This is a genomic window from Streptomyces sp. NPDC058401 (assembly GCF_042722885.1).
GTDB lineage: Bacteria > Actinomycetota > Actinomycetes > Streptomycetales > Streptomycetaceae > Streptomyces.
This window is the reverse complement of sequence record NZ_JBHXKA010000014.1, coordinates 1-53,491: the sequence shown is the minus strand read 5'-3', so window position 1 is coordinate 53,491 and position 53,491 is coordinate 1. Positions and strand designations below refer to the sequence as shown.

Genomic DNA, 53,491 nt, shown 5'->3' with positions numbered 1-53,491 from the left:
CATGCGGACCCGGTCCTCCAGGACTCCGGCGCGGGCCGCGACGCTGGGGGCGTCGGCCCGTACGAGGGCCAGCTCCGCTTCCAGCGAGGCCTGCTCCCGGTCGAGCGCCTCGCGCCGCGAAGCCCTCGCCGCGGCCCGGGCCTCGGCTTCGCTCCGCTCGGCGCTGCGCACCGCGTGCTCCCGCTCCGCGCGGGCCAGCCGCTCGCGGGCGGTGTGCAGTCCGGCGGCAGCGGCGTGCGCCTCGGCGTGACGGGAACTCAGCCCGGCGGTGAGTTCCAGGAGCTCGGCGGTGGTGGCCTCTCCCGCGGCGGCGGCGGCCTCGGCGCGGGCCTCCCGGACGGCGGCCAGCCTGCGCTCGACGCCGGCCCTGCGCTCCTCGGCCCCCTCGAAGCGGGCGTGCGCCGCCTCCTCCGCGGCCCGGTCGACGTGACCGGGGGCGGGCCGGGCCGGAGCGGGATGCTCCGCGGCCCCGCACACGGTGCAGGGCTCGCCTTCCACCAGGGCGGCGGCGAGCTCCGCGGCGATCCCGCGCAGCCGGGTCTCCTTGAGCTCCAGCCAGCGCTCCCGGGCGACGGCCGACTCCTCGCGCGCGGTGAGCAGTTCGCCGGAGGCCTGCTCCGCGTCGGCGTCGAGGGCGTCGCGCCGGCGGGCGGCGTGCAGGTGCAGCCGGGCGGGCTCCAGCTTGCCGGCGAGCTGCTCGGCCAGGGTCGCGGCCTGCTGGGCGGCGTCCGCGCGCCCGGCGAGCTCGGTCCGGGTGGCGTCCCAGCGGCCGAGCCAGTCGGCGGTCTCGTGCTGCTGCTCCTCGGCGGCCCGGGACTCCCGTTCCAGGTCGGCGCGTTCGCGGCCGATCTCGGCGCTGCGCTGCTCGGCGCGGCGGGCGGCTCCGAGCGCTCCGAGATCCTCGCGCAGCCGCTGCTCGACCGCGGCCAGCTGCTCGGTGCCCGCCTCGGCGAGCTGCGGCGGCAGCTCCGCCCGGGCCACCGACTCCGCGTGCGCGGCGGCCATGTGGGCGCCGGCGGCGGCTCCGCGCAGCTCCAGGGCGGGGGCGACGAGGGCTCCGCGCCGGGCCCGGTCGAGCAGGGCCCGCACCCGCTCCCGCTCCGGACCGGCCTCGGTGAGCAGGGCCGCCCGCCGGGTGGTCTCCGTGTGCCGGTGTTGCAGCCGGTCGAGCTCCCGCGCCTCTTCGGCGGCCCGCCGGGCGGCGTGGTAGCGCCCCTCGACGGCGGCGAGGGCGTACTCGGCGACGGTGAGCCGCTCCCGGGCGGAGCAGCGCGCGACGGCCGCCCAGGCGCGGATCGCCCCGGCCAGCCCGGGGTCGCCCGGCTGGTGCCGGGGCAGCGGCCAGGCCCGCAGGTCTGCGGCGTCCCCGGCGGCCTGGGCGAGCCGCTGGGCGGTGTGCAGCACCTGCTCGTCACCGGCGCGGACCTTGGCCTCGGCGGCGCGGCGGCGCTCGCCCAGCAGGGTTTCGACGGCGGCGAACCGGCGGGTGTCGAAGAGCCGGCCCAGCAGCCGGCCGCGCGCCACCTCGTCGGCGCGCAGGAAGCGCGCGAACTCGCCCTGCGGCAACAGCACGACCTGGCAGAACTGCTCGCGGCTCATGCCGAGCAGCTGCTCGATCTCCTCGCCGATCTCCTGATGGGACCGGCTCAGCGCGCTCCAGCCCTCCCCGTCGAACTCGCGGAGCCAGCTCTGCGCCTTGTCCTTCGTCGTCCCGGTGCCGCGCTTCTTGGGCCGGTCCTGTTCGGGGCGCCGGGTGATCTCCAGGCGCCGTCCGCCCGCGGTGAGTTCGAGGGTGATCTCGGTCGGGGTGTCGGCAGCCGCGTGGTCGCTGCGCAGACTGGTGCCCGGGGCCTGCCGGGAGCCGGGGACGGACCCGTAGAGGGCGTAGCAGACGGCGTCCAGGACGGAGGTCTTGCCCGCGCCGGTGGGACCGTGCAGCAGGAAGATCCCGGCGCCGGAGAGGGCGTCGAAGTCGATCTCCTGGGGTTCGGCGAAGGGCCCGAAGGCGGTGATGCGCAGCCGGTGCAGCCTCATCGGTGGGTCTCCTGCCGGCTGTCCTCGGCCCGTACCTCGTCGAAGGCACCTTGGAGCACGTCCCGCTCGGCCTCGTCGGAGAAGCCGCCGCCCCCGCGCACGTGGGCGACGAAGTCCTCGGCGATCTCCCGGTCGCTGCGCCCCTTGAGCCGCTGGGCATAGGACCCGCCGGTGTCCTCGCTGCGGCCCTCGGGGTCGAAGGCGAGGCTGAGGGTGTGCGGGAAGCGGGCGGCGAGCCGGGCCATGGGGTCCTCGGGCCGGACGGCGTCGGTGAGGGTGGCCTCCAGCCAGCAGTCCTCGTACCGGGCGTACGCCCCCTCGGACAGCAGCTCCTCCAGCGGCCCCCGCACCCGGGCCAGGCCGCGCGGCACGGGGGTGTCGACCCGCTCGGCACTCACGATCTCCCCGGCCTCCCCCATCTCCACGAGCCACATGCTCTTGCGCTGATCGGCTTCGGAGAAGGAGTAGGCGAGCGGGGAACCGGAGTAGCGAACGCGTTCGTTGATCGTCTGGCAGCCGTGCAGGTGCCCCAGCGCGGCGTAGTCGACCCCGTCGAACACGGAGGCCGGCACGGCCTCGACGCCCCCGACGGTGATGTCGCGCTCACTGTCGCTGGCCTGCCCGCCGGTCACGAAGGCATGGGCGAGCACGACGGACCGCGTCCCGGGCGCCCGCCCGGCCAGATCCGCCCGGATCCGGTCCATGGCCGCACCGAGCACGGCCTCGTGGCTCACCTTCGAGGCTCCGAACTCGTCCCTCACCAGCGCGGGCTCCAGGTACGGCAGCCCGTACAACGCCACGTCACCGTGTACGTCGGCCAGCACCACGGGGTCGGCGCACCCGGCGGGATCGGTCCTGAGGTGAATCCCGGCCCGCCCGATGAGCCCGGCCCCGACTCCGAGGCGGCGGGCGGAGTCGTGGTTCCCGGAGATCATCACCGTGGGCACACCAAGATCGGCGAGCCGGTGCAGGGCCTGGTCGTACAGCTCCACGGCAGGCAGCGGCGGCACGGCCCGGTCGTACACGTCACCGGCAACCAGCACGGCATCGACCCCGTGCTCCCTGACGACCTCGACAAGGTGATCGATAAAAACAGCCTGAGCACCGAGCAGGTTCACCCGGTGAAAGCTCCGCCCCAGATGCCAGTCGGAGGTATGCAGGAACTTCACTCGCCGGCACCGCCGCGCATACCGTCTCCCCCTGCTGGATGACCTCGCCGGCCGGACCGCACCGGCCGGACCCTGAACCCCTCTACGCTAACGCCTCCCCGGGGCCGCTCCGCCCCCTTCGTCCCTTCGGCCCGTCGTCCCCCTCGGGTCGCTCAGGGTGCGTACGTCTCCCCGCCCGGGGTGAGGGTGGCGCTGCCGGCGGTGCTGTCGGCGAGCCAGGCCTCGAAGGCGGGGAGATCCGTCTCGGGGAGGGCGATCTCGATCTCCACGGCGGCGCCGTAGCGCACGTCGAGCACGGTCCTGCCGGTGGAGCGCAGGTCGTTCTCGGTCTTGCCGGCCCGCTGGTGGTCGACGGTGACGGTGACCAGGCGGTACCGGTGCCGGGTGACGGTACCGAGGGTGTCGAGGGCCTCGCCGACCACCCCGCCGTAGGCGCGGATGAGCCCTCCGGCGCCGAGCTTCACGCCGCCGTAGTAGCGGGTGACGACGGCGACCGCGTAGCGGATGTCCCGGCGCGTGAGCATCTGCAGCATCGGCACCCCGGCGGTGCCGCCGGGTTCGCCGTCGTCGCTGGCCTTCTGCACGGAGGCGTCGGCGCCGATGACGTAGGCGTAGCAGTTGTGCGAGGCGGTGGGGTGCTCCTTGCGGATCCGGGCGACGAACTCCTGCGCCTCCCGCTCGGTCGCCGCGGGCGCGAGCGCGCACAGGAACCGGGAGCGGTTGATCTCGGACTCGTGCACGCCCTCGCGGGCCACCGTCACGTACTGGTCTGCCTTCACCCGTCCACCCTACGGGGAATCCGACATGCGTCTTTTCTGTTGATCGGGTGGGCGGCGACCAGCGGCCCGGTACAGCAGCAGCATGAGCGTCAGCACCAGGAGGCGGCACACGTGTACGGCGATCCGGCAACCATCCGCAAGATCCTCACCGAGCTCGGCGACACCTGGGCCGTGGTGGGCCTGTCCAACAACCAGGACCGGGCCGCGTACCGCGTGGCCGAGGTGCTCCAGCGGTACGGCAAGCGCGTGGTCCCCGTGCACCCCAAGGCCGAGACGGTCCACGGCGAGCAGGGCTACCCCTCGCTGGAGGCGATCCCGTTCAAGGTGGACGTGGTGGACGTCTTCGTGAACAGCGCCCTCGCGGGTGCGGTCGCCGACGAGGCCGTCGCGAAGGGGGCCGAGGCCGTCTGGTTCCAGCTGAACGTGGTCGACGAGGCCGCCGCCGCCCGTACCCGCGCCGCCGGGCTGGACATGATCATGGACCGCTGCCCGGCGATCGAGATCCCGGCCCTGTAGGGCTTCCGGGGGACTTCCGGGGGGCCTCGCGCCCTTCAACCCTTTCAACGCGACTCAGGTATCCAAACCACCCAAACGGTCCGAACTGGCGGCCCCGTTCGTGGAGTCCCTCATCGCGGGCGGCGTCTGCCATCCGGCTCGTACGGCTCCTGCACGCGGCCGGGCTGCGGACGGTGCTGATCTCGGGGAGCCCGTACGAGATCGTCCGACGCGCGCCGGCGGAGCTGGGCATCGGCGAGGCCCACGGCATGCGGGCCGAGTTCCGGCGCGGCCGCTGCGCCGGAGCCCTCACCACCACGCCGGCCCTGCCCGGCGGCAAGCGCGCGGCGCTGCGCACGGCGACGAAGGGCAGCCCCTTAGACCGCCGGAGCTCTTTCACCATCGGGCGCGCACGCGTGAACGCGTGAACGATCACGTGTGAGCGGTCACCGGCGGGATGGAGACCGCCATGGTCATCTCCATCGGACCGGGCCCCTCGTTCCGGTAGGCGTGCGCGGCGTCCGCCTCGAAGGAGACGGCCCCGCCGGCCGGGACGGCGTACGTCTCGCCGGCGACCACCAGCGTCAGCTCACCGACCGTGACGTGCAACATCTCGAAGGTGCCCGGCGGGTGCGGGTCCGAGGCGGTCCCCTCGCCGGGCTCCAGGCGGTAGGTCCACATCTCCACCGGGCCGCGCCGGTCGTCGCCGAGCAGCATGCTCGCGCCGCTGCCGCCCTCGGTGGACCACATCCGCACCCCCTGCCCCGGCAGCACCACCTGGACCCGCGGACCGCGGTCGTGGTCGAGCAGGGTGGTGATGCTGACGCCGAGGGCGTCGGCCAGTTTGACCGTCGTGCCGACACTGGGGTTCGTACGGGCCTGCTCGATCTGGATGATCATGCCGCGGCTCACCCCCGCCCGGGCGGCGAGGGCCTCCAGGGTGAACCCGCGCTCCCCGCGCCAGCGCTTGAGGTTGCGGCCGAGCGCCTGGGTGAGCTGTTCGAGGTCCGACACCGTTCCGTCCACTCCGTACAATATTTTGAATGACAGGGTTCAATAGACTGAACTATCGTGCGCTGTACTTCACGTGTACTGCATCGTGCACTCCACCGTTCAACGCACTGTACTGCGAGGCCCGCCATGACCGCCCTGTTCGCCTTGGCCACCGCCGCCCTGTGGGGCCTAGCCGACTTCGGCGGCGGGCTGCTGACCCGCCGGATACCGGCCCTCACGGTGGTCGTGGCCTCCCAGGTCCTCGCCGTCCTCGTGCTCGGCGCGGTGGTCCTGGGCACCGGCGCCTGGCGGGAGGCCGGACCTCAGCTCTGGTTCGCGGTGGGGGCGGGGCTGGTCGGTCCGGTGGCGATGCTCAGCTTCTACAAGGCGCTCGCCCTCGGCCCGATGGGCGTGGTCTCCCCGCTCGGATCCCTCGGCGTGGTCGTGCCGATGACCGCGGGGCTGCTCATGGGCGAGCGGCCCGGCGCCGCCCAGTTCGCCGGGATCGCGGTGGCCGTCGCGGGCATCGTCCTCGCGGGCGGACCCGAGCTGCGCGGCGCTCCGGTCCAGCGGCAGGCGGTCGTGCTCACCCTCGTCGCGGCCTTCGGCTTCGGCGCGGTGATGGCGCTGATCGCCCCCGCCTCCTCCACCGTTCCGGGCCTGTTCCTCGCCCTGTTCGTCCAGCGCGTCACCAACGTCGCCGTCGGCGGCACGGCCCTGTGGGTGCGGACCCGGCGCGGCGCCCCGGCCCTCCCGGCGGGTACGGGCGGCCGGCGGCTCCTCTGGGGGCTGCTGCCGGCGCTCGCCTTCGTCGGACTCGCCGACGTCGCGGCCAACGGCACCTACTCCATCGCCGCCCAGCACGGCCCGGTCACCACCGCCGCCGTGCTCTCCTCCCTCTACCCGGTGATCACCGCCCTGGCCGCCTTCGCCGTCCTCAAGGAACGCCTGCGCACCGTCCAGGCAGCGGGCGCGGGCCTGGCCCTCGCCGGCACGGTCCTCCTGGCGGCGGGCTAGGCCGTCTCTTTCGGATCTTGCTCGGCCGACAAGGTCCGAAAGAGACGGACCGGCCGCGCCAGTCGCCGCGCGGCGCTGCCGTACGTCACAGACCGGTGACAAGCACCACAGCACGCCCACGACCCGGACAGAGTGGCGCGATGCGCACACACCGCTCCGCCCTCGTCCTCGCCGCCACCGGCCTTCTCGCCCTCACGGGCTGCTCCGAGGTGGTCACCAGCGAGCCCAAGCCCGGCGCCAAGCCCGTCTCTTCGCCGTCCGCCGCTCCGAGCGTCGCCCCCACCAGCGCACCCGCACCCGCACCCGTGAGCAGCAAGCCCGCCACGCCGCCCGCAGCCCCCGCACCGGCACCCGCCCGGGCCGCAGTGCCCAACGGCGTCGGTCAGGTCCTGCAGACCGCCCAGGACAACGCGCAGGCCGCTGGGTTCTTCCTCCTCGGCTCCACCGACGCCCTCGGCCGGAGCCGCATGCAGGTCCTCGACCGGAACTGGAAGGTCTGCTCGCAGGCGCCCGCGGCCGGCACGCAGGCCGACACCAGCACGAAGATCGTGTTCAACACGGTCAAGCTCGAAGAAGCCTGCCCCTGACCCGCCGGCGTCTGCTGCCCGGCGGGTCAGACGGCAGCCGGCCTCACTCCGACTCCGCCATGTCCGCCAAGGCGCGCAGTTGTTCCGGGGTGACCCCGTCGGGGATCGGGACCGGGGCCGGGGTGCGCAGGGGGGGCTGCCAGCCCGTTTCGGGGTCCCAGCGGCGGACGATGCGGGCCGGGGCCCCCGCCACCACGGCGTGGTCCGGCACCTCGCCCCGTACGACGGCACCCGCCGCCACCACGACGTTGCGGCCCAGCCGCGCCCCGGGCAGGATCACCGCGCCGGTGCCCAGCCAGCAGCCCGGGCCGATCTCCACCGGGGCGCTGCGCGGCCACTGCTTTCCGACGGGCTGATGCGGGTCGTCGTAGCTGTGGTTGGTGGAGGTGATGTAGACCCCGGGACCGCAGAAGGTGTCGTTGCCGATCGTGATGCGGGTGTCGGCGATGACGTGGCTGTCGCGGCCGATGACCACGCCGTTGCCGAGGACCAGCATCGGCTCCGCGCCGAGGTCGAGGTCCGGCATCATCCCGGCGGTGAGCGTGACCTGTTCGCCGATGATGCAGTGGTCGCCGAGCCGGATCCAGGGTTCGCCGAAGACCGTGCCCTGCGGGAAGGCGAGCCGGGTGCCGTGCCCGATCGCGCCGAAGCGCAGCCCGCCGGGGGTCTGGGCGGTGACCGCGCCGGCCCGCTGCATCCAGCGCCAGCCCGCGTGGACCGCGCGCCCTGCGAGCCGGCGCCGCAGCGCCGTCAGGGAAGAGAGCGCCGTCAGAGAAGAGAACGTGTTCTGGTTCTTCGCCACCGGGTCACCGTAGCGCGCCGGGAGCCCGGGCCGCGCCGTGATCTTCACCCCATCCACGGGGCCCCGGGCGGCGTGGCCTACGGTTCCGGTAGCGCGACGCGACGTACCGGAAGAGGAAGAGATCACATGACGCAGCAGGCGGCCCAGGCACTCGTGGCGGGTGTCGGCGGGAAGAACCCCGAGATCGACCCGACGGCGTTCACCGCTCCCACCTCCGTCGTGGTCGGGGACGTGCGCCTCGGCGCGGGCGCGAGCATCTGGTACTCGGCGGTGCTCCGCGCCGACTGCGGCCCGATCACGCTCGGCGCCGACAGCAACGTGCAGGACAACTGCACCGTGCACGTGGACCCCGGTTTCCCGGTCTCCATCGGCGAGCGCGTCTCCATCGGGCACAACGCCGTCGTGCACGGCTGCACGGTCGAGGACGACTGCCTGATCGGGATGGGCGCGACGGTGCTCAACGGCGCGGTGATCGGCGCCGGCTCGCTGGTGGCCGCCCAGGCGCTGGTCCCGCAGGGCATGATCGTCCCGCCCGGTTCGCTGGTCGCGGGCGTCCCCGCGAAGGTGCGGCGCGAGCTGACCGAGGAGGAGCGCGAGGGCATCAAGGTCAACGCCCTCATGTACACCGAACTGGCCAAGCAGCACAGCGCCTCGGTGACCCCGGGCGCGGGCGCATAACGGGCGCCGCATCCCCGTGCTCGCCGGCGGCCGGCCGGTGAGCACGGTCAGTCGGTGAGCACGGCCGGCCGGTGAGCACGGCCGGCCGGTGAGCACCGTCAGTCGGTGAGCACCGTCGGAGCGGCCGAAGCCTGCCCCGGCACCGGAGCCGCGTCAGCGTCCGCAGCCGCGGCCGCCTCGGCCGCCTCGGCCCGCGCCGTCGCGGCCGCCTTCTTCATCCGGCTGCGCACCACCATGGTCATGGCGAGCCCGCAGGCGAGGGCCAGGGCGAGGGCCACCCACGAGAACCCCTTCAGCCACGGCTCGGCGACGATCCCGATCGAGTAGATGACGGCCGTCGTGCCGCCCGCCCACAGGATCCCGCCGAGGACGTTCGCGATGAGGAACCGCCAGTACGGCATGTGCAGGACGCCCGCCAGCGGCCCCGCGAAGATCCGCAGCAGCGCCACGAACCGCCCGAAGAAGACGGCCCACATGCCCCACTTCTCGAAGGAGCGCTCCGCGAGGGCCACCTGGTCCGGCCCGAAGTGCTTGGGGAAGCGCCGGCCCAGCCGCTCCAGCAGCGGCTTTCCGCCCTTGCGCCCGATCGCGTAGCCGATCGAGTCGCCCACGATCGCCCCGGCGGTCGCGCAGATGCCCAGCACCACGGGGTCGATGTGCCCCTGCTGCGAGGCCAGCAGCGCCGAGCTGACCAGGACGATCTCCCCCGGCAGCGGGATGCCGAGGCTTTCCAGTCCGATGACGAGCCCCACCAGGAGGTAGATGCTGACCGCCGGAATCGTCTCCAGCCATTCCTGGATGTGCACCGGTACGTCCTCCCGAGTTTTCCGCCCGGCCCGCCCCCTGTGGCGGACCGAACGGGCAGCCTATCCGGTCGCCACCACAGCCTTTGCCCGCAGCGGCAGTTCGCGCGAGGAACGCCCCGCGAACACCTCGCGGCGGCCGGTCCCCACCACCCAGGCGTCCCGCTCGGGATCCCAGCAGGACAGGGTGCGCGCGTCGATGTCCAGGACGATCCGCCGCGCCTCGCCGGGCTTGAGGGTGAGCCGCCGGTACCCGGCCAGTGCCCGGACCGGCTGGTCCAGTTTCAGGTCCGGGGACGGGCCCACGTAGACCTGGGCCACTTCGGTGCCCGTGCGGCGTCCGGTGTTGCGGACGGTGAACTCCACGCGCAGCCCGCCGTGCTTCCCGTGCGCGCCGCCGCGCCGGACCGCCAGCTTCTCGTAGGCCCAGGTCGTGTACGAGAGCCCGTGCCCGAAGGGGAACAGCGGAGCCACCCGCTGCTGGTCGTACCAGCGGTGCCCCACGTGCACCCCCTCGGTGTACTCCTGCCGCCCGCCGACCCCCGGATAGCGCACCGGGTCCGCGCCGACCGGGGTCGCCCGCTCCTCGGCCGGGAAGGTCTGGGTGAGGCGGCCGCCCGGGTCCGCGGCGCCGAAGAGCACGTCGGCGGTGGCGGCCGCGCCCTCCTGCCCCGGGTAGTACATCTGGAGGACCGCTCCGGTACGCGGGAGCCACGGCATGGTCGTACCGGAGGAGGTGTTGAGGACCACCGTGGTGCGCGGGTTGGCGGCGGCGACCGCCTCGATCAGCGCCGCCTGGCCGCCGGGGAGTCCCAGGGAGGTGCGGTCGGTGCCCTCGGTGGCGTCCTCGTAGGCGAACAGCACCACACTGCGGGCCGCCTTGGCCGCGGTGACGGCCTCGGCGAGGTCGGCGGCCCGGGTCGCCTTCGTGGTGTGCCGCAGCCGCAGCCGCTGTCCCTTGGGCCCGCCCTCGGCGAAGACGGAGAGGCGGTGTTCGCCCGCCTTGAGCGCGAGGGTGCGGCGGCGCACGGTGCGGCCGTCGGGTGCGGCGCCGAGCAGTCCGCCGGCGAACTGCTCGGCCGCGCCCTGCCGTACGGGGAAGAGTTCCTCCCCGTCGAGGCGGACGGCGGGCCGTTTCCCGGTGTAGTGGACGAGCAGGGTCCACTCGTCGTCGGCGGCGAGCCGGAAGGTGCCCTCGTAGCCCCAGGTGCGCCCGGGGGCCACCGCCCGGTCGTCGAGGCCGGCGTCGGGGGCCAGCAGTGCCGCCGGCAGTGGGCGCCCGTAGAGGTCCTCGCCGAGCGCGTAGCCCACCGTGGCGCCGCTGCCGGCCCGCCGCCGGATCTCGTCGAGGGGGGCGGCGGCCCTGTCCGGCACCACGTGGGCGCTGCCGCCGCCGCCGACGAAGGGGGTCCGCCCGGTGGGGCCGATCACGGCGACGGAGCGGGCGGCGGGGCCCGTCAGCGGCAGGGTGGCCCGCTCGTTGCGCAGCAGGACCGCTCCGGCGGTGGCGATCTGCCGTGCGGTGCGGGCCCCGGCGGCGGCGTCCCGGGCGGGGCGTGCGGCGGGGTGCCCGGCGAGCAGTCCGAAGCGGTCCATGGTGGTCAGGATCCGGCGTACGGCGAGGTCCACGGTGTCCTCGTGGACGGAGCCGCCGCGCACCGCCTCCCGCAGCGGGGCGCCGTAGTGGGTGCCCGCGGGCATCTCCATGTCGAGGCCGGCGCCGATCGAGGCGACGGTGCTGTGGGTGGCGTCCCAGTCCGACATCACCCAGCCGTCGAACCCCCAGCGCCCGCGGAGCAGTCCGTCGATGAGCGGTTTGTTCTCGCAGGCGTAGACCCCGTTGACCTTGTTGTAGGCGCCCATCACGGCGCCGGCCCCGGCGGCCACGGCGGCTTCGAAGCCCCGTAGCTCCGTCTCGTGGAGGGTCCGTTCGGCGGCGATCACGTCGACGGTGTCGCGGCCCTTCTCCTGGTTGTTGAGCGCGAAGTGCTTGACGGTGGCGATGAGCCCCTCGTCCTGGATGCCGCGGACGACCTCGGCGACCAGGTCGGCCGTCAGCTTCGGGTCCTCCGAGAAGGTTTCGAAGTTCCGCCCGGCGTACGGGGTGCGAATCAGGTTGGCCATGGGTGAGAGGAGCACGTCGATGCCGAGCGCGCGGCCCTCGCGGCCGATGACCCGGCCGTACGCGCGGGCGAGCGCCGGGTCGAAGGCGGAGGCGAGCAGGACCGGCGCGGGCAGCGCGGTGGCGGGCCGGGCGACGCGCACTCCCGCCGGACCGTCGGCGAGGCGGAGCGCGGGGATGCCCAGGCGGGCGATGCCCGGCACGTAGCCGGCCTGGCCGAGCGGTTCCGGGTCCGGGCCGCCGTGCAGCAGGACGGTCTTCTCCTCCAGGGTGAGCCGGTCCAGGAGGGCGTCGACCCGGGCGGTACTGCCGGCCGCGGGGGCGGCGGCGGGGGCCGCGCCGGAGCCGGAGGCCTTACGGGGCTGCGCGCCGGGCGGCGGCGCCGGTACGCAGGAGGCCGCCCCGAGGGCGGCGCCCATCGCCCCGAGGAGGCGCATCGCACGGCGTCTGGACACTGCCTCGCTCATGGGCGCTCCCTGCGGCGTGGGCATCGGCGTCAGGTGGCGGGAGCGGCCCGCGCCGGACCGCTCCCGCCGCCCACTGTGCGCCGATCGCCGCGCGGGCCCGCTTCAGGCGCGCCACCGCGCCGCCGATGTTCAGCCCTGCGGCGGCGGACGCGGGGTTCGGCCCTGTGTGCGCCGCCCGGCCCGGCCCGACACCCGAGTCTCCACCCCCCTGACCCTCGGCAACGACCGGCGGGCGGCCTACGCCGAGGCCGAGCGGCGCGAACTGGCTGCGGCCTGGCGACAGTCCCGTACCGACGCCGTCCCGCTGACCGAGGCCGAGTTCGTCACCAAGCACGACACGACCCTCCGGAAGCTACGCGCCGCCCAGGCCGACTTCCCCGACCTCCGATGAGGGGGAGTTCGATGTCCTGGCGATACCGCTGCGGAACCTGCGACACCACGTGGGGGTGGATGAGCCGACAGCACGCATCCGACCTCCGAGACCGGCACCGCGAAGAGCGTCACGGAGGCGGAACCCCCGGCAAAGAGGAATTCACCTCCGCCGCCCAGAGCGCCACCGACAACCCCACCGCGCTCTTGATCACCGGCGCCATCTTCGCCTTCGGCGCCCTCGCCTGGATCTGGCAGCAGATCACCGGCACCTGACCCGAACAGCCCTGTAGCCCCCGGCCCTACGCACCACCGCCGGGGGCTTCGTCGTATCCGGAAAGGACCGCATGAAGGACCCTCGGCCTGGCCGGCACACTTCGGGCAGCCCTTGATCAACAGTGCAGGTCTACCAATATCTGCACTGCGGCCCGCGTCCCGTCCTGCTGCACCGCCAGATCTGAGAGCAGGCTCTCCTCGGTGACAGGCTCCCCACCGAGATATGCGTGCTCACTCCGCCCCAACGAGGGATACCTCTTGTCCGGCCCTGACCGTGGGTCCATCTCGACCATGACGACGACGTTCAGCTTGTCGTGCACGACCCGGTTCCGGCGCTTGACGGCCTTGTCGATGCGCTCCAGCCGCACGCTCGTCGCGGTCCCCTCCACGGGGTCGAGCGCCTGGACGGCCGCCTTGTGCAGCGCCCCCGAGGTCATGATGGGCTTAAGGAGAGCAGGAGCGACCTCGGCGAGGATCGCGAGGAGCGCGCTATCGGTCTCCACCCCCTGAGCGGTCACGAGGCCCTGGATGTGGTTGTAGCGGGTCGCGTTGCCCCAGACGGGAGTCCCGTGCACTTCGGCGTACTCAGGCCACTCCTCGGAGAAGATCACGTCAGCCTTCATGACCTGCTCGCCGTAGCGCGGAATCTGATTCGTCATCAGGCAAGTATCCGGAACCGCTGGCCCGGTATCCAGGGAAATACGGTCGCCGCCTGCTTGCGAATCGTCACCTGCACTCTCCGGGCCAGCGGGGCTGTTTCACGTTCTGGACCCGTCTGGATTGACCAACGTTCAAGGTCTACTCTGCGCGGGCGCCAGCCGAAAGATCCCTTCTGCCGACGAAGGCCGCCTGTGCGCCCATCCAGACGAGGACCCCGATGACCACCCCCGAGCAGCCCTCCGCCCCCGAGACCCCGCAGCCCGCGTACGGCTACCCGCACCCCGAGTGGCCCGCACCCCCAACCGCACCCCCCGCCGCACCCGCCAAGGGATGGCGCCGCTCCGCGAAGATCGCCGCCGCGGTCACCACCGCAGCCCTGGTCATCGGGGGAACCGCCCTCACCACCCTGGCCCTCACCAACAACCCCGAAACCACCACCACCACGGGCAGCGACAAGGCGAGCGCACCCACCGACTACCGGGCCGACAACCTGAGCGCCGACGAGAAGGCGTTCTTCGACGTCATGTTCAACGAGTCCCGCAACAAGGACGAGCTGTCCAAGAAGACGGCCGCGGAGATAGCCCAGATGGTCACTTTGACCCGCCTGGCATGCGCGCTGCCCGAGGACGAGCGCGCCGACGCCCTCGCGAAGGACAAGCCCCCCACCAACTCCGACACGATCAACCAGGCGTTCAAGGAGCACCTGTGCAAGGGAGTCCCGGCGCCTCTGGAGACGCCGGCCGAGCCCACCAAGGAAGACCCGTCGCAGGGCCACACCGGTGACGTGGTCATCACCAAGGCCGGGAACAAGCCGGAGTACGGCACCAAGAAGTACGAGGCCGCCTACAAGATCACCAACTCCGGCACCCAGGCCGCCAGCTACTACATCAAGTTCGAAGCCTACGACAAGGACGGCGACTACCTCGGAGAGAGCTCCGCGACGGCCAAGCGGCTCGGGGTGGGCAAGTCGGAGACGGGTGAGGTCACCTTCTACGACCACACCATCAAGGAGCAGGACCCGGCCGTCATCGCCTCCGTGAAGGTCAAGGAAGTCACCTACTGCGACGAGACCTCCACCAACTACATGTGCTCCATGTTCAAGAACTGACCACCCAGACCGCTTGGCCGAACACAGCCGAAGCCCGCGCCTCGGCACCGAGCCGGCCAGCGGGGGCTTCGCCCTTTCGGGGCATTACCAACCCGGCACCCCAGCCGCATGCGGTGAGTACGGCCGTGAAGCCCGCGACGTCGAGCGGGCCGTCCACAACCACCTGCGGAAGACTCTCGGCCTCGGGCCTCACCTCGACTCCTCCGACATGGGCGCGGTCGGCGGGTGGACGGAGACCTACGACGCCGAGCTTGTCTCTCCGCCGGAGCTGGTGCGCCTTGTGGGGGACGCCGCGGAGCGGCTTGGCGTGGGGTGCAAGGTTTCCGCCTGAACGGGCGATGTCTGGAGCGCGCGGGCCCGGCGCTCGCGAAGGAAGCCCCTCCGGCCTACCGCCGGTAACATGCGTCCGGGCTGGCGCCCGTTCTCTTGGAGGGGACTCGTGGATACATCATCGCCGCATGTGCTGGAGCGTCCGGACACCGATGAGGAGAAGCCGGTGTGGGTGCTGGTGCGGGTGGGGGTCGACCGCTACCGCTACCACACCGACCTCCAGTGCCCAGCCCTGCAAGGCAAGCACGACACTGGCCGCCACTTGGAGCTGATGACCGAGGTGACGGCCCAGGGCCAGAAGCTCACCCAGTGCGGAAGGTGCCGCCGGCACGCGTAGGAAGATGCGGGGCCCTGCCTTCGGGCGGGGCCTTTCCGCATCTTCGTTCCTCCCGGCCGCGGTGCCGTACCTCTACGGGCAGGGGGACAGCGTCTTGGGGTCCCCCGGAAAGGGCTCCGGGCGTCCGATCCCTGGGACGGGTCTCCCGTCTTTGACCTGCGGAAGTTAGCCTCCCGCCGTGACATCTGACGACCCGTTGAACACGCAACAGACCCCGGGCTCCGAGCCCACCACCACCGACCAGAACAAGTTCACTCACGCCGAGCTGGCCGCTGCGCTCGTGAAGCCCGGCGAACTCACCCACATCGCATCCCGCGGCAGCTTCACCACCTCCCGCGCCTTCATACCCGTCGGGTTCCTCATGAGCGCCGCAGTCCTCGGACTCGGCGCGGTCATCGCGCTCGTCTACGCGAACACCACGGCCGGCGCTTCGCTCGAAGTCCTCACCTGCGAGTACCTGTGCGACGAGGTCACTGCCGCCGCCAAGACCCACGACACAGCCAACGCGTGGCTCACCTTCCTCGCCCCCGCCGCCGCCCTGTTCACCGCGCTCACCCTGTGGGCGTGGCCCATCGAGTACCGGCGCATCAACAACTGACACCCCACCCGCGAGAGCGGCAGCGACTGCCGCAGCAGGTTGTCGGGGGCGGGAGACGGCATCGTCGACTGGCGCGGAATCTGTGACGTCAAGTAACCGAACCGAACACCAAGAAGGAGCACAGTGATGCGCACCACCGAGGTAACCGTCCCCGGCCGCGGGAAGGTCACGATCTCCCGCCGGCAGGTCAAGGACGCAGCAGCCGCCATCCTGCCCGAGACGATCCAGACGTACAGCGTGGACATCGACGGCAAGACCGTAACCCCGCTCCCGTTGTTCAAGAAAATCCCTCGGGACCGAACGCACCCAGGACGGCCCGAACTCGCAGTACTGCATGAAGGCGCTGAACGAACTCGGCTTCGATACGTGGGAGCAAGACCCCGACGGCGCCAGCCCGCGTGAGCGCTGCGAGTACACCCCCAACGGAAACATCGTCGTCACCCGCGCCGGTTCCCGCAGCCGCTGACCCACCCCGCCGCGGGCCGCCCGATCCTTTCTTTCTCGGGTGAGTGGGTACGTGCCAGACCGGCACCTCTTCCCATGCGCAACATATGCCACTAATGGGAGAATTGGGGAAAGCATCCCTTTCTTCTCCCGAAGCGCCGCGATGCCGATCAAGGACAAGAAGACCAGCCTGAACATGGGCCTCGACCTGACGTCGGAGCCCTACGACATGGCGGGCCGCACTGAGCCGGAACCCGCCACCGTCGCCGAGCGCCTGGCCGACAGGGCTTCATGGAGCCCGCCGTACGGCTCCGGGCAGGTCCCGCCGGCCCCGCTCTGGAACCTCTCCGCCGACGGAACCCCGGTCTCGGGCGGCTGGCAGACCTCGCGCGAGATACAGCTCTGCTGGCGGTCGGGTGTCGGCGAGGCTGCCGGATCCGGCAGCTACAGCGGCACCGTCGGCCTCGACCTGGCCGGGATCAGCGGCCACAACCTCTACATGGCTGAAGGGGAGGATCCGATGCCCACCACGCCCACGAAGGTGCTGGGGCCACGCGTGAATGCCCTCGTGGACGGACTCAAGGCGGATGCCGAGTACCGGATCCAGATCGCCGCGTTCAGCCCCTCGGGGGTCGGCCCGAAGTCGGAGATCCTCACGATGAAGACGCAGGCCGCCGCGGCCTAGCCGGCGCGCACAGAAGCCCCCGCCAGATATCCGGGTCGAGGGCTTCTGCATGTCCGCGCGGGTTACCTCCGCTTCAGCCACCAGCGCTTGCCCCACGGGGTCAGCAGCGCGTGGTACCACCGGGCAGTCACGTCCAGGCGTGCCATCTCCGTGAACTCGTACAGCCCCATCAAGAGGAAGTCGCTGCTGACCACCTCGTCACCGCGTAGCTCGAAGGGGTACTCAGCACCCGGCTGGAGTGTTTTGCGCGTCAGCGTGGCCTTCCGCGTCAGCTTCATCCATTGGAGCTCCGCCTTCGGTCCGCCCTCGGTCGTGTCCACGCTCATGAGGTACGTGAACAGTTCGTTAGCAGCCGTACGAACATGTAGCGGCGCACGAATGTGTACCGCTTGCTGGGCAGCCAGCAGTTCGGTCACGGTGGACCGGTCAATCTCCCCGTCGAAGAAGAAGGCCGCGCACGCGGCGGTGAACCTGTCGTAGACGGCAGCCCGGTCCTCGCGGCGGCCGTGCTTGACCATGACGTACGGACTGGCCGCCGCCTGCGCCATGCGCACGGCGGCACCGGCCGCACGAGCTCCACCGGCGGCGGCGCTTATCGGTTCCATGGGGTCCCCTCCCTGTTGGTCCAGGGCATTCTGCACAGCCAGCGCGAGATCGGAAGAGTGATCCCGCAGCGCGGACACCTCTGGCTCGCAGCGGCGCGACCTACCGCCCGCCGCCCAGCGGCAGATAGACCGCGCCATCGTCGGGTCCGTCGTCCTCGTAGTGGTCCCTGTCCGCGGCGAACTCTGTGTCCTCGCCCTCGTCATCGTCTTCCGGGCAGGGATCCCGCTCACGCCAGGCACCGGCGTAGACGAGATCTTCGGCGCGGTCGTTGACCCGGGTTGTACGCGGGGGCGGTGTGGCGGAGGGTTCGGCGCGGCGCGGGGTCGGCTGCGGGGTGGCGCGGGCGCCTTCGAGGAGATAGCGCGTCAGATCACGGTCCATATTCCATATTTTGGGCACTCTGTCCCGATCCCGGTACCGCGTTCACCTGCCGCAGATCCCCCCTCAGGGGGCCCCCGAGAAGGTGCCGCTGATCTTCATGAACCCCGCCACCGGCGAGTTCCTGAACTTGAAGCGGATCAACGAGCTGCCGTGGAAGCGGGCGCTGGCCGCCGCGGGGGGTGATCCCGAACCCCCGAGAAGGAGGTGAAGGGCGCCTACGCTGCGGCCCCGGACGACGGGGTCTCGGCGCTGCGGCACTTCTTTGCCAGCAGCCACCTCGCGGCCGGCGAGTCCGTGATCGACGTGGCGGGCTGGACGGGCCACGAGGACCCGCTGGTGACGATCCGGCGGTACATCAGGGGGAACGGCTCGGCCGGAGTTCATGAGGGCTGCGACTGATCGTCTGCTCAGCTTACAGTGACTCAGGTCTCACCGGACCCGGTTGGGACGTACACATGCGTGCAGTGCAGGAAGGAGTGTGACCCGGATGTGCCCTCGTGAGACGCCTGTCACACTCCCCCGCAGGTCAGCCGTTACGAGTTCGGCCGGAGAGTCCACAGAACCGTCATCTCGCCCGTCACGGCCTCGTCCTCGCGCTGGATGGCGATGGTGACGGGGAACTCCGGGCGGCCGCCCGCGTCGAGTTCGGCGACGACCTCGGCGGCCGGGCGGCCGAGGGTGGCGGTGGCCGTGACGACGCCCTTGGCGAGCTTCTTGTAGCCGATCTCCGCGCTCACCGCGAGGGGCACGGCGCGCGAGAGCTGGTCGCCGAAGGCGGCCAGGACGATCGCGCCGCTCGCGGACTCCGCGAGGGTGAACATGGCGCCGGCGTGCGGGCCGCCGAGGTGGTTGTGGAAGTCCGGCTGGTCCGGGAGCCGGACGACGGCACGCTCGGGGGTGGTCTCCAGGAACTGGAGGTTCAGGGTCTTGGCCATCGGCACGGTCGCGGCGAGCAGTTCGCCCACGTTCATCTGTTCAGCGCTCATGGAACGCGATGTTACCCACGAGTAGACACCCTTGGCCATACCCGTCCGGGGGCGGCCGTGGCCCCCCGACCCCACTCCCACTATCGTTACCGGCCATGTGGCCAGGACAGCAGCAGCCGCCCGGGGGAGAACCCAACCCCCAGGACGCGCATCAGAACCCGTACCAGCAGCAGCCGGGAACGCCGAACCCGTACCAGCAGCAGCCGCCCACGGCGGCGTACGGGGAGCAGCAGCAGCCCGGCTACGGGTACCCGCAGCAGCCCCCCGCTCCGCAGGGTTGGGGCCAGCAGCCCCCGACGGTTCCCGTACCCCAGTGGGGCGGCACTCCGCCGCCCCCGCCCCCGCGCGGCGGGAGCCCGTTCTCGACCAGGACCGTGGCCATCGTGGCCGCCTCGGCCGTCGTCGTGGCGGCCGCCGCCACCGGGGCGTTCGTCCTGACCCGGGACGACGACACCACCAACCAGGCGGACGACAAGCCGAGCACCTCTGCCTCCGCCCCGGCCTCCCCGTCCGCGTCCGCCCCGGCGAGCCCGGGCGCGAACCCGCGCGGCGGCCCCGAGGTCAAGCCGGTGATCCCCGGCTGGAAGGTCGTCCTCAACCCGAAGTACGGCACCGCCTTCGACGTCCCGCCGGACTGGGAGGTCAAGTCCTCCGGCCTGTCCATCGGCTTCGAGGACGAGGCCAAGAACGACGGCTCGCCCCTCGTCATGATGGGAGGGCCCGCCTTCCTCAAGGAGGACTGGTGCAAGGTCGACGCCGACAAGGACGGCAAGGAGGAGTCGACCGGACTGGCGGCCACCGGAACCAAGGGCGGCATGGGTGCGAAGGGCACCGCCGAGGCCGCGTACAACGAGGCCGGCAACTGGGCCTTCGCCGCGTACGCGCAGAAGGCGCCGAAGGGCACCACCAAGGTGACCGAGGCGAAGGAGTACACGACCACCTCCGGGCTCAAGGGCCACATGGCGACCGCGACCGTCAGCGGCCTGCCCAAGGAGAACAAGTGCTCCAGTGACGGCAAGTCCGTCGCCTTCAGCTTCACGACCACCAACGGCGACCTCTCCACCTGGGTCCTCTACGGCGCCGCCGGCGTCCCGGGCGAAGTGAGCAAGGAAACCTACGAGAAGATCCTGAGCAGCGTCCGCCTCAACGCGGGCTGATCTCCACCACCTCCAGCCCCGGGCCGGAAATCCGTTTGGATTCCCGGCCCGGGGCGGGGATAGTCCGGAGGTGAGCTCTCTTCCCTCCCCCTCCTCCTCCCCCGTCCCCTCCGGCCGCAGGCCCGAGTGGGCGGGCCGCAACTACACCCTGCTGACGGGTGCCGCGGTCATCACGAACCTGGGGAGCCACGGAGCGCTCATCGCGACCGCCTTCGCGGTCGTCCAGGCGGGCGGCTCCGCCGGTGACGTCGGCCTGGTGGCCGCCGCCCGTACGCTGCCGCTCGTCCTCTTCCTCCTCATCGGCGGAGCCGTCGCCGACCGGGTCCCCCGCCACCACGTCATGGTCGCGGCCAACGCCCTCAACTGCCTCTCGCAGGCCGCCTTCGCCGTGCTCGTCCTGACCGGCGATCCGAAGCTGTGGCAGATGATGCTGCTCACGGCGCTGTGCGGCACCGGTACGGCCTTCTTCAACCCGGCCGCCGAGGGCATGCTCATGGCCACCGTCTCCGGCCCGCAGGCCACCCGCGCCTTCGCCCTCTTCCGGATGGCGATGAGCAGCGCCGGCGTCGGCGGAGCCGCCCTCGGCGGAGCCATGGTCGCCTTCATGGGCCCCGGCTGGGTCCTCGCCGTGGACGCGGCCGCCTTCGCCGCCGCCGGAGCCCTGCGGGCCTTCCTCGACGTCGGCCACATCGCCGAACGGGCCCCCGGCGGCGGCCTGCTGTCCGATCTGCGCGAGGGCTGGGTGGAGTTCAGGAGCCGTCCCTGGCTGTGGAGCATCGTGCTCCAGTTCTCCGTCGTCGTGGCCGTCATCGGCGCCGCCGAAGCGGTCTACGGTCCCCTGGTCGCCGTGGAGCAACTGGGCGGGGCGGCTCCCTGGGGCGTGGCCCTGGCCTTCTTCGGCATCGGCACCATCGCCGGGGCCGTCCTGATGACGTTCTGGAAGCCGCGCCGGCTGCTGCTGGTCGCCACCCTGTGCATGTTCCCGTCGGCGCTCCCCGCAGCGGGACTCGCCGTGCCGCTGCCGGTGTGGGGCCTGTGCGCGGCGATGCTCGTGAGCGGCGTGGGCATCGAGATGTTCGCCGTGAACTGGATGACGACGATGCACCAGGAGATCCCCGAGGAGATGTTCTCCCGCGTCTCCGCCTACGACTGGTTCGGCTCCCTGTCGATGCTCCCGCTGGCCACGGCGGTGGCCGGCCCGGTCGAATCGGCGATCGGCCGTACCTCGGCCCTCTGGGGCTGCTCGGCCCTGGTGATCATCGCGACGGCCGCCGTCCTCCTGGTCCCGGACGTCCGCAACATGACCCGCAAACAGCCGGCCCCCCTCGCCGAACCGGACCCCGTCCACCCCGGAGTCCCCGAATCCAGCCCCGCCGGCGTCTAAGGCGCGGGTCCGGGCAGAGCCCGGGGAGCGGTGGAAGGGCGCGTAGGGGACCTCCACCGCGCAGCGGGACGGCACTCAGCCGACGCTGAAGGCACCCTCCGGCGGCTCGGGCGAAGCCACCGCATCGGCGTCGGACACCGGCAGAGCCCCCCGCATCAGCCGTGCGAGGGCCGCCCCCGCCTCCACCCGCGCGGGAAACACGTCGCCCGCGCACACCCGCGAGAGCGCCGCCACCGGCAGCTCCCGCTCCGAAGCCAGCAGTACCGCGTTCCCGAACCGCCGTCCCCGCAGCACCCCGGGCTCCGCGATCAGGGCCAACTCCCCGAAGGCCGCGCCGAAGTTCGCGAGCTGCCCCCGCAGGAAGCCGAAGGGCGCCCCGTCGGCGAGGTTGGCCACGTACACCCCGCCGGGCCGCAGCACCCGCGCCACCTCCCGGGCGTACTGCGCCGAGGCCAGCGAAGCGGGCACCCGGGATCCACCGAAGACGTCCCCCACCACCACGTCCGCGCTCGCGTCGGGCGCCCCGGCCAGCCAGGCCCGCGCGTCGGCGACGTGCACGGTGATCCCGCTCCCGGCGGCCACCGGCAGGAACTCCCCGACCAGGGCGACGAGCCCGGCGTCGAACTCGACCACGTCCTGCCGCGACCCCGGCCGGCCCGCCGCCGCGTACCGCGGCAGGGTCAGCGCGCCGCCGCCCAGGTGCAGCAGGTCCAGCGCGGCGCCCGGCTCTCCGACGCAGTCCAGGACGTGCGCGAGGCGGCGTACGTACTCGAACTCCAGGTGCTCCGGGTCATCGAGGTCCACGTACGACTGCGGGGCCCCGTCCACGGTGAGCAGCCAGGCCCGCTCCCGGTCGATGTCCGGCATCAGTTTGGCGGTGCCCTGGGCCACGTCCCGGATCACCGGGATCTGTTCGTCACTCACCGCACCATTGTCAGGCCCCCGCAGCCGCCCACACCTCGCGCGCCTGCTCCACGTGCTCCGCGGCCTGTTCCAGCCCCGCCCGTGCGGCGGGATCGCGGCGCGCGGGGTCCAGTACGTTGCGCCCGAAGACCTTGCGGGCCTGCGAGGACGGGGTGATCAGCAGCACCTTCGCCCCGGCCTCCCGCAGTCGCGCGGCCTGCGCGGCGGGCGAGGGGATCAGCCCGGCGCCCGTGGCCATCGGCGCGAGGATCACCACGCGCCCGTAGCCCGAGGCGAGGTCGGCGTTGGTCGCGGAGCGGATCCCGCCGTCGACGAACCGCCGGCCCGCGACCGTCACGGGCGGCCACACCCCGGGTACGGCGCAGCTCGCCGAGACGGCGTCGACCAGCCCGGCCCCGCTCCCCCGATCGAAGGCGGCGAGTTCGCCGGTCAGCGCGTCCACCGCGGTGACGACGAGGCGCCGCTCGGGCCAGTCGTGCGACACGAGCCGGGCTTCCAGCACCTTGCGGCGCACGCCCTCGGGCTCCGTGTCGGCGGCGAGGGCGAAGGCGCCGATGCGGCGCCGGTAGGACTTCGCGTCGCGGGAGCGCACCATCGCGACGGCGTACCGCCCGATCAGTGAGGCCCCGAGCTTCGCGGGGAGCTCCCCGCCGGGGTCGCCGAGCTGGCGCTCGTACAGCTCCTGCGGGGTGAGCAGTCCGGAGGTGAGCTGCGCGCCGACGACCGAGCCTGCCGAGGTCCCGACGACGAGGTCGGCTCCGGTCAGGTCGACGCCCGCGCGGGCGAGCCCGTAGAGCATCCCGGCTTCCCAGCCGACGCCGGTCAGCCCGCCGCCGCCGAGCACCAGGGCCGTGCCCTTGGCTTCGCCGCCGCCCCTGCCTTCGCCGGCGCCTTCGCTGCTGCCCTGGCCCATGCTGCTGCCGTCTTCCACGAACCGCTCCCTCCCCGCATGCCTGTGGTGACGGCAGTCTGGCGCAAGCCGACCACCGCCACCACAGCGGGTACCGCCCGACCTCCGGCAGGCCGCTATCCGGCCTCGGTCACCGTCCCGGCCCCGACGGTGCGCCCGCCCTCGCGGATCGCGAAGCCGAGCCCGCTCTCCAGCGGGACGTCCCGGCCGAGCTCCACGGTCATGGTGACCGTGTCGCCCGGCCGGGCGACGCCCACCGCACCCAGGTCCACGTCGCCCACCACGTCGGCGGTGCGGATGTAGAACTGGGGCCGGTAGCCGGTCGCCACCGGCGTGGTGCGGCCGCCCTCGCGGGCGGACAGCAGGTAGACCCGCGCCGTGAAGCGGCGCCTCGGTACGACGCTGCCGGGCGCGGCCACCACGTCCCCGCGGCGCACCGCGTCGCGGGGCACCCCGCGCAGCAGCAGGGCGACGTTGTCCCCGGCCTCGGCGGACTCCATCGGCTTCCCGAAGGTCTCCAGTCCGGTGACCACGGACTCCACGGCCGCGCCGTCGCCCCCGGCGCCGAGCAGGGCGACGCGGTCGCCCATGGCCACGGTGCCCCGCTCGACGGCGCCGGTGACGACGGTGCCGCGACCGGTGATGGTGAGGACGTTCTCCACCGGCATCAGGAACGGCGCGTCGGTGTACCGCACGGGCATGGGCACGTACGTGTCCACGGCGTCGAGCAGGGCCTCGATCGACGCGGTCCACTGCGGGTCGCCGTCCAGCGCCCCGAGCCCGGAGACCCGTACGACGGGGACGGCGTCCCCGCCGTAGCCGTGGGCGGTGAGCAGCTCGCGGACCTCCAGCTCGACCAGGTCGGTGAGCTCGGGGTCCCCGGCGTCGGCCTTGTTCAGCGCGACGACGATGTGGTCGACGCCCACCTGCCGGGCGAGCAGGACGTGCTCGGCGGTTTGCGGCATGACCCCGTCGAGAGCGGAGACGACGAGGATCGCCCCGTCGAGCTGGGCCGCGCCGGTGACCATGTTCTTGATGTAGTCGGCGTGGCCGGGCATGTCCACGTGGGCGTAGTGCCGGGTGTCGGTCTCGTACTCGACGTGCGTGAGGTTGATGGTGATGCCGCGCCGGGCCTCCTCGGGGGCCCGGTCGATCCGGTCGAACGGCACGAAGGAGGCGCCGCCGCGGTCGGCGAGGACCTTGGTGATGGCGGCGGTCAGCGTCGTCTTGCCGTGGTCGACGTGACCCATGGTGCCGATGTTGAGGTGCGGCTTGGTGCGCACGAAGGCCGTCTTGGCCATGATGTCTTCCCGTGTGGTCCGAAGCTGGAGTTACGGGACCCCTGAGCGAACCGACCCTCCCCCTGTGGGGTCCGCCGGACGATCCGGGAAGGGTCAGCTTCGTGCGCCGCCGAATGCGGTCGCGCCTGCGGCGAGCTGTGCGGGGACGGCAGCCTTCGGCGCGTCCGCGACTGCGGACGGCGCTTCGGGGAAGGTCTGCCTGGACATGCGGTCGATCCTGCCGGAGCGGCCGCGGCGGGGCCACTGAATTTCGCGCCGCCGGTCGGGAGGTGTCCCGGGGCGGTCGGGACGTGCGCCCCGCCAACGGTCCCTAGGGGGTGTTCTTCAGTGCCTCGCGCACCGAGAGCGGGGACAGGGAATCCCGCTCGGCGGCGACGAAGGCGCGTACGGCGTCGGGGTCCGTCTTGGCGTACTCGCGCAGGCACCAGCCGATGGCCTTGCGGACGAAGAAGTCGGGGTGGCCGCTCTGGCGGCGGCAGTACCCGAAGAGCCGGTCGGTGTCGGTCGCGGACTTGTACCGGAGCTGGTGGAGCAGCGCGGTGCGGGCCACCCACAGGTCCTCGTCGCCGATCCACTCGTCCATGACGCGGGCGAGCTCCGGGTCCGCCGCCACGAGCGGGCCGACCGTGTGCGCGGCGAGCAGGTCGACGGTGTCCCACCAGGGGTCGGTGACGATCAGGTGCCGGACCACGGGGAGGAAGCCGGAGGAGCAGCGGGGGACGTGCCGGCGCAGGTAGTCGACGGCGAAGTAGCGGTATTCACGCTCCGGGAGCCGCCAGCAGCGCAGAGCGAGGGCCGCGCAGTCCGTTTCGGACGGTTTCGGGGTGTCCTTGGTCACGTCCCGGGACAGCTCGCGGCGCAGCGGGGTGGGGATCCCGAGGAAGGGCGAGACGTCCTTCATGTACGCGGCCATGGGCCCGGCCCGCTCCGCGTCGGCCGCGGCGCCGTAGGACTCCGTGAGCCGCGCCACCAACAGCCCGGCCAGCTCGCTCTGCGGAACTCGCGGCGGCCGCGGGGCGTTCGACTGCATGAGTCCCAGATTACGGCGCTCGGACAGGGGGGTCGGTTAGTCTCCCGGAATGTCCCTCCTCCTCACGCCGTGGACGCGGCTCTCGCTGCTCGTCGTGCTGCTCCTCGCGGCCGGCGTCTGCGTCGTGCTGTACGAGCCCCAGCGGCTGCTGTCGGAGGGCTGGCCCCCGGGGCTCCCGGTGGGCACCGCCGTCCTGCTCTTCGCCGCGGCGTACGGGGTGTGCACGGCGGCCCTGGTGCCGCGCCCGCTGCTGAACCTGGCCTCGGGGGCCCTCTTCGGCTCCCAGTTCGGCCTGGTCGCCGCGGTCGGCGGCTCGGTGATCGGTGCGGGGATCTCCTTCGGCCTCGGCCGGATGATGGGGCGTGACGCCCTGCGTCCGCTGATCCGCGGCCGTTGGCTGCAGGCGGCCGACGACCAGCTGGCCCGGCACGGCTTCCGCTCGATGCTCGCGGTCCGGATCTTCCCCGGTCTGCCCTTCGCGGTGGCCAACTACGCCGCCGCGCTGTCCCGCTGCGGCTGGCTCCCCTTCCTCCTCGCCACCGCGATCGGCGTGGTCCCGAACACCGCCGCGTACGTGATCGCGGGGGCCAGCGCCTCCTCCCCGACCTCCCCCGCGTTCCTCGCCTCGTTCGGGTTCATCGCCCTCTCCGCGGTGGGGGCGGCGGTCGTCGCCTGGCGCAAGCGGCACCGGCTGGTGCCCGTACGGAAGGCCGAGCGGACCGCGCCGGCACGGGAATTGACGGCCGTACACCCCCCTGTGGTCACGGTGGCACCCCACGGGCCCTAGCATCGGACCCGAACTGCCCGACGATCACAAGGACGAGCGCACCCCGACATGAACTGGATCGAATCCCTCATCCTCGGTCTCGTCCAAGGACTTACGGAATTCCTCCCGATCTCCTCCAGCGCCCACCTGCGGCTGACCGCGGCGTTCGCCGGCTGGCACGATCCGGGCGCGGCCTTCACCGCCATCACGCAGATCGGCACCGAAGCCGCCGTACTGATCTACTTCCGCAAGGACATCGCGAAGATCATCTCCACTTGGTTCCGCTCGCTGTACACCAAGGCGCTGCGCTCCGAGCAGGAAGCCAAGATGGGCTGGCTGGTGATCGTCGGCTCGATTCCGATCGGTGTCCTCGGCCTCGCCTTCAAGGACCAGATCGAGGGCCCGTTCCGCGATCTGCGGCTGATCGCCACCACCCTCATCGTGATGGGCATCGTGCTCGGCTTCGCCGACCGGCTGGCGGCGCGCGACGAGGAGGGCGGCCGGCACCGGGTCGTCCGCGAGCGCAAGACCCTGAAGGAACTGGGCGTCAAGGACGGCCTCATCTTCGGTCTGTGCCAGGCGATGGCCCTGATCCCGGGTGTGTCCCGGTCGGGTGCCACGCTCTCCGGCGGTCTGCTGCTGGGCTTCACCCGCGAGGCCGCGGCCCGTTACTCCTTCCTCCTCGCCATCCCGGCCGTGCTGGCTTCGGGCCTGTTCGAGATCAAGGACGTGATGGAGGACCCGGGGCACATCCAATGGCCTCAGACGATCTTCGCCACGGTCATCGCCTTCCTCGTCGGCTACGCGGTCATCGCCTGGTTCATGAAGTTCATCTCCAGCAAGAGCTTCATGCCCTTCGTGATCTACCGGGTGCTGCTCGGCATCGTGCTGTTCGCCCTGATCGGCATGGGTGTGCTCAGCCCCCACGCGGGCGAGTCGGCCGGCTAGTACGGACATCTCTCACCGCTTCGCGTGAATCGGAGGCCGCCCGGGAACGTTCCCGGGCGGCCTCCGCGTCGTTGTGGAGGGAGAGACCTGAAGACGAACAGCAGGGGGTGTCCCATGGGTCGAGTGGTGTTGGAGCGGTTTCCGGCCGGAAGTCCGAGGGGAAGCTGGCCGGCCGAGGAGTACGCGGCGCAGCGGACGCGCGAGGGCGTGCCCGCGGAGGTGGTCATGGATCTGGCGAGCGACGCCTACCTCGTGGTGGTCCGTCCCAGGGAGGCGCGTTCCGGTCACTGATCCGGTGCCGGGGCATCCGGGCCGCGCACGCCCCTTGGCCTTCGCGGCCCGCGCCCCCACACTGACCCGATGACGCAGCGTGTGGACCTTGCGGGCGTGATGGACCGGCTGGCGATCGACGAGCTGGTCTCGGGATACGCCATCGCCGTGGACGACGGGGACTGGGACGCGTACCGCGCCCTGTTCGCTCCGGGCGGGCGGGCCGACTACGCCTCGGCCGGCGGGATCGAGGGCCCGGCCGGGGAGGTCGCGGACTGGCTCGCGGAGACGATGAAGCTGTTCCCGGTGCGCCAGCACCTCATCGTCAACCGGCTGATCCGGATCGCGGATCAGGGCGGCTCCCCCGGTGACACGGCGGAGGTCCGGGCCTACTTCCTCAATCCCATGCGGCTCGCCGGGGAAGAGCCCGACGACGGTGCGGCTCCCGTCACCGCGCCCAACTTCGTCGCGGCCGGCCGGTACACCTTCGCCGTCGCCCGGACCGTCCGGTCCGGCTGGCGGCTCTCCCGGGTCACCGTCCACGAGACGTGGCGGCACATGTCGTTCTGACGGTGCGGTGACTCAGGTGACTCAGCCGACCGGGCGGGCAGGGCTGTTCCACACTGGAAGCGGAGGCCCTTGGTGATGACGGCGCTCCCGACGGTCGCGTCGGTCCAGAAGCGGGTCCCGTGGTGGCGGGCGGTGGTGGCGGTCGCCTCGGGGGCCCTGCCCTGCCTCGCCTTCCCCGCGCCCGCACTGTGGTGGTTCGCCTACGTCGCCCTCGTGCCCTGGATCCTGCTGCTGAGGTCGGCCCCCACCGGCCGGCGCGCCGCCCTGGAGGGCTGGCTCGGCGGCGCGGGCTTCGTCTTCGCCGTGCACCACTGGCTGCTGCCCAGTCTGCACGTGTTCCTGTTCCTGCTGGCGGCGCTGCTGGGCCTGCTCTGGATCCCCTTCGCGCTGCTGGTGCGGGAGTTGCTCGGCGGCCGGCCCGGCGGGGTCCGGGCGGGCGCCGCGCTGCTCCTCGTACCGGCGGGCTGGCTGCTGTCGGAGCTGGCCCGGTCCTGGCAGGGGCTGGGCGGGCCGTGGGGGCTGCTCGGTGCCAGCCAGTGGCAGGTGGCGCCCGCGCTGCGGCTCGCTTCGGTGGGCGGGGTCTGGCTGGTCGGGCTGCTGGTCGTGGCGGTGAACTGCGCGGTGGCGCTGCTGATCGCGGCGCCGGGGGCGCGAGCACCGGCGCTGGCCGGGGTGACCGGCTGCGCGGTGCTGACCGGGGTGGTGTGGCTGTGGGCGCCCCGGCCGGAGGTCTCGGGCGTGCTGCGCGTGGCCGTCGTACAGCCGGGCCCGGTCGAGGACGGCCCGGACAGCGCGGAGCGGCGGTTCGCCGTCGGGGAGCAGCTGACCGCGGGCCTGGCGGGGCTGCGCCCCGACCTGGTGGTGTGGGGGGAGAGCAGTGTCGGCGAGGACCTGACGGCCCGCCCGGACCTGGCCCGGCGGCTCGCCGCCCTGTCGGCGCGGGTGGGGGCTCCGCTGCTGGTCAACGTGGACGCGCGGGCCTCCGACCGGCCGGGGATCCGGAAATCGGCGGTGCTCGTGGGCCCCGGGGGCCCGACCGGCGACCGGTACGACAAGATGCGCCTGGTCCCCTTCGGGGAGTACGTGCCGGCCCGCGGGCTGCTGGGCTGGGCCACTTCGGTCGGCAAGGCGGCGGACGAGAACCGGGTCCCGGGAGACGCGCCGGTCGTGATGGACCTGCCGGGCCGGCCGGACGTCCGGCTCGGCCCGCTGGTCTGCTTCGAGTCGGCGTTCCCCGACATGAGCCGGCACCTGGTCCGCGACGGGGCCGCCGTGCTGATCGACCAGTCGGCCACGTCCTCCTTCCAGGACGGGTGGGCCCCGGCCCAGCACGCCTCGCTGTCCGCGCTGCGGGCGGCGGAGACCGGCCGGCCCGAGGTGCACGCCGCCCTGACCGGGATCAGCGCGGTGCACGGACCGTCCGGCGGGCGGATCGGAACCGCACTGTCCACCTCGGCGCGGACGGCGCGGGTGTACGAGGTACCGCTCGCCCGGGGCACGACCCTCTACGTCCGCTTCGGGGACTGGGCGGTGGGCGCGGCGCTGGCCGCCCTGGCCGCGTACTGCACGGTGGCGGGCGCCCGCTCCGTACGGCTCGGGCGGCCGCTCGGGCGGCCCCCGGGGACCCCGGCCGGGGATCCGGCCGGAGCGCCCCTCGGGGAGTCGCTCAGGACGCCTGCTGCGCCTGCTCCAGGGCCGAGCGCACGACCCGCTCGCACAGTTCGTGGGTCAGCAGCGCGTCGCGCGCGCTGAGGACGCTGCCCGCGGCGACGGCCTCCAGGAAGGAGTCGACGACCTGCTCGATGCCGCGCTGACGGGCCACCGACACCCAGTCCCCGCGCCGCCGGACCGTGGGCTGTCCCTTGTGGTCGATGACCTCGGCGAGGTTGACGACCTGGCGCTTGGTGTCCTGCCCGGAGACCTCCAGCACCTCCTCCGTGGAACCGGAGAGCCGGTTCATGATGCCGAGCGCGGTGAAGCCCGTACCCGACAGCTGGAGCACCACCTGGCTCATCAGGCCGTCCCGCACCACGGCCCGTACGTCGACGTGGTCGGCCTCGCCGGGCAGCAGGAAGCGCAGGGTGTCGACGACGTGGATGAAGTCGTCCAGGACGAAGGTCCGTACGTCCTCGGGCAGGCCGACCCGGTTCTTCTGCATGACGATCAGGTCGCGCGCGTGGTCGGCGCACTGCGCGTAGCCGGGCGCGTGGCGGCGGTTGAAGCCGACGGCGAGGGAGACCCCGCGGTCCTCGGCCAGTTCGACCAGGCGGCGCGATTCCGCGAGCTCGTAGGCGATCGGCTTGTCGACGTAGGTCGGCACGCCCGCTTCCAGCAGCCGTTCCACGATCTCGGGGTGGACGGCGGTCGGGGCGTGCACGAAGGCCGCGTCGAGCTTCTGCGCGAGCAGCGAGTCGAGGTCGGTGTGCAGCTGTCCGGCGGGGACGCGGTGGTGGGCGCCGACCCGTTCGAGGGTGGCCGGGGTCCGGGTCTGCAGGTGCAGTTCGAGCCCCGGGCGGGTGGTCAGGACGGGCAGGTACGCCTTCTGCGCGATGTCGCCGAGTCCGATACAGCCGACCTTCACCGGGACCTCCAGGTTCGTTCCTTGTGGGAGTACGCAGCCTAATCGGTGGTGACCACGACCGTGTTCGACCACGATGGGGCCCATGACGACCAGTGACGGATCGCACCGCACCGAACCCTCCACCACGGCCGACGAGCGCGAGATGCTCGACGGCTGGCTCGACTACCACCGCTCCACCCTGGCCTGGAAGTGCGAGGGGCTGTCCGACGCGCAGCTGCGCACCACCCCGCTGCTGCCGTCCGCGCTGAGCCTGCTCGGGCTGGTGCGGCACATGGCGGAGGTGGAGCGGTACTGGTTCCGGGAGATCATGCTGGACGAGGACCTGCCCGAGCTGTTCAGCACCCGCGAGGACCCGGACGGGGACTTCCACCTCGCCGACGGGGACACCTGGGCCGCGGCCGAGCAGGTGTGGCAGACCGAGATCGAGCTGGCCCGGCAGGCCGCGGCCGGCCTCTCCCTGGACCTCGCCTCCAAGCCCGAGAGCCACCGCCGGGGCGAGGTGTTCAGCCTGCGCTGGGTCTACACCCACATGATCGAGGAGTACGCGCGCCACAACGGCCACGCCGACCTGCTGCGCGAGCACATCGACGGCGCCACGGGCGAGTAGCCGTCACCCGTGCGGGGTGAATATCGGCTCCGGGTTTTCGCAACGGGGTCTTCGCACAGCAGAGTTGTGTGAGTGCATCCAACCCGAACCACGACAAAACTGCTGCTCGGCGTCGCCTGTGCGGTCTCGGCCGTCTCCGGCTGCGTGAACGTGACCCCGGCCCCCGTGCAGCCGGCGCCCGCCCCCGGCACCCCGGGGGCGCCTCCCCGGCACGAGCCCCGCGGCGGGCCGGGTGCCGCGCCGGTGGTCGTCCGGGCACCCGCCCTGGAGGCGCTGGAGGCCGTGGAGGCGGCGCCGGGGCGTCCCGCCGGGCCGGCTCCGTCCACCTCCGGCCGGGCGGCCGTCCCGCGGTCCGGAGCCCCGGCGGCGGAGGCGGCCTCCGGGAACGGCCGGCCGGGACACCGCGGAGCCCCGGCGGCCGCCCCGCCGGTCCCGGACATCCCCGAGCCCCGGCGGCCCGGCGGGCACCGCGACCATGCCGACGGCCGTCCCGGCGGGCAGCGCCCCGGGCGGGCCGGTTCCGAGGGCGGGGAGGTGCCGCGCGAGCTGATGCGGGAGCTGCCGGTACGCCCGGCCGACGTGTGCGCGCTGGGGCGGCGGCACGGGCGCTGGCATCCGGACAGCCCGGAGGCCCGCATCTGCGCGGGCGTCCACGGCGGCTGACGGGCGCCGGGGCCCCGGGGGTGCCGCTACTGGTTCTGCTCCGGGAACGGCCGGAGCCCCTGGGCCGGTTCCGTCGCGAGCCGGTGCTCCAGCCGGGCGATGGCGGCCCGTACGCCGTTCCCGTACCCGTCGTCGGCCAGGGCTCCGGTGGCGGCGCGGGCCCGCGCCAGGTGGATCCGGGCCGCCTCGGGACGCCGTAGCTTCACGTAGTCGGCGGCCAGGCTCAGGTGCAGCGACGGGTAGAAGACCCGCACGGCCGCCGGCGGGCCGGGACCGTCGGAGTCGGCGTGCGCGGCGGCCAGGGCCCGCAGGTCCCAGGCCAGCTCCTCCGCGGGGTCGTCCTGCGCGTCGGCCAGGTAGTGCGCGAGCGTGCAGCGGTGCAGGGAGTCGCCCTCCGTGCCGAGCTCGGACCAGATTTCGCCGAGCCGGTTGCGGGCCTCCTCGCGGTCGCCTGCGTGCAGCAGGATGGCCGCTTGGCCGATCCTGGTCATGACGGCGTCCTCAGACGCCTCCTGCTGCTCCGTCAACGCGGCCTCCGGCTTGTTCCCGTCAGACCTGCTCCGGTCCGATCATCAAGACGCTAGCCGGAGGCACCTGCAATGCCGCCTAGGCGCGGTCGGTCATCGGCCCAGGTCCGGAATCCGCCAGTCGATCGGCGCATGGCCCTGGGCGGCGACGGCCTCGTTGATCTGGGTGAAGGGCCTGGAGCCGAAGAACTTCTTGGCCGACAGCGGGGAGGGGTGGGCGCCCTTGACGACCGCGTGCCGCTCCTCGTCGATCAGCGGGAGCTTCTTCTGCGCGTACGCCCCCCAGAGGACGAAGACGGCCGGGTCGGGGCGCGCGGCCACCGCGCGGATCACCGCGTCGGTGAACTTCTCCCAGCCCTTGCCCTTGTGCGAGTTGGGCTCGGCCTCGCGGACGGTGAGCACCGCGTTGAGCAGCAGGACGCCCTGCTCGGCCCACGGCATCAGGTAGCCGTTGTCCGGGACGGGGGTGCCCAGCTCGGCCTGCATCTCCTTGTAGATGTTGCGCAGCGAGGGCGGGGTCTTCACGCCGGGCTGCACGGAGAAGCACAGCCCGTGGCCCTGGCCCGCGCCGTGGTACGGGTCCTGGCCGAGGACCAGCACCTTCACCTGGTCGAACGCGGTGGCCTCCAGGGCCGCGAAGACCTGCTCGCGGGGCGGGTAGACCGGCCCGTTCGCCCGCTCCTTCTCGACGAACTCGGTGAGCTCTTTGAAGTAGGGCTGCTCCAGCTCTCCGCCGAGGACGGGGAGCCAGGAATCGGGCAGCATCTGGGGCACGGCGACAACCTCCGGTACACGGTGTTCGAGACGTCTCGTCTGCGCGGCTGCGCTGGTGCACGCATCCGCGCTCGCGCAACTGCTTCGCGCGACTGGTCCAGAACTTACCGGTGGCCACTGACAACGCGGCGCCCGCCCGCCCCGCCCGGGTGGGCGGTGCGGACGGGCGGGGCGGCGTACGGGCCTGCTACCAGCTGGTCTTGCGGTACAGCTCCCACACCTGCATGACGGTCTGCGGGTCGAGCGCCCGCTCGGCGCCGGCGATGTCGTCGCGGGCGGCCACGTACAGCTTGCCCTGCCACAGGGGCAACAGCCGGACGTCGTCGGCGAAGATCTGCTGGGCCTTCTCGAACTCGTGGATGCCGGCCGACCGGTCGCTCTCGCGGCGGGACTTGGGCAGGATCGTGCTCAGGATCTCGGCGGACTCGTACGGGGTGCCGACCGCGTTGTCCTTGCCGACGAACGGGGCGATGAAGTTGTCCGGGTCCGGGAAGTCGGGGAACCAGCCGCGGCCGAAGACCGGGTACTCGCCCTTCTTGTAGCCCTCCTGGAAGGCCTTCCAGGGCTGCCCGCGCAGGGTGATCTTGAAGAGTCCGCTCTCGTCGAGCTGGCGCTTGAGCTCGGTGAACTCGTCGGCCGTGGAGGCGCCGTAGCGGTCGGTGGTGTACCAGAAGGTCAGGTTCACCGGCGTGGGGATCCCGGCGTCCTTGAGGGCCTTCTTGGCCTTGGCCACGTCCGGCTGGCCGTAGGAGTCGTAGAACGGCGTCTTGTGGCCGACGACCCCCTTGGGGACCATCGAGTAGAGCGGCTCGGCGGTGCCCTGGTAGACCTTCGAGACGAGCGCCCCGCGGTCGACGATCTGCGCGATCGCCCGGCGCACCTCGACCTTCGCGACCTGCGGGTCCGTGGGGTTGAAGATCAGGTAGCGGATCTCCGAGCCGACGTTCTCGACGACCTGGACGCCCGCGTCGTGCGAGGCGGGGGACTGGAGGTCCTTGACCTCGTCGGCGGAGAGGCCGCGGTAGGTCGCGTCGATCTCCTTGCCCTTGAGGGCGGCGATCATCTTCTTGGAGTCGGCGAAATAGCGGATGGTCACCCCGCCGTTGCGGCGGTTGGCGAAGCCGTTGTAGCTCTCGTTGCGGTTCAGGACCGCCTCGCCGGCTTCCTTGTACGACTCCAGGGTGTACGGGCCGGAGCCGGTGACCTTGTCGCCCTCGCGCAGCTTGTCCGCCGGGTACTGCTTCGGCGAGACGAGCGAGGCGGCCGGGGAGCCGAGCACGAAGGGGAACGTCGCGTCCGGGGTGTTCAAGTGGAAGACCACCGTCTGGGAGTCCGGGGTCTCGATCTTGTCGAGGCTGCCGAAGAGCGCCTTCGGCCCGGACGGGGCGTTGATGGTCTTGATCCGGTCCAGGGAGTGCTTGACGGCCTTGGCGTCGAGCGGCTCGCCGTCGGAGAACTTCAGGCCCTTGCGGATCGTGCAGCGGTACGACTCGTTCCCGGCGTCGGTGAACTCGCAGTTCTGCGCGGCGTCGGGCTGGGGCTTGGTGGCACCCGTGGGGAACGCCAGCAGGGTCTGGTAGACGTTCCGGTAGAGCTCCCAGGAGCCGTCCCAGGCCGCGGCTGGATCGAGGGTCGTGGGTGCGCTCGTCGTTCCGACGACAATCCGCTGTTCTCCATTGCCGCCGTCGTCCGAAAACAGGCCGCATCCGGAGAGCAGGGATATGGACGCAAGGGCCGCAGTGATCTGCAGGCATCTGGTCCGGTTGAACACGTGCACGCTCCTCGATCAGCCAGGGGTGCGGCAGACCCTACCGCAGAGCATCACGAATCCAATGGGTAGGTTTCGTGCGGCACTTGACCGATTAAGTGCCCATTCGGTACGCATTTGCCTCCCCCTTGGAGGCAAATGCGTCCGACTATCGGTCAATGCACTCCGGCATTGAGGAACATTCCCCCGTCGACGACGAGAGTTTGTCCGGTGATCCATTCCGCTTGTGCAGATGTGAGGAACGCGGCGGCCCCGCCGATGTCCGCCGGGACCCCGAGGCGGCCCAGCGGATAGGCCGCGGCCGCCTCCTGCTCGCGGCCCTCGTAGAGCGCCTGCGCGAACCTGGTCTTCACCACGGCCGGGGCGATCGCGTTGACCCGGACCCCCGGCGCCATCTCGTGGGCGAGCTGGAGCGTCAGGTTGACCATGGCCGCCTTGCTCATCCCGTACGCCCCGATGAAGGGCGAGGCGGAGACCCCGGCGATCGAGGCGATGTTGACGATCGCGCCGCCGTTCTCCTTCTGCCAGGCGTGCCAGGTCCGCTGGGCGAAGCCGAGCGCCGAGATCACGTTGGTCTCGAAGACCTTGCGGGCGACCCCGAGGTCCAGGTCCGCGATCGGCCCGAAGACCGGATTGGTCCCGGCGTTGTTGATCAGGAAGTCGACGCGGCCGAAGGCCTCCATCGTGCGTTCCACGGCGACGGCCTGGTGGGCCTCGTCGTGCGCCTTGCCCGCGACCGCGATCACCCGGTCCGCGCCGAGCCGCTCCACGGCCTCCTTGAGGGCCTCCTCGTTGCGGCCGGTGATGCAGAGCCGGTCGCCGCGGGCCACCAGGGCCTCGGCGATGCCGTAGCCGATGCCCCGGCTCGCCCCGGTGATGAGCGCGACCTTGCCGCTGTCCGTTCCGTCGTACGTCATGGTGTGCGCCTTCCTCGTCAGCTGAGCGGGCCGCCGGCCACGTACATGACCTGGCCGGAAACGAAACCGGCGGACTCGCCGGTGAAGAAGGCGATGGCGTTCGCCACGTCGTCCGGGCGCCCGACGCGCTGCACCGGGATCTGGGTGGCGGCCGCGGCCTGGAAGTCCTCGAAGTCCATGCCGACCCGGGCGGCCGTGTGCGCGGTCATCTCGGTGACGATGAAACCGGGGGCGACGGCGTTCGCGGTGATGCCGAACTTGCCGAGCTCGATGGCCAGGGTCTTGGTGAAGCCCTGCAGACCGGCCTTGGCCGCCGAGTAGTTGGCCTGGCCGCGGTTGCCGAGCGCCGAGCTGCTGGAGAGGCTCACGATCCGGCCGAACTTGGCTGCCACCATGTGCTTCTGACAGGCCTTCGACATCAGGAACGCACCGCGCAGGTGCACGTTCATGACGGTGTCCCAGTCGGTGTCGCTCATCTTGAAGAGCAGGTTGTCCCGCAGCACGCCCGCGTTGTTGACGAGGATGGTCGGGGCGCCGAGCAGGCTCACCACCCGCTCCACGGCCGCCTCCACCTGCGCGCTGTCGGAGACGTCGCAGCCGATCGCGACGGCCGTGCCGCCGGCCGCCGTGATGGTCTCCACGGTGTCCTTGCAGGCCGCCTCGTCCAGGTCGAGTACGGCGACCGCCCGGCCTTCGGCGGCCAGGCGTACGGCGGTGGCGGCGCCGATGCCCCGGGCCGCCCCGGTCACGATCGCGACGCGCTGCTCGGTGGTGGACATGCTGGATCTCCTCGCACTGGGAAAAGCGGCCCCTCAGGGGTGAGCAACCGCTTAGTAGCTTCAGCTGAGGAGACGCTAGGAGCCCTGGCACCCGGTGTCAACGCCACCACGTGCCAGGGCTCCGGACCCGCGTCGACGACCCGCGTCCCGGGTCGGTGAACCGCGTCGGTGAACCGTGCCGATCAGCGGCTCACCGGACCAGGAGGTCCAGCAGCCGCTCCACCTCGGCGGCGGCGTCGGCCGTCAGTCCCGTGTGGACCGGGCCCGGCTGCACCACCGTGCTGCGCGGGGCGATCAGCCACCGGAACCGCCGTCCCGCGTCGTCGCCCGCCGCCTGGCCGGCGGACTCGCCGCCCTCGCACACGCCCTCGACCCCGCGCAGGGCGGCCCGCACCCCGGCCACATCGGCCTGCGGGTCCAGGGCGAGCAGCTTGGCCTCGTCGAGGTGGGTGCGCGCGCGGACGTAGGACTGCCCCCGGCAGTAGACGATCACCCCGGCGTTGAAGCACTCGCCGCGCTCCATCCGGGGCACCACGCGCACCAGTGCGTACTCGAACACGTCCCGCTTGATCACTCGCTGTCGCTCTTCATCTTCCGGGGACGGGGGTCGAGGCGGTCGGCGAGCCAGCCGGGCGGACCCGTCCGGACCTTCACCTCGGCCTCCGTCGTGATCCTCTCGTGGATCGTGGCCGCGCGCGGCAGCAGGGCCTCCACGTAGGCGCGGCGCAGCGCGTCGGCGGAGTCGAAGCCCGGCTCGTCGACCAGCCACTCGTCGGGCACGTCGGCCGCGACCTCGGTGAGCAGCTCCTCGGTGACCAGCGGCGCGAGCGCGGCGGCCGCCGCGGCGATGTCCGGGCCGACCGGGGCCAGTACGTGGTCGGAGGCGTTGTAGGGCTTGGCCGCGGCGCTCTGGGCGGTGGGCCAGTTGTGGTGCCAGATCATGGTGGCGCCATGGTCGATGAGCCAGAGGTCCCCGTGCCAGACGAGCATGTTGGGGTTGCGCCAGGACCGGTCGACGTTGTTGATCAGTGCGTCGAACCAGACCACGCGCCCCGCCTCCACGGGGCCCACCTGGTACGCGAGCGGGTCGAAGCCGATCGAGCCGGGGAGGTAGTCCATCCCGAGGTTCAGCCCGCCGCTGGCCTTGAGCAGCTCCTGGACCTCCTGGTCGGGCTCGCCGAGCCCGATGACCGGGTCGAGCTGCATCTGCACCAGCGTGGGGACGCGCAGCCCCAGCCGCTGGGCCAGCCGGCCGCAGATGACCTCGGCGACCAGGGTCTTGCGCCCCTGGCCGGCCCCGGTGAACTTCATGACGTATGTACCGAGGTCGTCGGCTTCCACGATCCCCGGGAGCGAGCCGCCCTCCCGCAAGGGCGTGACGTATCGGGTCGCGATCACTTCTGTGAGCATTTCCCCAGGCTAACCGGCGATCACGGCTCGCCTTCCGGGGTTTCTCCCGGGGCGCAGGGGCCGGTGGCCGTGCGCCGCACCGACGGATCGCGCCCGGGGTCTTGCGCGGTGCCCCGTTCCGTTTCTACTCTCTCCGCCAATGGTTAGGAACCATTCCTAACCATTGGCCGGTCTTCCGAATCGGCGCTCCCCCCACTCGCGCAGCACTCACCCGAGGACGCCCGATGTCACGAGCACATCAGCAACGTTCCGCGCACAGAGACCGTCGCCAACCCCACTGGCACCGCCCGCTGGCGGGCTTCGCCGCCCTCGCCGCCGCCGTGGCGGGCCTCTCCGGCCTCAGCGCCCCGGCCGAAGCCGCCGCCGGAACCGGGGTCCGGGTCCATGCCCCGGCGGCCGTCGCCCCGGCCGCCGCCGCGGCGCTGGTGTCGACCGGAAAGCCCACGACCGCCTCCTCGGTCGAGGGGAGCGGCTTCGAGGCCGCCAAGGCGGTGGACGCGAGCGCCTCGACGCGCTGGGCCAGCGCGGAGGGCGCGGACCCCCAGTGGATCCGCATCGACCTCGGGTCGGCGCACACCATCAGCCGGGTGAAGCTCAACTGGGAGGCCGCGTACGGGAAGACGTACAAGATCCAGACCTCGAACGACGGGACGAACTGGACCGACGTCTACTCCACGAGCACCGGGAACGGCGCGACCGACGACCTGACCCTCACCGGGACCGGGCGCTACGTCCGCATGCACGGCACCGCGCGGGGCACCGCGTACGGCTACTCCCTCTGGGAGTTCGAGGTCTACGGCTCCCCCGTCTCCGGCGGCTCCGACACCACCCCGCCGAGCGCTCCGGGCGCCCTGCGCTCCACGGCGACCACCGCGAACAGCGTCTCGCTGGCCTGGAACGCCGCCACCGACAACGTGGGCGTCACCGGCTACGACATCTACCGCGGCGCCACGCTCGTCACGACGGCCACCGGAACCTCGTACACGGACACCGGCCTCACGGCCTCCACCGGCTACGGGTACACGGTCAAGGCGCGGGACGCGGCGGGCAACACCTCGGCGGCGAGCAATGCGCTCAGCGTCACCACCCCGCCCGCGAGCGGCTCCGGTCCGGCGGTTCCGTTCGGCAGCCACACCCGCCCCTACGCCGCCGGGACGCTGAAGCCGACCGGCGCCCAGGGCACGCTCGACCAGAAGACCATCGACTACTACACCACCTGGAAGTCCGCCTTCGTCCGGCAGAACTGCGGCAACGGCTGGTACCAGGTCATCTCCCCCGACGCCGACCACCCCTACGTGGCCGAGGCCCAGGGGTACGGCATGGTGATCGCCGCGACGATGGCCGGCGCCGACCCGGACGCGAAGAAGATCTTCGACGGTCTGACCAAGTGGACGATCGACCACCCTTCGGCGGTCAACCCGGACCTGCTCGCCGCGGAACAGGACACCGCCTGCCGCAGCGTCAACGGCGGTGACGGCGCGACCGACGGCGACATGGACGTCGCGTACGGGCTACTGCTCGCCGACAAGCAGTGGGGCAGCGCGGGCACTTACAACTACAAGGCCCTCGCGATCAAGCACATCAACGCGATCAAGAAGGACGAGCTCAATCCGTCCACCAACCTGCTCAAGCTGGGCGACTGGAGCAGCTCCGGCGACCAGTACTACTGGATCACCCGCACCTCGGACTGGATGGTCGACCACTTCCGGGCCTTCCGGGCGGCCACCGGCGACGCGGCCTGGGACACCGTCCGCACCGCGCACCAGAACCAGATCACCAGCCTGCAGGCCTCCTACGCGCCGAACACCGGGCTGCTGCCCGACTTCGTCGTCAACACCAACACCACCCCCAAGCCCGCCCCCGGCCAGGTCCTCGAGGACCCGAACGACGGTGCGTACTGGTGGAACGCCTGCCGCACCCCGTGGCGCATCGCGGACGACGCGGTGACCAGCGGGGACACCAAGTCCCTGGCCTCGGCGCGGAAGATCAACAATTGGATCAAGGCCAAGACGGGCGGCGACCCGAACAAGATCGCCGTCGGCTACAAGCTCGACGGCACGCAGATCTCCTCCGGGAGCGAGGCGGCGTACTTCGCCCCGTTCGCCCTGGCGGCCATGACCGACCCCGGCAGCCAGGCCTGGCTGGACGCGCTGTGGACCAAGATGCTGGCCGCCCCGGTCGACACCAGCAGTTACTTCTCCGCGAGCATCCAGCTCCAGGTCATGATCACCGCTTCGGGCAACCACTGGGTCCCGTAACCGGGAAGGGAGTCGAGGGCACGACCGCGTCGGCGGACGCGGCCGTGCCCGTGCCCGTGCCCGTGCGTCAGTGGTCGGCCGAGGGCTCCGGGCGGCCCGCGTCGTTGACCACGGCCACGATCAGCGCGGCCGTCGCGAAGACCAGCGCCCCGCCGGTGAAGGCCCGGGTGTAGCCGTACGTCATGGCCTCCTGGGCCCGGGCCACGAGCTCCGTGTCGTGCGTGCGCAGCCCCGAGAAGTAGGCGGCGTCGGCGCCCGGCAGGCGGTCGCCCGCGAACGCCGTCGACAGGGCGGCCAGCCCGGCCACGCCGAGCGCCCCGCCGATCTGCTGCGCGGTGTTGAGCAGCCCCGAGGCGCTGCCCGAGTCGTACTCCGCGACCCCGCGCACCGCGCCGAGGGTCAGCGGCACGAAGGCGCAGCCGAGACCGGCGCCGGTGACGAACATGGCGGGCATCAGCACACCCGCGTACGAGGCGTGCGGCGTCAGGGTGCCCAGCCAGAGCATGCCGGCCGCGGCGATCACCAGGCCGGGTGCGGCCACCAGCCGGGGCGCCAGCCGGAGCACGAGCTTCGAGCCGATCGCGGCCGTCATGCCGATGCCGGCGCTGAACGGCAGGTAGGCGAGCCCCGTGCGCACGGCGCCGTAGCCGAGCACGTGCTGCATGAAGAGGGTGAGGAAGTAGAACGTGGAGAACATGCCGAGGCCCGCGAGGAACAGGGCGGCGTAGGTACCCGCGCGGTTGCGGTCCTTGAGGACGCGCAGCGGGAGCATGGGGTGCGCGATGCGGGACTGGCGCAGCAGGAACAGCACCAGCAGCACCGCGGCGGTGGCGAAGCAGCCGAGGGTGACGGCGTCGGCCCAGCCCTGCTGGCCGCCGCGGGTGACCGCGTACACCAGGCAGAGCAGGCCGGCGGTGCCGGCCGCCGCGCCCGAGACGTCGAGCTTCCCGTCGGATCGGTCGGCCTCGTCGAGCACCGCGGTTCCGGCCAGCACCCCGATCCCGATGGGGATGTTCACCAGCAGCACCCAGCGCCAGTCGAGGTACTCGGTGAGGACGCCGCCCAGGATCAGGCCGACGGTCGAACCGGCCCCCGCCATGGCGGCGTAGGTGCCCATCGCCCGGTTGCGTTCCCTGCCCTCGGGGAAGTTGGTGGCGATCAGCGCGAGGGCGGTGGGCGCCGCGACGGCGGCGCCCACCCCCTGGAGCACCCGTGCGCCGATGAGGAGTCCGGCGCTGGGGGCCAGGCCGCCGAGGACGGAGGCCAGGACGAAGAGGGCGATGCCGAAGCGGAACACCCGGCGGCGGCCGAAGAGGTCCCCGGCCCTGCCGCCGAGCAGCATCAGTCCGCCGAAGGCGACCGCGTAGGCGTTCACCACCCAGGCGAGGTTGCCGGCGGGGATCTCCAGGCCGCTCTGGATGCTCGGCAGGGCGATGTTCACGATGGTCGCGTCGAGCACCACCATCAGCTCGGCCGCGGCGATGACGAGCAGGGCCAGGACCGGCCGGTGGCCGGCTCCCGCCCGCGCCGGGGCGCCCGCCCCGGGAACGGGAGCCGGGGCGGCCTTCGCTTCGAATGACATGGGACCTCCGGGTGGTGGGCGCAACTCCTGGGCCCGGCACCTCACATGGATGGGCGACGGGTTCGGTTACGGTGGGTGCCTCGTCCTCGCGACGACTCCACGGCACGGGCCGACGGATTCAACTGGAGGAACATTCATGCGTGTTCGCGCGACGAAGGGCATAGCCGTCGCCGCCACCGGCCTGCTCGCCGGTGCCTTCGGCTACGGAGCGGTCAATCTCGGACCGACCTTCTGGGAGGTGCCGCTGGACATGCGGCTGACCTTCCACGCCGAACTGATGAAGATGAACTCGCCGGTGATGCTCTCCGCGATGGCGGCCGCCGGGATCAGCTCACTGGCGCTGACCCTGCAGACGCGCGGCCGGGAGCGGGCGCTCGCGGCGGGGGCGACCCTGCTGGTGGGGACCTCCTTCCTGGTCACCCGCTTCGGGAACGTGCCGATCAACGCGCAGATCAAGGAGTGGGCCACCAGCTCCGCGCCGGCCGACTACGCCGAGATCCTGCACCGCTGGGACCTGTTCAACCGCACCCGCACCTCCACCGCGCTGATCGCCTTCATCCTGCTCGTCATCACCGCGGTGGCGCCCCTCCAGGGCCGGCGGGAGTCCGGGCGGACGCCTTCCTAGAGGCCCTTCAGCTGGCGGTCGAGCGCCCGCTCCGAGGCCGTCAACTGCCGGTCACGGGGCATGCGTTCGGGGTGGCCCGGCGGGAGTCCCCGCAGGGCCCCCCGGCCGTCGGGAGCGGCCGGGAAGTGCGGGCCGGGTACGAAGAACTGCGTCTCGCCGTAGACGATCAGCGCGTCCACGCAGAAGCGCAGGATCCGCTTCACGAACGCGGGTACGGGGAGGGGCCCGGACGGGGACAGGGACTCGGACACGGGCTCGGACACGGGCTCGGACACGGGCTCGGACACTGGTTCGGACACGGTCACGGCCGTTCAGGCCGAGAGCCGGTCGGACAGGTGGAACACCGTGTCGTCGGCGAGCACGGTCTGGTGGGCCATCCGCAGTTCCAGGCCCGGCTCGATGCCGAGTTCCTCGATGAGCAGCTCGCGGGTGCGGCGGTAGGAGGCCAGCGCGTCGCCGCTGCGGCCGCTGCGGTGCAGGACCAGCATGAGCCGGGCGCAGAGCCCTTCGCTGAGGGGGTTCTCCGCCACCAGCCGGCTCAGCTCGCCGACCAGTTCCAGGTGCCGGCCGAGCCGCAGGTCCAGGTCGATGCGGCGCTTGAGCGCGGTCATGCAGGCCTCGTCGTACTGCAGGGCGGTGCCCGAGAGCGCCGAGCTGTCCCGCAGGCCCTCCAGGGTCGGGCCCCGGCGCAGCGCCAGGGCTTCGCGGTACTGCTTCAGGGCCAGTTCGTGGTGGCCGGCCCGTTCGGAATCCGCGGCCAGCGCGCACAGCCGGTCGAAGCAGACGGTGTCGAGGATGCCGTCGTTGACCTGGAGCTGGTAGCCCGGCGCCCGGGTGCGCAGGGTGCACCAGCGGCCGTCGAGGTCGTGGCGGATCAGGAACTTGCGCAGCTGTGAGACGTACACCCGCAGGGCGGCGAGCGCGGTGGCCGGCGGCCGGTCGCCCCACAGCTCGCGGATGAGCGCCTCGTTGGAGACGGTTCCGTTGGGCCGGACCAGGAGCGTGGCCAGGAGCTGGCGCAGTTTGCGCTGGGGCAGCAGCACTTCGACCGAGTCCACCATGATCTCCAGTGGCCCCAGCAGCCGCAGGGCGACCCTGCGCGGGGTGAGGTCCGGCACGCCGCACGGCGCCTGGCGTTCCATGGTGGCGGTCATGCCAGGACCTCCAGTCGCGGATGGGCGCTGCGGAAGAAGGTCAGCGGCTGCTCCTCACGCAGGAGGCCCAGGTCGACGACCTCGCCGATGACGATCACGTGGTCGCCGCCCGGGAACGTGGTGTGCAGCCGGCAGTCGAGGAAGGCCAGCGCGTCCCCGAGGACCGGGGATCCGGTCGCGCCGGGGGCGTGGGCCAGTTCGCCGAAGCCGGCGGTGTCGCGGCGGGCGAAGGCGCGGCACAGGGCCGCCTGGTCCGAGGCCAGGATGTTGACGGCGAAGGAGCCCGAGGCCTGGATGGCCGCCAGCGCCCGCGAGTCCCGGTGGACGCAGACGAGCACCAGCGCGGGGTCGAGCGAGACCGAGGTGAACGAGTTCACCGTGACCCCCACCGGCTCCTCCCCCTCCCCCCGGCAGGTGATGACCGCAACACCGGTCGGATATCGTCCGCACACTTCCCGGAGCACTCGCGCCTCCACGGCCTCGGTATCCCTTTCCTCGATTTCCGGAACGGTCAAGCTCTCCACGTAATCCCCCTATGAAAGACTGCGCGCTCCCCGCACCGGCACGGAATTCGAGCTCCGGAAGCAGGGCATTGCAGGTACCCGACCTTAACGATGCGAGGTTGACGCCGCCTACGGCCCAAAGGACGAGGCGGGGCGTACTTTCGTCCGAAGCACCCGTACCGGAGCACCGCTCCCCGCCGTTCGGCCGCTGGTCACAGAGGTGCGGCCGGCGCCGCCCCAGGCCTTGCGGGAACGGCGACTGGGCAATCTGGGAGTGCCGGGAGCACGTACCGGCGTACGGGCTCCGCCCCGGCGGTCCCCGGCCGCGCACCCTGCGCAATCACTGCGCAATCGCTCCGCGATCCGTCCGCAATCCGTCCGGCGGCTTTGTCCCGGCGGCTTTTCTCCGCCCTCATCAGCGCTTTAGCCCCCCGGGCGATTCTGATGTGGCCGCTCACCGGGCGGCCGAACCTGGAACGGAAGGAAAGTGAATGCGCAGCACTCTTATCGTGGCTCGCATGAAGCCGACCGCCGCAGCTGACGTGAAGCGCATATTCGCCGAATCCGATGCCGGCGAGCTTCCTCATCTGATCGGCGTGAAGGAACGCAGGCTGTTCCGATTCCACGATCTCTACCTGCACTACATGGCCTCCGAGGAGGACGTGCGCGGTCCGATCGGCGAGCTGACGGGCCACGAACTGTTCACCGATGTCAGCGACCGGCTGAGCCCGCACATCGCCGCCTACGACCCCGCGACCTGGCGCGGTCCGCGGGACGCGATGGCGCACGAGTTCTACACCTGGCGCGCGGAGGGCTGAGACGACTCGCCGCCCGCGCGTCCGGGCAATGACGGCGGCCGCGCCGCCGTCGGGGGGAACCGCACCGCCGGTGCGGAACAACGAGAGGAGGCTGGCATGGCCAGCGAACGGATGACGAAGATCGTGGCGAAGGACGTCGAGTCCAACCGGCGACGGGGCGGGGACCTGCGCACGCTCCTGAGCCCGGCCAACACCGGTGCCACCGCGGGCTTCATGGGGGTCCTCACCCTGGAGCCCGGCGAGGTGGTCACCGAGCACTACCACCCGTACTCCGAGGAGTTCCTCTACCTCGTCAGCGGGGAACTGCTGGCGCGGGTCGACGGGGAGCCCGTCCCGCTCTCCGCGGGCGAGGCGCTCCACCTGGAGATCAACGTGCGGCACCGGCTGGAGAACCACGGCGCGGAGCCCGCCTTCCTGGTCTTCCAGCTGGGCCCGCTCGCACCCCGTCCCGAGCTCGGACACGTGGACACCGAGCCCCTTCCGGGCCAGGAGGCGGTGTGAGTCCCCGCAGGGCCGTCGTCACCGGGATCGGTGTGGTGGCGCCCGGGGGCATCGGTACCAAGGCCTTCTGGAAGCTGCTGACCGACGGGCGCACGGCCACCCGCGCCATCTCGCACTTCGACGCCTCGGCCTACCGCTCCCGGATCGCGGCGGAGTGCGACTTCGACCCCGCCGCGGCCGGCCTGAGCCCTCAGGAGGTCCTGCGCATGGACCGCAGCGCGCAGTTCGCCGTGGTCGCCGCGCGGGAGGCCCTCGCGGACAGCGGGATCGACACCGACGAGGTGGCACCGCACCGCATCGGCGTCTCGATCGGCAGCGCGGTCGGCTCCACCGTCACGCTGGAGCAGCAGTACGTCCGGGTCAGCGACGGCGGCAGCCGCTGGGTGGTGGACGCCACCGACCCGTACCCCCACCTGTACGGGGCCCTGGTGCCCGGGGCGCTCGCCGCCGAGGTGGCGTGGACGGCCGGGGCCCAGGGACCGGTCCGGGTGGTGTCGACGGGCTGCACCTCGGGGCTCGACTCCGTGGCGCAGGGCGCCCAGTACATCGAGGACGGCACGGCCGACATCGTCCTGGCCGGCGCGACGGACGCGCCCATCTCGCCGATCACCGTGGCCTGTTTCGACGCGATCAAGGCCACCTCGCCCAACAACGGCGACGCCGCGCACGCCTCGCGCCCCTTCGACCGGGACCGGGACGGCTTCGTGCTCGGCGAGGGTGCGGCCGTGCTGATCCTGGAGGAGGAGGGGTTCGCCCGCCGCCGCGGCGCCAGGATCTACTGCGAGGTCGCCGGGTACGCCCAGCGCAGCAACGCCTTCCACATGACGGGGCTGCGCCCGGACGGCAAGGAACTCGCCGAGGCGGTACGGGTGGCGCTCGGCCGGGCCCGGCTGCCCGCCCAGGCCGTGGACTACGTCAACGCCCACGGATCGGGCACCCGGCAGAACGACCGGCACGAGACCTCCGCGCTGAAGGTGTCGCTCGGCGAGCACGCCTACGGGGTGCCGGTGAGCTCCATCAAGTCGATGGTGGGCCATTCCCTGGGCGCGATCGGCGCCCTGGAGCTCGCCGCCTGCGCCCTGGCGATCGACGAGAACACGATCCCGCCGACCGCGAACCTCGAACACCCCGACCCCGAGCTGGGGTTGGACTACGTGCCGAAGACGGCCCGGGAGCAGCGCACCGACACCGTCCTCAGCGTGGGCAGCGGCTTCGGCGGCTTCCAGACGGCGATGGTGCTGACCGCGCCGGGACGGGTGGTGCGCGATGCCTGACACCACGACAGCCGCCCGCCGGGCGGTCGTCACCGGCATCTCCGCGGTGGCGCCGGGCGGACTGGGGGCGAAGGCCTTCTGGGACGCGGCGCTGGAAGGGCGCAGCGAGCTCGGCCCGGTGACGCACTTCGAGGCCGACGGCTTCCCGGTCCGGGTGGTCGGCGAGGTCTTCGGCGATGTCACCCTGCCCGGGGTCGATCCGCGGCTGGCCGTGCAGACGGACCGCTGGAGCCAGTTCGCGCTGCTGGCGGCCGAGGAGGCGCTGGCCGACGCGGGGGTGCGGCCGGAGGCCTTCTCCCCGTACGACCTCGGGGTCATCACGGCCTCCTCCTCCGGGGGCAACGCCTTCGGGCAGCGGGAGATCGCCGCCCTGTGGTCGAAGGGGCCCCGGCACGTGGGCCCGTACCAGTCGATCGCCTGGTTCTACGCGGCCACGACCGGCCAGCTCTCCATCCGGCACGGCATGAAGGGGCCCTGCGGGGTCACCGTCGCCGAGCAGGCCGGCGGTCTGGACGCGATCGGGCAGGCCCGCCGCGCCCTGCTGCACGGGGATGCCCGGGTCATCCTGACCGGCGGCACCGAGGCGCCGCTGAGTCCGTACGCCCTGACCTGCCAGACCACCTCCGGCCGGCTGAGTAGCAGCGACGACCCCGAGCGCGCCTACCTGCCGTTCGACGCGGCCGCGTGCGGGCACGTACCCGGTGAGGGCGGCGCGATCCTCGTGATGGAGGACGAGGACAGCGCCCGGGAACGCGGCGCCGACGCCCCCTACGGCGAGGTCGCCGGGTACGCGGCCACCTTCGACCCGGCGCCCGGTACCTCGGCGGGCGGCGGCCCCACCGCGCTGCGACGGGCCGTCCGCACGGCCCTCGCGGACGCCCGCGTCCGGCCGGAGGACGTGGACGTGGTCTTCGCCGACGCGGCGGGCACGCCCGAGCTGGACCGTGCGGAAGCACGCTGCCTCGCCGAGGTGTTCGGCCCGCACGGGGTGCCGGTCACGGCCCCCAAGGCGCGCTACGGACGGCTGTACGCGGGCGGCGCGCCGCTCGACGTGGTCACCGCCCTGCTCGCCCTGCGCGAGCAGGTGATCCCGCCCGGCGGACCGAACACCACCGCCGACCCCGCCCACCGGATCGACCTCGTCGTGGAACCCCGGGAGGCGCGCCTGCGCACCGCGCTGGTGCTCGCCCGCGGCTACGGCGGCTTCAACTCCGCACTCGTCGTACGGGCGGTCGCCCCGTGACGGCCACGCCCGTTCCCGATCACCTTCTCTCGGAAGGATCCCTAGTCATGACCGTGTCACCCGCCTCCCCCGAGGCCAATGCGCCCTCCCCCGGACCGCTGTCCTACGAGGACTTCCTCGCCGTCGTCGAGCGGTGCACCGGGGTCGCGGCGCAGACCCTGCGCTCCGCCGACCCGGCCACCACCATCGACGACCTGGGGGTGGACTCGCTGGGTCTGATCAACGTCCTCACCGAGGTGGAGAACCGCTACGACATCCGGCTGGACGCCGACGGCATCGACCGGCTGCCGGCGATCCACGCGCTCATCACCGAGGCACTGCGGCCGGCCGGGGCCCGTACCGAGAACCACATCGTCGTCGACGCCCCGTTCGACCTCGTCTGGGACGTGACCAACGACGTGGCCGGCTGGCCGGACCTGTTCAGCGAGTACGCCTCCGCCGAGATCCTGGAGCGGCACGACGACACCGTGCGCTTCCGGCTGGCCCTCCACCCGGAGCCCGACGGCAAGGTCTGGAGCTGGGTCTCCGAGCGCGTCATGGACCGTGCGAACCGGACCGTCACGGCGCACCGCGTCGAGACCGGCCCCTTCGAGTTCATGAACATCCACTGGTCTTACCGGGAGACGGACGCCGGTGTGGAGATGCGCTGGGTGCAGGAGTTCCACATGAAGCCGCAGGCGCCCCTCGACGATGCCGGCATGACCGAGCGCATCAACACGAACTCGAAGATCCAGCTCGCGCTCATCAAGGAGCGGCTGGAGGCGGCCGACCGGGCCGGCGCCGGTTCGGCGGTGGCCCGATGAGCGGCGAACTCCTCGGCGACGGCGCCGGGTTCAAGGGAAAGCACGTCCTGGTCACCGGCGGCGCCCGGGGCATCGGCCGGGCCACGGTCCTGGCGCTGGCCGCGCAGGGCGCCGCGGTGACGGCCTGCTACGTCAACGAGAGCGAGCGGGTCGAGTCCCTGCGGGCCGAACTGGACGAGCTGGGGGCCCGGGGCACGCTCGTGCGCGCCGACATCGCCGACCACGAGCAGGCCGGGCGGCTGGCCGCCGGGGCGCACGAGCGGTTCGGGGCGGTCGACGCCGTGGTGAACAACGCCGGGGTGATCAGCCACCACCCCCTGCGGGATCTTCCGCCCGCCGAGTGGCAGCGGGTCCTCGACACCAATCTGACCGGTATGTACAACGTGATCCGCGGAGTGCTGCCGTACGTCGCCGAGACCGCCTCCATCGTCAACATCAGCTCCGCCGTGGCCCACCACGGCATGCCCGCCGCCGCCCACTACGTGGCCTCCAAGGCCGGGGTGATGGGGCTGACCAGGGCGCTGGCCAAGGAGTTGGGCCCGCAAGGGATCCGCGTCAACTGCATCGCCTCGGGGCTGATCGAGACGGACCAGATGAAGGCCGTCACCCCCGAGGGGAAGGCCCGCTACGAGCAGATGATCGCGCTGGGCCGGCTCGGACGCCCCGAGGAGATCGCCGACGTGGTGCTGTTCCTCGCCTCGCACGCGGCCCGCTACGTCACCGGGGCCACGCTCGATGTCGACGGCGGCATCTGACCCGGAAGGAGACCCCGCTCCGTGCTGCGCACCGTGCTGGAAATGACCGTACGGGAGGGCTGCGAGGAGGAGTTCCGCGCGGCCTGGCTGGAGACGGCGCAGGAGGCCGCCCGGCTGCCGGGCTCCGTCACCCAGGCCCTCCTGCGGGACCCGCGCCAACCCCGTACGCATCTGATCATGGCCGACTGGGCCGACCGGGCCGCCCTGGAGGCCTTCCAGAACAGCTCCGAGAGGGAGCGGCTCAGCGCCCGGCTGGAGCCGTTCCGCGAGAACGCCCGCAAACGCGTGCTGGAACTCGTCCAGCGCGTTTCAGGCACCGCCACCACTACCTCGACCACTACCGCCACCACTACCGCCGCCACCACCACCGCCCCGCCGTTGAAAGGTGATCCGTCGTGACCGTACGCGTCATGGTTTCCGCCCGTGTCGAGGACAAGGACCAGGAGGCCTTCGAGGAGGCCTACCGCCAGGTCACCTCCGTGGTCCGGGGCACCCCCGGACACCTCCGTGACGAGCTGCTGCGCGACGCGGAGCAGCCCGGCCGCTACATCCTGCTCGCCGAGTGGGAGAGCGAGGAGGCGTTCCGCACCTGGGAGGACGCGCCGTCCCACCGCGAGATGGCGGCGCCCATGTTCCCCTACTGGAGCGGTGGCGACATCGAGCGGCGCATCTTCGATCTGCGCGCCCGGCTCGACAGCGTGCCGTCCCACACCTGAGCGGACGGCGACCATGGCGACCATCCGCAAGGCCCTGGTGATCGGCGCCGGCATCGGCGGCCTCACCACCGCGGCAGGCCTGCTGCGCCAGGGCATCGAAGCAGAGGTGTTCGAAGCCCGCCCGACTCCCGGACGGCTGCTGACCGGCGGCGGCTTCATGCTCTGGCACAACGCCGTACTGTCCCTGCGCAGGCTCGGGCTCGACGAGGCCGTCGTGTCCGGTTCGGTCCGCATGCGCTTCCACGAGTTCCGCTCCGATTCCGGCCGCCGGCTGGCCCGCTGGCACCTGGACGGGCCGACCGAGCGGGCCGGCGCTCCCGCCCTGGCCCTGCGCCGCTCCCGGCTGCACACGGTGCTCACCGAGGCGGTGGGTGAGCACCGCATGCGGCTGGGCAGCCGGTTCACCGGGTACACGCAGGACGCCGACGGGGTCACCGCCCTCTTCGAGGACGGCTCCTCGGCCCGTGGCGACGTACTGATCGGCGCGGACGGCCTGCGTTCCACGGTCCGCGCCGCGATGCGCGGCGGGTTCGAGCCGCCGCCGAGGTACGCGGGCTACACGGCCTGGCAGGCCATCACCCGGCTGCCGGGCGAGTCCGTGGTGCCCACCGGCACCTTCTTCAACCTGTGGGGCAAGGGCGGACTGCGCTTCCTGTACTGCCGGCTGAACGAGGACGAGGTCTACTGGGACGCCATCACCAGCGACCGGGCGACCGCCGGGATCGACACGGCCGGCCGGTCGCGGGGCGCCGCGCTGGCGGCCGCGTACCGCGACTGGCCGGAGCCGATCCGCGCGATCATCGCCTCGACCGACGAGGAGGCGATCCTGCCGGTGAGCATCCACGACCGTCCGCCGGGCGGTGGCTGGAGCGACGGCCGGGTCGTGGTCATCGGCGACGCCGCCCATCCGATGACGCTCAACCTCAGCCAGGGCGCGGGCCAGGCCATCGAGAGCGGCGTGGTCCTCGCCGACCTCCTGGGGCGGGCGGAGCCGGACGCGGTACCGGAGGCCCTGCGGGCCTTCGAGGAGGCGCGCAGGGCGCGGGCCGCCGACATGGTGACGGCTTCGTGGCGCATCGGCACGCTCGGGCTGGCCCACAACGGGCTGCTGTGCCGGGTCCGCGACGCCGCGATGTACACCTTCTTCGACTCGGTCGCCAAGGGCCAGAGCTACGCGCTCATGCTGGACGGCCGGCTCCAGCGGGGCCCTCTGCGCACGGCCGGGGCGCTCGGCCCCGGCCCGGGGTGAGGCGCCCGTGCCGGCCGCCGTCCTGGCCACCCTGGCCACCGTCCTCGTCCTGTGCACCGGGGTGCTGGCGGGTGCGCTGATCGCCGTGGAACGCGCCATCGTGCCCATGCTGTCGGGCCTGCCGCGGCAGACCTGGTCCGAGGTCCACCGGGCCCTGGACCCCGGCTTCGACCCGCTGATGCCGACCGTGAACAAGGTGGCCCTGGCCGCCGGGCTCGGGCTGTCGTTCCTGGCTCCGGGGGCCGCCGCGAAGGCCGCGTTCGCCGTGGCCGTGGCCGCGGTGGCGGGCGTGGCCCTGGTGTCGGAGCTGCGCAACGTACGGATGAACCGTCGGATCGACGCCTGGGCCGAGGCCCGGGAGATCCCCGGGGGCTGGGACGTCCTGCGGGCCCGCTGGGCCCGCGCCAACCGGCTGCGTACGGCCTTCGCCGTCCTGGCGTTCTGCGCGGCGCTCGCCGGCTGCTGGCTGGCCTGGGCCTGAGGGCACCAACAACGATGATGAGGAGAAGAACGGGTGAATCCCGCAGACGAACAGACCCAATACCCCTACTCCACAACAGAGTTCGACGGCCGCGTCGCGCTGGTGACCGGCGCCGGCCGGGGCATCGGCGCGGCCACCGCGCGGATCCTGGCCGCCCGGGGCGCCCGCGTGGCGGTCAACTACCACAAGAGCGCGGACCGGGCCCAGGACCTCGTGGACACGATCCGGCGGCACGGCGGAGAGGCGGTGGCGCTCCAGGGCGATGTCACCGACCCCGGCCAGGTGGCCGCGCTGGTCGCCGGCGTACGGGCCGAACTGGGCCCGGTCGACGTCCTGGTGCTCAACGCGGCCGGTCTCGACGCCCACGAGGCACGCATCGCCCCCGCGACCGAGCTGGCCTGGGAGGACCTGGAGCACGTGGTCACACAGCAGCTCAAGGCGCTGTTCGTGACCGCACACGCGGTCCTTCCCGACATGATCGCCCGGGGCACGGGCTCCGTGGTGGCGGTGGGGGCGGCGCTCGCCCGCCGGCCCGCACCGCGCTTCCTGCCGCTGTCCGTGGCCAAGGCCGGGGTGGAGGCCGCCGTACGCACGCTGGCGCTGGAGGTGGGCCCGCACGGGGTGCGGGTCAACGCGGTGGAGCCCAACCTCACCCTCACCGAACTCGCCCGGCACATCCCGGAGGAAGCCCGCCGGGCCGCCGCCGAACGCTCCGCGCTGCGGCGCAACGGAACGCCCGAGGACATCGCCGAGGTCATCGCGTTCCTCGCCTCCGAGCGCGCCGCGTACCTCACGGGCAGCTGCCTGGTCGCGGACGGCGGCACGTCGCTGGCCTGACGCCGCCGGCCCGCTTCACCGCTCCTTTATCAGCCCCTGATCAGCCCCTAATCAGCCCCTTTGCCACCGCTGATTGTCTGTCCGAGCACTGCCGGACACCCCTATGAAAGGACCGATGGCCATGTCGGAGACCGAAACGAAGACCGAGCGCAAAGTCGTCAGCCGGGACGCTGTCGAGCCCGTCTGCTGGTTCGGCGAGGAGGGCCGGTTCCTGCTGCGCAAGGAGGACACCGGCGGGCTCTACAGCTTCTACCAGATCACCACCCAGCCGGGCAGCGGTCCGCCGCTGCACGTCCACGAGACCGCCGACGAGGCGTTCTTCGTCAACAAGGGCACCTACGAGTTCGAGGTCGGCGGGGTCACCGAGACCATCACCGAGGGCACCGTGATCTACGGACCGCGCGGGGTTCCGCACCGGTTCCTCAACGTCGGTGACGAGCCCGGCCAGTTGCTCGTCATCGCCACCCCCGGCGGCGTCGAGAACTTCTTCATCGGCCTGTCCGAGCTGGTCTCGGGCGGGGCTCCGGACTGGAGCAGGATGCAGGAGCTCGCCAACGCGAACCAGATGCGCGGATTCACCCCGCCGCCCGGTGCCCGCGGCGACGTCGGCCCGCCGGCCGGCATCCGCCGAGGCGCCGGCGGCCCGCCCGCCGGGCACGGAGTACGGGGCTGACACGGCC

Annotated in this window: 63 protein-coding genes and 1 pseudogene (1 of these 64 cut by a window edge); 37 read left to right on the top strand and 27 right to left on the bottom strand. The window is 72.3% G+C overall.

The annotated features are described in order from the left end of the window. The 3 genes from ACFWNV_RS07870 to ACFWNV_RS07860 form a co-directional block, all read right to left on the bottom strand. Positions 1-2,034: the 5' portion of an AAA family ATPase gene (locus ACFWNV_RS07870; protein WP_383942151.1), read on the bottom strand. 978 nt of this gene lie to the left of the window's left edge; 2,034 of the gene's 3,012 nt are visible here — the first part of the coding sequence; its start codon is at positions 2,032-2,034; its stop codon lies beyond the left edge, outside the window. Next, positions 2,031-3,203 carry an exonuclease SbcCD subunit D gene (locus tag ACFWNV_RS07865; protein WP_383942148.1) on the bottom strand — a complete coding sequence of 391 codons (1,173 nt, stop codon included), beginning with the start codon at positions 3,201-3,203 and terminating at the stop codon, positions 2,031-2,033. The genes ACFWNV_RS07870 and ACFWNV_RS07865 overlap by 4 nt, the downstream gene beginning before the upstream one ends. 152 nt (positions 3,204-3,355) lie before the next feature. Further along, positions 3,356-3,982 (bottom strand): YigZ family protein, encoded by a 627-nt coding sequence (locus ACFWNV_RS07860; protein ID WP_383942145.1) that lies wholly within the window; start codon positions 3,980-3,982, stop codon positions 3,356-3,358. A 111-nt stretch (positions 3,983-4,093) separates the two neighbouring features. Between ACFWNV_RS07860 and ACFWNV_RS07855 the strand changes: the two genes are divergently transcribed. Further along, complete coding sequence (locus ACFWNV_RS07855) at positions 4,094-4,498, top strand: CoA-binding protein (protein ID WP_383942142.1); 405 nt, start codon at positions 4,094-4,096, stop codon at positions 4,496-4,498. Between the two features lie 173 nt (positions 4,499-4,671). After that, positions 4,672-4,905 (top strand): hypothetical protein, encoded by a 234-nt coding sequence (locus ACFWNV_RS07850; protein WP_383942139.1) that lies wholly within the window; start codon positions 4,672-4,674, stop codon positions 4,903-4,905. 4 nt (positions 4,906-4,909) lie between these two features. Here the strand turns inward: ACFWNV_RS07850 and ACFWNV_RS07845 are convergent, their stop codons facing one another. Continuing rightward, entirely contained in the window at positions 4,910-5,491 is a 582-nt protein-coding gene (locus tag ACFWNV_RS07845) for a helix-turn-helix domain-containing protein (protein ID WP_383942283.1), read from the bottom strand. A 126-nt stretch (positions 5,492-5,617) separates the two neighbouring features. On the opposite strand from ACFWNV_RS07845, the gene ACFWNV_RS07840 reads away from it, so the two are divergent. Further along, the gene (locus ACFWNV_RS07840; RefSeq protein WP_383942135.1) at positions 5,618-6,487 is read left to right on the top strand and encodes an EamA family transporter; all 870 of its coding nucleotides are present in this window, start codon (positions 5,618-5,620) and stop codon (positions 6,485-6,487) included. A gap of 140 nt (positions 6,488-6,627) precedes the next feature. Beyond that, positions 6,628-7,074, top strand: a complete 447-nt coding sequence (locus ACFWNV_RS07835) for a hypothetical protein (protein WP_383942133.1) — start codon at positions 6,628-6,630, stop codon at positions 7,072-7,074. Positions 7,075-7,117: 43 nt separating this feature from the next. Here the strand turns inward: ACFWNV_RS07835 and ACFWNV_RS07830 are convergent, their stop codons facing one another. Further along, positions 7,118-7,876: an acyltransferase gene (locus ACFWNV_RS07830; RefSeq protein WP_383942130.1), complete on the bottom strand. Its 759-nt coding sequence runs from the start codon at positions 7,874-7,876 to the stop codon at positions 7,118-7,120. Between the two features lie 126 nt (positions 7,877-8,002). Between ACFWNV_RS07830 and ACFWNV_RS07825 the strand changes: the two genes are divergently transcribed. Then, on the top strand, positions 8,003-8,554 hold the full coding sequence (locus tag ACFWNV_RS07825; protein WP_383942127.1) for a gamma carbonic anhydrase family protein: 552 nt from the start codon (positions 8,003-8,005) through the stop codon (positions 8,552-8,554). A gap of 98 nt (positions 8,555-8,652) precedes the next feature. On the opposite strand, the gene ACFWNV_RS07820 is transcribed toward ACFWNV_RS07825, so the two are convergent. Further along, positions 8,653-9,360 (bottom strand): DedA family protein, encoded by a 708-nt coding sequence (locus ACFWNV_RS07820; protein WP_383942124.1) that lies wholly within the window; start codon positions 9,358-9,360, stop codon positions 8,653-8,655. Positions 9,361-9,420: 60 nt separating this feature from the next. Continuing rightward, positions 9,421-11,946 (bottom strand): beta-glucosidase, encoded by a 2,526-nt coding sequence (locus ACFWNV_RS07815; protein WP_383942122.1) that lies wholly within the window; start codon positions 11,944-11,946, stop codon positions 9,421-9,423. A 166-nt stretch (positions 11,947-12,112) separates the two neighbouring features. Between ACFWNV_RS07815 and ACFWNV_RS07810 the strand changes: the two genes are divergently transcribed. Then, positions 12,113-12,337, top strand: coding sequence for a hypothetical protein (locus ACFWNV_RS07810; protein ID WP_383942119.1), 225 nt, complete (start codon positions 12,113-12,115; stop codon positions 12,335-12,337). Positions 12,338-12,396: 59 nt separating this feature from the next. Further along, a complete protein-coding gene (locus ACFWNV_RS07805) occupies positions 12,397-12,591 on the top strand; it encodes a hypothetical protein (RefSeq protein ID WP_383942116.1) in 195 nt (64 codons plus the stop codon). Positions 12,592-12,707: 116 nt separating this feature from the next. On the opposite strand, the gene ACFWNV_RS07800 is transcribed toward ACFWNV_RS07805, so the two are convergent. Beyond that, the gene (locus ACFWNV_RS07800; protein WP_383942113.1) at positions 12,708-13,250 is read right to left on the bottom strand and encodes a hypothetical protein; all 543 of its coding nucleotides are present in this window, start codon (positions 13,248-13,250) and stop codon (positions 12,708-12,710) included. A 218-nt stretch (positions 13,251-13,468) separates the two neighbouring features. Here ACFWNV_RS07800 and ACFWNV_RS07795 point away from each other — a divergent pair, with 218 nt between their 5' ends. The 6 genes from ACFWNV_RS07795 (at position 13,469) to ACFWNV_RS07770 (ending at position 16,753) form a co-directional block, all read left to right on the top strand. Next, entirely contained in the window at positions 13,469-14,359 is an 891-nt protein-coding gene (locus ACFWNV_RS07795) for a hypothetical protein (RefSeq protein WP_383942111.1), read from the top strand. 13 nt (positions 14,360-14,372) lie between these two features. Further along, positions 14,373-14,690: a hypothetical protein gene (locus tag ACFWNV_RS07790; RefSeq protein ID WP_383942108.1), complete on the top strand. Its 318-nt coding sequence runs from the start codon at positions 14,373-14,375 to the stop codon at positions 14,688-14,690. A gap of 129 nt (positions 14,691-14,819) precedes the next feature. After that, positions 14,820-15,026: a hypothetical protein gene (locus tag ACFWNV_RS07785; RefSeq protein WP_383942105.1), complete on the top strand. Its 207-nt coding sequence runs from the start codon at positions 14,820-14,822 to the stop codon at positions 15,024-15,026. A gap of 178 nt (positions 15,027-15,204) precedes the next feature. Continuing rightward, positions 15,205-15,624, top strand: coding sequence for a hypothetical protein (locus ACFWNV_RS07780; protein WP_383942104.1), 420 nt, complete (start codon positions 15,205-15,207; stop codon positions 15,622-15,624). A gap of 334 nt (positions 15,625-15,958) precedes the next feature. Further along, on the top strand, positions 15,959-16,090 hold the full coding sequence (locus ACFWNV_RS07775) for a hypothetical protein (protein WP_383942101.1): 132 nt from the start codon (positions 15,959-15,961) through the stop codon (positions 16,088-16,090). Positions 16,091-16,231: 141 nt separating this feature from the next. After that, entirely contained in the window at positions 16,232-16,753 is a 522-nt protein-coding gene (locus ACFWNV_RS07770; RefSeq protein WP_383942098.1) for a fibronectin type III domain-containing protein, read from the top strand. 62 nt (positions 16,754-16,815) lie between these two features. Here ACFWNV_RS07770 and ACFWNV_RS07765 read toward each other — a convergent pair whose 3' ends face one another. Together ACFWNV_RS07765 and ACFWNV_RS07760 are read right to left on the bottom strand one after the other, a co-directional pair. Then, on the bottom strand, positions 16,816-17,358 hold the full coding sequence (locus tag ACFWNV_RS07765; RefSeq protein WP_383942095.1) for a hypothetical protein: 543 nt from the start codon (positions 17,356-17,358) through the stop codon (positions 16,816-16,818). 100 nt (positions 17,359-17,458) lie between these two features. Further along, on the bottom strand, positions 17,459-17,740 hold the full coding sequence (locus ACFWNV_RS07760) for a hypothetical protein (RefSeq protein ID WP_383942092.1): 282 nt from the start codon (positions 17,738-17,740) through the stop codon (positions 17,459-17,461). A gap of 204 nt (positions 17,741-17,944) precedes the next feature. Between ACFWNV_RS07760 and ACFWNV_RS07755 the strand changes: the two genes are divergently transcribed. Then, positions 17,945-18,139 carry a hypothetical protein gene (locus ACFWNV_RS07755; protein WP_383942090.1) on the top strand — a complete coding sequence of 65 codons (195 nt, stop codon included), beginning with the start codon at positions 17,945-17,947 and terminating at the stop codon, positions 18,137-18,139. 134 nt (positions 18,140-18,273) lie between these two features. On the opposite strand, the gene ACFWNV_RS07750 is transcribed toward ACFWNV_RS07755, so the two are convergent. Beyond that, a complete protein-coding gene (locus tag ACFWNV_RS07750; RefSeq protein WP_383942089.1) occupies positions 18,274-18,726 on the bottom strand; it encodes a DUF4442 domain-containing protein in 453 nt (150 codons plus the stop codon). A 95-nt stretch (positions 18,727-18,821) separates the two neighbouring features. Between ACFWNV_RS07750 and ACFWNV_RS07745 the strand changes: the two genes are divergently transcribed. Then, positions 18,822-19,883, top strand: coding sequence for a hypothetical protein (locus ACFWNV_RS07745; protein WP_383942085.1), 1,062 nt, complete (start codon positions 18,822-18,824; stop codon positions 19,881-19,883). Between the two features lie 70 nt (positions 19,884-19,953). Next, a complete protein-coding gene (locus tag ACFWNV_RS07740) occupies positions 19,954-21,267 on the top strand; it encodes an MFS transporter (protein ID WP_383942082.1) in 1,314 nt (437 codons plus the stop codon). 75 nt (positions 21,268-21,342) lie between these two features. Here the strand turns inward: ACFWNV_RS07740 and ACFWNV_RS07735 are convergent, their stop codons facing one another. The 4 genes from ACFWNV_RS07735 to ACFWNV_RS07720 all read right to left on the bottom strand — a co-directional run bounded on the left by ACFWNV_RS07735 (position 21,343) and on the right by ACFWNV_RS07720 (position 25,432). Next, the gene (locus ACFWNV_RS07735; RefSeq protein ID WP_383942280.1) at positions 21,343-22,134 is read right to left on the bottom strand and encodes a spermidine synthase; all 792 of its coding nucleotides are present in this window, start codon (positions 22,132-22,134) and stop codon (positions 21,343-21,345) included. A gap of 67 nt (positions 22,135-22,201) precedes the next feature. Further along, entirely contained in the window at positions 22,202-23,104 is a 903-nt protein-coding gene (locus ACFWNV_RS07730; RefSeq protein ID WP_383942277.1) for a patatin-like phospholipase family protein, read from the bottom strand. Positions 23,105-23,217: 113 nt separating this feature from the next. Then, positions 23,218-24,402, bottom strand: a complete 1,185-nt coding sequence (tuf, locus tag ACFWNV_RS07725) for an elongation factor Tu (RefSeq protein ID WP_383942080.1) — start codon at positions 24,400-24,402, stop codon at positions 23,218-23,220. 310 nt (positions 24,403-24,712) lie between these two features. After that, positions 24,713-25,432 (bottom strand): DNA alkylation repair protein, encoded by a 720-nt coding sequence (locus ACFWNV_RS07720; protein ID WP_383942079.1) that lies wholly within the window; start codon positions 25,430-25,432, stop codon positions 24,713-24,715. 49 nt (positions 25,433-25,481) lie between these two features. Here ACFWNV_RS07720 and ACFWNV_RS07715 point away from each other — a divergent pair, with 49 nt between their 5' ends. The 4 genes from ACFWNV_RS07715 to lnt all read left to right on the top strand — a co-directional run bounded on the left by ACFWNV_RS07715 (position 25,482) and on the right by lnt (position 29,738). Further along, positions 25,482-26,219 carry a TVP38/TMEM64 family protein gene (locus ACFWNV_RS07715; RefSeq protein WP_383942076.1) on the top strand — a complete coding sequence of 246 codons (738 nt, stop codon included), beginning with the start codon at positions 25,482-25,484 and terminating at the stop codon, positions 26,217-26,219. 48 nt (positions 26,220-26,267) lie between these two features. Then, on the top strand, positions 26,268-27,146 hold the full coding sequence (locus ACFWNV_RS07710) for an undecaprenyl-diphosphate phosphatase (protein ID WP_383942074.1): 879 nt from the start codon (positions 26,268-26,270) through the stop codon (positions 27,144-27,146). 360 nt (positions 27,147-27,506) lie between these two features. Then, entirely contained in the window at positions 27,507-27,986 is a 480-nt protein-coding gene (locus ACFWNV_RS07705) for a nuclear transport factor 2 family protein (RefSeq protein WP_383942071.1), read from the top strand. 75 nt (positions 27,987-28,061) lie between these two features. Then, positions 28,062-29,738, top strand: a complete 1,677-nt coding sequence (gene lnt, locus ACFWNV_RS07700) for an apolipoprotein N-acyltransferase (RefSeq protein WP_383942068.1) — start codon at positions 28,062-28,064, stop codon at positions 29,736-29,738. Here the strand turns inward: lnt and ACFWNV_RS07695 are convergent. Continuing rightward, the gene (locus ACFWNV_RS07695; protein ID WP_383942066.1) at positions 29,653-30,567 is read right to left on the bottom strand and encodes a Gfo/Idh/MocA family protein; all 915 of its coding nucleotides are present in this window, start codon (positions 30,565-30,567) and stop codon (positions 29,653-29,655) included. The two genes, lnt and ACFWNV_RS07695, sit on opposite strands and share 86 nt — an antisense overlap. Before the next feature lie 82 nt (positions 30,568-30,649). On the opposite strand from ACFWNV_RS07695, the gene ACFWNV_RS07690 reads away from it, so the two are divergent. Both ACFWNV_RS07690 and ACFWNV_RS07685 read left to right on the top strand, forming a co-directional pair. Next, entirely contained in the window at positions 30,650-31,174 is a 525-nt protein-coding gene (locus tag ACFWNV_RS07690; protein ID WP_383942063.1) for a DinB family protein, read from the top strand. A 72-nt stretch (positions 31,175-31,246) separates the two neighbouring features. Beyond that, positions 31,247-31,837 carry a hypothetical protein gene (locus ACFWNV_RS07685; RefSeq protein WP_383942061.1) on the top strand — a complete coding sequence of 197 codons (591 nt, stop codon included), beginning with the start codon at positions 31,247-31,249 and terminating at the stop codon, positions 31,835-31,837. A 26-nt stretch (positions 31,838-31,863) separates the two neighbouring features. Here the strand turns inward: ACFWNV_RS07685 and ACFWNV_RS07680 are convergent, their stop codons facing one another. The 7 genes from ACFWNV_RS07680 to ACFWNV_RS07650 all read right to left on the bottom strand — a co-directional run bounded on the left by ACFWNV_RS07680 (position 31,864) and on the right by ACFWNV_RS07650 (position 38,012). After that, positions 31,864-32,364, bottom strand: a complete 501-nt coding sequence (locus ACFWNV_RS07680; protein WP_383942058.1) for a hypothetical protein — start codon at positions 32,362-32,364, stop codon at positions 31,864-31,866. Positions 32,365-32,457: 93 nt separating this feature from the next. Next, positions 32,458-33,129 (bottom strand): uracil-DNA glycosylase, encoded by a 672-nt coding sequence (locus ACFWNV_RS07675; RefSeq protein ID WP_383942274.1) that lies wholly within the window; start codon positions 33,127-33,129, stop codon positions 32,458-32,460. Positions 33,130-33,325: 196 nt separating this feature from the next. Then, the gene (locus ACFWNV_RS07670) at positions 33,326-34,909 is read right to left on the bottom strand and encodes an ABC transporter substrate-binding protein (protein ID WP_383942054.1); all 1,584 of its coding nucleotides are present in this window, start codon (positions 34,907-34,909) and stop codon (positions 33,326-33,328) included. A 152-nt stretch (positions 34,910-35,061) separates the two neighbouring features. Next, complete coding sequence (locus ACFWNV_RS07665) at positions 35,062-35,823, bottom strand: SDR family oxidoreductase (protein WP_383942051.1); 762 nt, start codon at positions 35,821-35,823, stop codon at positions 35,062-35,064. Between the two features lie 17 nt (positions 35,824-35,840). Next, a complete protein-coding gene (gene fabG, locus ACFWNV_RS07660; RefSeq protein WP_383942048.1) occupies positions 35,841-36,602 on the bottom strand; it encodes a 3-oxoacyl-ACP reductase FabG in 762 nt (253 codons plus the stop codon). 190 nt (positions 36,603-36,792) lie between these two features. Next, on the bottom strand, positions 36,793-37,176 hold the full coding sequence (locus tag ACFWNV_RS07655; protein WP_383942045.1) for a DUF3037 domain-containing protein: 384 nt from the start codon (positions 37,174-37,176) through the stop codon (positions 36,793-36,795). After that, on the bottom strand, positions 37,173-38,012 hold the full coding sequence (locus ACFWNV_RS07650; protein ID WP_383942042.1) for a HipA family kinase: 840 nt from the start codon (positions 38,010-38,012) through the stop codon (positions 37,173-37,175). The genes ACFWNV_RS07655 and ACFWNV_RS07650 overlap by 4 nt, the downstream gene beginning before the upstream one ends. 224 nt (positions 38,013-38,236) lie before the next feature. Between ACFWNV_RS07650 and ACFWNV_RS07645 the strand changes: the two genes are divergently transcribed. Next, entirely contained in the window at positions 38,237-40,270 is a 2,034-nt protein-coding gene (locus tag ACFWNV_RS07645; protein ID WP_383942039.1) for a glycosyl hydrolase family 8, read from the top strand. 67 nt (positions 40,271-40,337) lie between these two features. Here the strand turns inward: ACFWNV_RS07645 and ACFWNV_RS07640 are convergent, their stop codons facing one another. Further along, positions 40,338-41,852: an MFS transporter gene (locus ACFWNV_RS07640; RefSeq protein WP_383942036.1), complete on the bottom strand. Its 1,515-nt coding sequence runs from the start codon at positions 41,850-41,852 to the stop codon at positions 40,338-40,340. 136 nt (positions 41,853-41,988) lie between these two features. Between ACFWNV_RS07640 and ACFWNV_RS07635 the strand changes: the two genes are divergently transcribed. Beyond that, entirely contained in the window at positions 41,989-42,477 is a 489-nt protein-coding gene (locus tag ACFWNV_RS07635) for an anthrone oxygenase family protein (protein WP_383942033.1), read from the top strand. Here ACFWNV_RS07635 and ACFWNV_RS07630 read toward each other — a convergent pair. Genes ACFWNV_RS07630 through ACFWNV_RS07620 form a run of 3 tightly spaced genes read right to left on the bottom strand, consistent with a single transcriptional unit; the run spans position 42,474 to position 44,083 of the window. Then, positions 42,474-42,752 carry a DUF6059 family protein gene (locus tag ACFWNV_RS07630; protein WP_383942030.1) on the bottom strand — a complete coding sequence of 93 codons (279 nt, stop codon included), beginning with the start codon at positions 42,750-42,752 and terminating at the stop codon, positions 42,474-42,476. The genes ACFWNV_RS07635 and ACFWNV_RS07630 overlap by 4 nt on opposite strands. Before the next feature lie 36 nt (positions 42,753-42,788). Then, a complete protein-coding gene (locus tag ACFWNV_RS07625; RefSeq protein ID WP_383942027.1) occupies positions 42,789-43,631 on the bottom strand; it encodes a BTAD domain-containing putative transcriptional regulator in 843 nt (280 codons plus the stop codon). Next, positions 43,628-44,083, bottom strand: a complete 456-nt coding sequence (locus tag ACFWNV_RS07620) for a flavin reductase family protein (protein WP_383942025.1) — start codon at positions 44,081-44,083, stop codon at positions 43,628-43,630. Before ACFWNV_RS07620 ends, ACFWNV_RS07625 begins: the two co-directional genes overlap by 4 nt. 542 nt (positions 44,084-44,625) lie before the next feature. Between ACFWNV_RS07620 and ACFWNV_RS07615 the strand changes: the two genes are divergently transcribed. From ACFWNV_RS07615 to ACFWNV_RS07555, 13 genes and pseudogenes are all read left to right on the top strand, one after another. Beyond that, positions 44,626-44,952: a TcmI family type II polyketide cyclase gene (locus ACFWNV_RS07615; protein WP_383942022.1), complete on the top strand. Its 327-nt coding sequence runs from the start codon at positions 44,626-44,628 to the stop codon at positions 44,950-44,952. 96 nt (positions 44,953-45,048) lie between these two features. Next, positions 45,049-45,453, top strand: coding sequence for a cupin domain-containing protein (locus ACFWNV_RS07610; protein WP_351440435.1), 405 nt, complete (start codon positions 45,049-45,051; stop codon positions 45,451-45,453). Further along, complete coding sequence (locus tag ACFWNV_RS07605) at positions 45,450-46,727, top strand: beta-ketoacyl-[acyl-carrier-protein] synthase family protein (protein ID WP_383942019.1); 1,278 nt, start codon at positions 45,450-45,452, stop codon at positions 46,725-46,727. The genes ACFWNV_RS07610 and ACFWNV_RS07605 overlap by 4 nt, the downstream gene beginning before the upstream one ends. After that, the gene (locus tag ACFWNV_RS07600; RefSeq protein WP_383942016.1) at positions 46,720-47,970 is read left to right on the top strand and encodes a ketosynthase chain-length factor; all 1,251 of its coding nucleotides are present in this window, start codon (positions 46,720-46,722) and stop codon (positions 47,968-47,970) included. Before ACFWNV_RS07605 ends, ACFWNV_RS07600 begins: the two co-directional genes overlap by 8 nt. Positions 47,971-48,017: 47 nt before the next feature. Continuing rightward, positions 48,018-48,263 (top strand): annotated as a pseudogene (locus tag ACFWNV_RS07595) (acyl carrier protein); the annotation flags it as partial. Between the two features lie 24 nt (positions 48,264-48,287). Then, positions 48,288-48,773 carry an SRPBCC family protein gene (locus ACFWNV_RS07590; protein WP_383942272.1) on the top strand — a complete coding sequence of 162 codons (486 nt, stop codon included), beginning with the start codon at positions 48,288-48,290 and terminating at the stop codon, positions 48,771-48,773. Beyond that, positions 48,770-49,528: an SDR family NAD(P)-dependent oxidoreductase gene (locus ACFWNV_RS07585; protein ID WP_383942013.1), complete on the top strand. Its 759-nt coding sequence runs from the start codon at positions 48,770-48,772 to the stop codon at positions 49,526-49,528. The genes ACFWNV_RS07590 and ACFWNV_RS07585 overlap by 4 nt, the downstream gene beginning before the upstream one ends. A gap of 21 nt (positions 49,529-49,549) precedes the next feature. Further along, the gene (locus tag ACFWNV_RS07580) at positions 49,550-49,927 is read left to right on the top strand and encodes an antibiotic biosynthesis monooxygenase family protein (RefSeq protein WP_383942010.1); all 378 of its coding nucleotides are present in this window, start codon (positions 49,550-49,552) and stop codon (positions 49,925-49,927) included. A gap of 11 nt (positions 49,928-49,938) precedes the next feature. Beyond that, positions 49,939-50,244, top strand: a complete 306-nt coding sequence (locus ACFWNV_RS07575) for an antibiotic biosynthesis monooxygenase family protein (RefSeq protein ID WP_383942007.1) — start codon at positions 49,939-49,941, stop codon at positions 50,242-50,244. 13 nt (positions 50,245-50,257) lie between these two features. Beyond that, complete coding sequence (locus ACFWNV_RS07570) at positions 50,258-51,493, top strand: FAD-dependent monooxygenase (RefSeq protein ID WP_383942004.1); 1,236 nt, start codon at positions 50,258-50,260, stop codon at positions 51,491-51,493. A gap of 7 nt (positions 51,494-51,500) precedes the next feature. Next, a complete protein-coding gene (locus ACFWNV_RS07565; protein WP_383942001.1) occupies positions 51,501-51,974 on the top strand; it encodes an anthrone oxygenase family protein in 474 nt (157 codons plus the stop codon). A gap of 33 nt (positions 51,975-52,007) precedes the next feature. After that, positions 52,008-52,811, top strand: a complete 804-nt coding sequence (locus ACFWNV_RS07560) for an SDR family NAD(P)-dependent oxidoreductase (RefSeq protein WP_383941999.1) — start codon at positions 52,008-52,010, stop codon at positions 52,809-52,811. Positions 52,812-52,932: 121 nt separating this feature from the next. Continuing rightward, the gene (locus ACFWNV_RS07555; RefSeq protein WP_383941996.1) at positions 52,933-53,484 is read left to right on the top strand and encodes a cupin domain-containing protein; all 552 of its coding nucleotides are present in this window, start codon (positions 52,933-52,935) and stop codon (positions 53,482-53,484) included. Positions 53,485-53,491: the final 7 nt, after the last annotated feature.

Bases quoted from the DNA above. Each gene is read 5' to 3' on its own strand.
- ACFWNV_RS07735 (WP_383942280.1), bottom strand. From the start codon at position 22,134: ATGCCGGACATCGACCGGGAGCGGGCCTGGCTGCTCACCGTGGACGGG.
- ACFWNV_RS07765 (WP_383942095.1), bottom strand. From the start codon at position 17,358: ATGGAACCGATAAGCGCCGCCGCCGGTGGAGCTCGTGCGGCCGGTGCC.
- ACFWNV_RS07575 (WP_383942007.1), top strand. From the start codon at position 49,939: ATGGTTTCCGCCCGTGTCGAGGACAAGGACCAGGAGGCCTTCGAGGAG.
- ACFWNV_RS07635 (WP_383942033.1), top strand. From the start codon at position 41,989: ATGCGTGTTCGCGCGACGAAGGGCATAGCCGTCGCCGCCACCGGCCTG.
- ACFWNV_RS07650 (WP_383942042.1), bottom strand. From the start codon at position 38,012: ATGCTCACAGAAGTGATCGCGACCCGATACGTCACGCCCTTGCGGGAG.
- ACFWNV_RS07710 (WP_383942074.1), top strand. From the start codon at position 26,268: ATGAACTGGATCGAATCCCTCATCCTCGGTCTCGTCCAAGGACTTACG.
- ACFWNV_RS07770 (WP_383942098.1), top strand. From the start codon at position 16,232: ATGCCGATCAAGGACAAGAAGACCAGCCTGAACATGGGCCTCGACCTG.
- ACFWNV_RS07715 (WP_383942076.1), top strand. From the start codon at position 25,482: ATGTCCCTCCTCCTCACGCCGTGGACGCGGCTCTCGCTGCTCGTCGTG.
- ACFWNV_RS07775 (WP_383942101.1), top strand. From the start codon at position 15,959: ATGAAGGCGCTGAACGAACTCGGCTTCGATACGTGGGAGCAAGACCCC.
- ACFWNV_RS07760 (WP_383942092.1), bottom strand. From the start codon at position 17,740: ATGGACCGTGATCTGACGCGCTATCTCCTCGAAGGCGCCCGCGCCACC.
- ACFWNV_RS07815 (WP_383942122.1), bottom strand. From the start codon at position 11,946: ATGAGCGAGGCAGTGTCCAGACGCCGTGCGATGCGCCTCCTCGGGGCG.
- fabG (WP_383942048.1), bottom strand. From the start codon at position 36,602: ATGTCCACCACCGAGCAGCGCGTCGCGATCGTGACCGGGGCGGCCCGG.
- ACFWNV_RS07825 (WP_383942127.1), top strand. From the start codon at position 8,003: ATGACGCAGCAGGCGGCCCAGGCACTCGTGGCGGGTGTCGGCGGGAAG.
- ACFWNV_RS07585 (WP_383942013.1), top strand. From the start codon at position 48,770: ATGAGCGGCGAACTCCTCGGCGACGGCGCCGGGTTCAAGGGAAAGCAC.
- ACFWNV_RS07720 (WP_383942079.1), bottom strand. From the start codon at position 25,432: ATGCAGTCGAACGCCCCGCGGCCGCCGCGAGTTCCGCAGAGCGAGCTG.
- ACFWNV_RS07675 (WP_383942274.1), bottom strand. From the start codon at position 33,129: ATGCTGCCCGATTCCTGGCTCCCCGTCCTCGGCGGAGAGCTGGAGCAG.
- ACFWNV_RS07570 (WP_383942004.1), top strand. From the start codon at position 50,258: ATGGCGACCATCCGCAAGGCCCTGGTGATCGGCGCCGGCATCGGCGGC.
- ACFWNV_RS07730 (WP_383942277.1), bottom strand. From the start codon at position 23,104: ATGGGCCAGGGCAGCAGCGAAGGCGCCGGCGAAGGCAGGGGCGGCGGC.
- ACFWNV_RS07705 (WP_383942071.1), top strand. From the start codon at position 27,507: ATGACGCAGCGTGTGGACCTTGCGGGCGTGATGGACCGGCTGGCGATC.
- ACFWNV_RS07690 (WP_383942063.1), top strand. From the start codon at position 30,650: ATGACGACCAGTGACGGATCGCACCGCACCGAACCCTCCACCACGGCC.
- lnt (WP_383942068.1), top strand. From the start codon at position 28,062: ATGACGGCGCTCCCGACGGTCGCGTCGGTCCAGAAGCGGGTCCCGTGG.
- ACFWNV_RS07555 (WP_383941996.1), top strand. From the start codon at position 52,933: ATGTCGGAGACCGAAACGAAGACCGAGCGCAAAGTCGTCAGCCGGGAC.
- ACFWNV_RS07615 (WP_383942022.1), top strand. From the start codon at position 44,626: ATGCGCAGCACTCTTATCGTGGCTCGCATGAAGCCGACCGCCGCAGCT.
- ACFWNV_RS07805 (WP_383942116.1), top strand. From the start codon at position 12,397: ATGAGCCGACAGCACGCATCCGACCTCCGAGACCGGCACCGCGAAGAG.
- ACFWNV_RS07610 (WP_351440435.1), top strand. From the start codon at position 45,049: ATGGCCAGCGAACGGATGACGAAGATCGTGGCGAAGGACGTCGAGTCC.
- ACFWNV_RS07625 (WP_383942027.1), bottom strand. From the start codon at position 43,631: ATGACCGCCACCATGGAACGCCAGGCGCCGTGCGGCGTGCCGGACCTC.
- ACFWNV_RS07750 (WP_383942089.1), bottom strand. From the start codon at position 18,726: ATGAGCGCTGAACAGATGAACGTGGGCGAACTGCTCGCCGCGACCGTG.
- ACFWNV_RS07745 (WP_383942085.1), top strand. From the start codon at position 18,822: ATGTGGCCAGGACAGCAGCAGCCGCCCGGGGGAGAACCCAACCCCCAG.
- tuf (WP_383942080.1), bottom strand. From the start codon at position 24,402: ATGGCCAAGACGGCCTTCGTGCGCACCAAGCCGCACCTCAACATCGGC.
- ACFWNV_RS07665 (WP_383942051.1), bottom strand. From the start codon at position 35,823: ATGACGTACGACGGAACGGACAGCGGCAAGGTCGCGCTCATCACCGGG.
- ACFWNV_RS07645 (WP_383942039.1), top strand. From the start codon at position 38,237: ATGTCACGAGCACATCAGCAACGTTCCGCGCACAGAGACCGTCGCCAA.
- ACFWNV_RS07795 (WP_383942111.1), top strand. From the start codon at position 13,469: ATGACCACCCCCGAGCAGCCCTCCGCCCCCGAGACCCCGCAGCCCGCG.
- ACFWNV_RS07800 (WP_383942113.1), bottom strand. From the start codon at position 13,250: ATGACGAATCAGATTCCGCGCTACGGCGAGCAGGTCATGAAGGCTGAC.
- ACFWNV_RS07640 (WP_383942036.1), bottom strand. From the start codon at position 41,852: ATGTCATTCGAAGCGAAGGCCGCCCCGGCTCCCGTTCCCGGGGCGGGC.
- ACFWNV_RS07840 (WP_383942135.1), top strand. From the start codon at position 5,618: ATGACCGCCCTGTTCGCCTTGGCCACCGCCGCCCTGTGGGGCCTAGCC.
- ACFWNV_RS07600 (WP_383942016.1), top strand. From the start codon at position 46,720: ATGCCTGACACCACGACAGCCGCCCGCCGGGCGGTCGTCACCGGCATC.
- ACFWNV_RS07835 (WP_383942133.1), top strand. From the start codon at position 6,628: ATGCGCACACACCGCTCCGCCCTCGTCCTCGCCGCCACCGGCCTTCTC.